Annotated in this window: 55 protein-coding genes, 1 tRNA gene and 1 pseudogene (1 of these 57 only partly in view); 36 read left to right on the plus strand and 21 right to left on the minus strand. The window is 54.9% G+C overall.

Annotation, left to right across the window (positions count from 1 at the left end; translation table 11 throughout):
- Positions 1-266: the 5' end (the start) of a class II glutamine amidotransferase gene (locus AUQ42_RS08630; protein WP_068518744.1), read on the minus strand. 511 nt of this gene lie to the left of the window's left edge; only the first 266 of its 777 coding nucleotides appear in the window; its start codon is at positions 264-266; its stop codon lies off the left edge, out of view.
- A gap of 196 nt (positions 267-462) precedes the next feature.
- Here AUQ42_RS08630 and AUQ42_RS08635 point away from each other — a divergent pair.
- From AUQ42_RS08635 to AUQ42_RS08690, 12 genes are all read left to right on the plus strand, one after another.
- A tRNA-Thr gene (locus AUQ42_RS08635) sits at positions 463-538 on the plus strand.
- A gap of 285 nt (positions 539-823) precedes the next feature.
- Positions 824-2,434 (plus strand): hypothetical protein, encoded by a 1,611-nt coding sequence (locus tag AUQ42_RS08640; protein ID WP_156480858.1) that lies wholly within the window; start codon positions 824-826, stop codon positions 2,432-2,434.
- A complete protein-coding gene (locus tag AUQ42_RS08645; RefSeq protein WP_068518665.1) occupies positions 2,434-2,919 on the plus strand; it encodes a hypothetical protein in 486 nt (161 codons plus the stop codon). The genes AUQ42_RS08640 and AUQ42_RS08645 overlap by 1 nt, the downstream gene beginning before the upstream one ends.
- A 289-nt stretch (positions 2,920-3,208) precedes the next feature.
- Entirely contained in the window at positions 3,209-4,552 is a 1,344-nt protein-coding gene (locus AUQ42_RS08650; RefSeq protein ID WP_197460809.1) for an RNA polymerase sigma factor, read from the plus strand.
- A 230-nt stretch (positions 4,553-4,782) separates the two neighbouring features.
- Complete coding sequence (locus AUQ42_RS08655) at positions 4,783-5,106, plus strand: RebB family R body protein (protein ID WP_068518667.1); 324 nt, start codon at positions 4,783-4,785, stop codon at positions 5,104-5,106.
- A 236-nt stretch (positions 5,107-5,342) separates the two neighbouring features.
- Complete coding sequence (locus AUQ42_RS08660) at positions 5,343-5,678, plus strand: RebB family R body protein (RefSeq protein WP_068518668.1); 336 nt, start codon at positions 5,343-5,345, stop codon at positions 5,676-5,678.
- A gap of 125 nt (positions 5,679-5,803) precedes the next feature.
- The gene (locus AUQ42_RS08665; RefSeq protein WP_068518669.1) at positions 5,804-6,103 is read left to right on the plus strand and encodes a RebB family R body protein; all 300 of its coding nucleotides are present in this window, start codon (positions 5,804-5,806) and stop codon (positions 6,101-6,103) included.
- 11 nt (positions 6,104-6,114) lie between these two features.
- Positions 6,115-6,408 carry a RebB family R body protein gene (locus tag AUQ42_RS08670; RefSeq protein WP_068518670.1) on the plus strand — a complete coding sequence of 98 codons (294 nt, stop codon included), beginning with the start codon at positions 6,115-6,117 and terminating at the stop codon, positions 6,406-6,408.
- 193 nt (positions 6,409-6,601) lie between these two features.
- On the plus strand, positions 6,602-6,826 hold the full coding sequence (locus AUQ42_RS08675; RefSeq protein WP_068518671.1) for a RebB family R body protein: 225 nt from the start codon (positions 6,602-6,604) through the stop codon (positions 6,824-6,826).
- A 111-nt stretch (positions 6,827-6,937) separates the two neighbouring features.
- Positions 6,938-7,261, plus strand: coding sequence for a RebB family R body protein (locus AUQ42_RS08680; RefSeq protein WP_068518672.1), 324 nt, complete (start codon positions 6,938-6,940; stop codon positions 7,259-7,261).
- 59 nt (positions 7,262-7,320) lie between these two features.
- Positions 7,321-7,584 (plus strand): RebB family R body protein, encoded by a 264-nt coding sequence (locus AUQ42_RS08685; protein ID WP_068518673.1) that lies wholly within the window; start codon positions 7,321-7,323, stop codon positions 7,582-7,584.
- Between the two features lie 75 nt (positions 7,585-7,659).
- Positions 7,660-8,238: a hypothetical protein gene (locus AUQ42_RS08690; RefSeq protein ID WP_068518745.1), complete on the plus strand. Its 579-nt coding sequence runs from the start codon at positions 7,660-7,662 to the stop codon at positions 8,236-8,238.
- Between the two features lie 83 nt (positions 8,239-8,321).
- On the opposite strand, the gene AUQ42_RS08695 is transcribed toward AUQ42_RS08690, so the two are convergent.
- From AUQ42_RS08695 to AUQ42_RS08710, 3 genes are all read right to left on the minus strand, one after another.
- Complete coding sequence (locus AUQ42_RS08695; protein WP_068518674.1) at positions 8,322-9,626, minus strand: adenylate/guanylate cyclase domain-containing protein; 1,305 nt, start codon at positions 9,624-9,626, stop codon at positions 8,322-8,324.
- A gap of 381 nt (positions 9,627-10,007) precedes the next feature.
- Entirely contained in the window at positions 10,008-11,630 is a 1,623-nt protein-coding gene (locus AUQ42_RS08705; RefSeq protein ID WP_068518676.1) for an ATP-binding protein, read from the minus strand.
- Positions 11,627-12,352 carry a response regulator gene (locus AUQ42_RS08710; RefSeq protein WP_068518677.1) on the minus strand — a complete coding sequence of 242 codons (726 nt, stop codon included), beginning with the start codon at positions 12,350-12,352 and terminating at the stop codon, positions 11,627-11,629. Before AUQ42_RS08710 ends, AUQ42_RS08705 begins: the two co-directional genes overlap by 4 nt.
- 206 nt (positions 12,353-12,558) lie before the next feature.
- Between AUQ42_RS08710 and AUQ42_RS08715 the strand changes: the two genes are divergently transcribed.
- Positions 12,559-13,215 (plus strand): hypothetical protein, encoded by a 657-nt coding sequence (locus AUQ42_RS08715; RefSeq protein ID WP_068518678.1) that lies wholly within the window; start codon positions 12,559-12,561, stop codon positions 13,213-13,215.
- 197 nt (positions 13,216-13,412) lie between these two features.
- On the plus strand, positions 13,413-13,907 hold the full coding sequence (locus AUQ42_RS08720) for a GNAT family acetyltransferase (protein WP_068518679.1): 495 nt from the start codon (positions 13,413-13,415) through the stop codon (positions 13,905-13,907).
- Positions 13,908-13,936: 29 nt separating this feature from the next.
- Here the strand turns inward: AUQ42_RS08720 and AUQ42_RS08725 are convergent, their stop codons facing one another.
- Positions 13,937-15,730, minus strand: coding sequence for a Na/Pi cotransporter family protein (locus tag AUQ42_RS08725; RefSeq protein WP_082817787.1), 1,794 nt, complete (start codon positions 15,728-15,730; stop codon positions 13,937-13,939).
- A gap of 135 nt (positions 15,731-15,865) precedes the next feature.
- Here AUQ42_RS08725 and AUQ42_RS08730 point away from each other — a divergent pair, with 135 nt between their 5' ends.
- The gene (locus AUQ42_RS08730) at positions 15,866-16,135 is read left to right on the plus strand and encodes a TfoX/Sxy family DNA transformation protein (RefSeq protein ID WP_068518680.1); all 270 of its coding nucleotides are present in this window, start codon (positions 15,866-15,868) and stop codon (positions 16,133-16,135) included.
- Positions 16,136-16,155: 20 nt separating this feature from the next.
- Here the strand turns inward: AUQ42_RS08730 and glpD are convergent, their stop codons facing one another.
- The gene (gene glpD / locus AUQ42_RS08735; protein ID WP_068518681.1) at positions 16,156-17,700 is read right to left on the minus strand and encodes a glycerol-3-phosphate dehydrogenase; all 1,545 of its coding nucleotides are present in this window, start codon (positions 17,698-17,700) and stop codon (positions 16,156-16,158) included.
- A gap of 253 nt (positions 17,701-17,953) precedes the next feature.
- Positions 17,954-19,894: an asparagine synthase (glutamine-hydrolyzing) gene (gene asnB / locus AUQ42_RS08740; protein WP_068518682.1), complete on the minus strand. Its 1,941-nt coding sequence runs from the start codon at positions 19,892-19,894 to the stop codon at positions 17,954-17,956.
- Between the two features lie 300 nt (positions 19,895-20,194).
- On the opposite strand from asnB, the gene AUQ42_RS08745 reads away from it, so the two are divergent.
- Positions 20,195-21,898 (plus strand): methyl-accepting chemotaxis protein, encoded by a 1,704-nt coding sequence (locus AUQ42_RS08745; protein ID WP_068518683.1) that lies wholly within the window; start codon positions 20,195-20,197, stop codon positions 21,896-21,898.
- 51 nt (positions 21,899-21,949) lie between these two features.
- Here AUQ42_RS08745 and AUQ42_RS08750 read toward each other — a convergent pair whose 3' ends face one another.
- Entirely contained in the window at positions 21,950-23,851 is a 1,902-nt protein-coding gene (locus AUQ42_RS08750) for a sigma-54-dependent Fis family transcriptional regulator (protein WP_068518684.1), read from the minus strand.
- A gap of 364 nt (positions 23,852-24,215) precedes the next feature.
- Here AUQ42_RS08750 and adh point away from each other — a divergent pair, with 364 nt between their 5' ends.
- Both adh and AUQ42_RS08760 read left to right on the plus strand, forming a co-directional pair.
- On the plus strand, positions 24,216-25,736 hold the full coding sequence (gene adh, locus AUQ42_RS08755) for an aldehyde dehydrogenase (protein WP_068518685.1): 1,521 nt from the start codon (positions 24,216-24,218) through the stop codon (positions 25,734-25,736).
- Positions 25,737-25,810: 74 nt separating this feature from the next.
- Positions 25,811-26,218 (plus strand): DUF779 domain-containing protein, encoded by a 408-nt coding sequence (locus tag AUQ42_RS08760; protein ID WP_068518686.1) that lies wholly within the window; start codon positions 25,811-25,813, stop codon positions 26,216-26,218.
- Between the two features lie 182 nt (positions 26,219-26,400).
- Here the strand turns inward: AUQ42_RS08760 and AUQ42_RS08765 are convergent, their stop codons facing one another.
- Entirely contained in the window at positions 26,401-27,411 is a 1,011-nt protein-coding gene (locus AUQ42_RS08765) for a YeiH family protein (RefSeq protein WP_068518687.1), read from the minus strand.
- A gap of 214 nt (positions 27,412-27,625) precedes the next feature.
- Between AUQ42_RS08765 and AUQ42_RS08770 the strand changes: the two genes are divergently transcribed.
- Complete coding sequence (locus tag AUQ42_RS08770; protein WP_369813519.1) at positions 27,626-28,537, plus strand: LysR substrate-binding domain-containing protein; 912 nt, start codon at positions 27,626-27,628, stop codon at positions 28,535-28,537.
- A 31-nt stretch (positions 28,538-28,568) separates the two neighbouring features.
- Here AUQ42_RS08770 and AUQ42_RS08775 read toward each other — a convergent pair whose 3' ends face one another.
- On the minus strand, positions 28,569-29,504 hold the full coding sequence (locus AUQ42_RS08775) for a hypothetical protein (RefSeq protein WP_068518688.1): 936 nt from the start codon (positions 29,502-29,504) through the stop codon (positions 28,569-28,571).
- Between the two features lie 650 nt (positions 29,505-30,154).
- Between AUQ42_RS08775 and AUQ42_RS08780 the strand changes: the two genes are divergently transcribed.
- Genes AUQ42_RS08780 through AUQ42_RS15915 form a run of 3 tightly spaced genes read left to right on the plus strand, consistent with a single transcriptional unit; the run spans position 30,155 to position 32,657 of the window.
- Positions 30,155-31,540 carry a cytochrome ubiquinol oxidase subunit I gene (locus tag AUQ42_RS08780; protein WP_068518689.1) on the plus strand — a complete coding sequence of 462 codons (1,386 nt, stop codon included), beginning with the start codon at positions 30,155-30,157 and terminating at the stop codon, positions 31,538-31,540.
- On the plus strand, positions 31,537-32,535 hold the full coding sequence (gene cydB, locus AUQ42_RS08785) for a cytochrome d ubiquinol oxidase subunit II (protein ID WP_068518690.1): 999 nt from the start codon (positions 31,537-31,539) through the stop codon (positions 32,533-32,535). Before AUQ42_RS08780 ends, cydB begins: the two co-directional genes overlap by 4 nt.
- Entirely contained in the window at positions 32,535-32,657 is a 123-nt protein-coding gene (locus tag AUQ42_RS15915) for a DUF2474 domain-containing protein (RefSeq protein ID WP_197460810.1), read from the plus strand. Before cydB ends, AUQ42_RS15915 begins: the two co-directional genes overlap by 1 nt.
- 98 nt (positions 32,658-32,755) lie before the next feature.
- Here AUQ42_RS15915 and AUQ42_RS08790 read toward each other — a convergent pair whose 3' ends face one another.
- From AUQ42_RS08790 to AUQ42_RS08805, 4 genes are all read right to left on the minus strand, one after another.
- The gene (locus AUQ42_RS08790) at positions 32,756-33,973 is read right to left on the minus strand and encodes a PLP-dependent aminotransferase family protein (RefSeq protein WP_068518691.1); all 1,218 of its coding nucleotides are present in this window, start codon (positions 33,971-33,973) and stop codon (positions 32,756-32,758) included.
- A 158-nt stretch (positions 33,974-34,131) separates the two neighbouring features.
- Entirely contained in the window at positions 34,132-34,923 is a 792-nt protein-coding gene (locus AUQ42_RS08795) for a hypothetical protein (RefSeq protein ID WP_068518692.1), read from the minus strand.
- Positions 34,924-35,073: 150 nt separating this feature from the next.
- Positions 35,074-35,940 carry a hypothetical protein gene (locus AUQ42_RS08800; protein ID WP_156480859.1) on the minus strand — a complete coding sequence of 289 codons (867 nt, stop codon included), beginning with the start codon at positions 35,938-35,940 and terminating at the stop codon, positions 35,074-35,076.
- On the minus strand, positions 35,873-36,682 hold the full coding sequence (locus tag AUQ42_RS08805; RefSeq protein WP_068518694.1) for a hypothetical protein: 810 nt from the start codon (positions 36,680-36,682) through the stop codon (positions 35,873-35,875). The genes AUQ42_RS08800 and AUQ42_RS08805 overlap by 68 nt, the downstream gene beginning before the upstream one ends.
- Before the next feature lie 364 nt (positions 36,683-37,046).
- On the opposite strand from AUQ42_RS08805, the gene cysD reads away from it, so the two are divergent.
- From cysD to AUQ42_RS08835, 6 genes are all read left to right on the plus strand, one after another.
- Positions 37,047-37,952: a sulfate adenylyltransferase subunit CysD gene (cysD, locus tag AUQ42_RS08810; protein WP_068518695.1), complete on the plus strand. Its 906-nt coding sequence runs from the start codon at positions 37,047-37,049 to the stop codon at positions 37,950-37,952.
- A complete protein-coding gene (gene cysN, locus AUQ42_RS08815; RefSeq protein WP_068518696.1) occupies positions 37,952-39,871 on the plus strand; it encodes a sulfate adenylyltransferase subunit CysN in 1,920 nt (639 codons plus the stop codon). The genes cysD and cysN overlap by 1 nt, the downstream gene beginning before the upstream one ends.
- A 187-nt stretch (positions 39,872-40,058) precedes the next feature.
- Positions 40,059-40,745 (plus strand): hypothetical protein, encoded by a 687-nt coding sequence (locus AUQ42_RS08820; protein WP_068518697.1) that lies wholly within the window; start codon positions 40,059-40,061, stop codon positions 40,743-40,745.
- Positions 40,746-40,849: 104 nt separating this feature from the next.
- Complete coding sequence (locus AUQ42_RS08825; RefSeq protein WP_068518698.1) at positions 40,850-41,560, plus strand: GNAT family N-acetyltransferase; 711 nt, start codon at positions 40,850-40,852, stop codon at positions 41,558-41,560.
- A 129-nt stretch (positions 41,561-41,689) separates the two neighbouring features.
- Positions 41,690-42,325, plus strand: coding sequence for a CDP-alcohol phosphatidyltransferase family protein (locus tag AUQ42_RS08830; RefSeq protein ID WP_068518699.1), 636 nt, complete (start codon positions 41,690-41,692; stop codon positions 42,323-42,325).
- Between the two features lie 194 nt (positions 42,326-42,519).
- Complete coding sequence (locus AUQ42_RS08835) at positions 42,520-43,623, plus strand: ABC transporter substrate-binding protein (RefSeq protein ID WP_068518700.1); 1,104 nt, start codon at positions 42,520-42,522, stop codon at positions 43,621-43,623.
- An 84-nt stretch (positions 43,624-43,707) separates the two neighbouring features.
- On the opposite strand, the gene AUQ42_RS08840 is transcribed toward AUQ42_RS08835, so the two are convergent.
- From AUQ42_RS08840 to AUQ42_RS08865, 6 genes are all read right to left on the minus strand, one after another.
- Positions 43,708-44,055, minus strand: a complete 348-nt coding sequence (locus AUQ42_RS08840) for a hypothetical protein (protein WP_068518701.1) — start codon at positions 44,053-44,055, stop codon at positions 43,708-43,710.
- Between the two features lie 179 nt (positions 44,056-44,234).
- Positions 44,235-44,510, minus strand: coding sequence for a GIY-YIG nuclease family protein (locus AUQ42_RS08845; protein ID WP_068518702.1), 276 nt, complete (start codon positions 44,508-44,510; stop codon positions 44,235-44,237).
- A 158-nt stretch (positions 44,511-44,668) separates the two neighbouring features.
- Positions 44,669-45,448: an SDR family oxidoreductase gene (locus AUQ42_RS08850; protein ID WP_068518703.1), complete on the minus strand. Its 780-nt coding sequence runs from the start codon at positions 45,446-45,448 to the stop codon at positions 44,669-44,671.
- Positions 45,449-45,577: 129 nt separating this feature from the next.
- Entirely contained in the window at positions 45,578-46,234 is a 657-nt protein-coding gene (locus AUQ42_RS08855; RefSeq protein WP_068518704.1) for a 2-dehydro-3-deoxy-6-phosphogalactonate aldolase, read from the minus strand.
- A 4-nt stretch (positions 46,235-46,238) separates the two neighbouring features.
- Complete coding sequence (locus AUQ42_RS08860) at positions 46,239-47,234, minus strand: 2-dehydro-3-deoxygalactonokinase (protein ID WP_068518705.1); 996 nt, start codon at positions 47,232-47,234, stop codon at positions 46,239-46,241.
- A 160-nt stretch (positions 47,235-47,394) separates the two neighbouring features.
- Positions 47,395-48,384: a cation diffusion facilitator family transporter gene (locus AUQ42_RS08865; protein WP_068518706.1), complete on the minus strand. Its 990-nt coding sequence runs from the start codon at positions 48,382-48,384 to the stop codon at positions 47,395-47,397.
- Positions 48,385-48,895: 511 nt separating this feature from the next.
- On the opposite strand from AUQ42_RS08865, the gene katG reads away from it, so the two are divergent.
- On the plus strand, positions 48,896-51,079 hold the full coding sequence (gene katG, locus AUQ42_RS08870; RefSeq protein WP_068518707.1) for a catalase/peroxidase HPI: 2,184 nt from the start codon (positions 48,896-48,898) through the stop codon (positions 51,077-51,079).
- A 142-nt stretch (positions 51,080-51,221) separates the two neighbouring features.
- Here katG and AUQ42_RS08875 read toward each other — a convergent pair whose 3' ends face one another.
- Positions 51,222-52,964: a DUF262 domain-containing protein gene (locus tag AUQ42_RS08875; RefSeq protein ID WP_068518708.1), complete on the minus strand. Its 1,743-nt coding sequence runs from the start codon at positions 52,962-52,964 to the stop codon at positions 51,222-51,224.
- Positions 52,965-53,707: 743 nt separating this feature from the next.
- Between AUQ42_RS08875 and AUQ42_RS08885 the strand changes: the two genes are divergently transcribed.
- The 7 genes and pseudogenes from AUQ42_RS08885 to AUQ42_RS08915 all read left to right on the plus strand — a co-directional run.
- Positions 53,708-54,073 carry a hypothetical protein gene (locus AUQ42_RS08885; protein WP_068518710.1) on the plus strand — a complete coding sequence of 122 codons (366 nt, stop codon included), beginning with the start codon at positions 53,708-53,710 and terminating at the stop codon, positions 54,071-54,073.
- The gene (locus AUQ42_RS08890; RefSeq protein ID WP_068518711.1) at positions 54,070-54,306 is read left to right on the plus strand and encodes a helix-turn-helix transcriptional regulator; all 237 of its coding nucleotides are present in this window, start codon (positions 54,070-54,072) and stop codon (positions 54,304-54,306) included. Before AUQ42_RS08885 ends, AUQ42_RS08890 begins: the two co-directional genes overlap by 4 nt.
- On the plus strand, positions 54,293-55,036 hold the full coding sequence (locus AUQ42_RS08895) for a conjugal transfer protein TraL (protein WP_068518712.1): 744 nt from the start codon (positions 54,293-54,295) through the stop codon (positions 55,034-55,036). Before AUQ42_RS08890 ends, AUQ42_RS08895 begins: the two co-directional genes overlap by 14 nt.
- Positions 55,036-55,476: a hypothetical protein gene (locus AUQ42_RS08900; protein WP_068518713.1), complete on the plus strand. Its 441-nt coding sequence runs from the start codon at positions 55,036-55,038 to the stop codon at positions 55,474-55,476. Before AUQ42_RS08895 ends, AUQ42_RS08900 begins: the two co-directional genes overlap by 1 nt.
- An 18-nt stretch (positions 55,477-55,494) precedes the next feature.
- On the plus strand, positions 55,495-55,809 hold the full coding sequence (locus AUQ42_RS08905; protein ID WP_068518714.1) for a TrbC/VirB2 family protein: 315 nt from the start codon (positions 55,495-55,497) through the stop codon (positions 55,807-55,809).
- A complete protein-coding gene (locus AUQ42_RS08910) occupies positions 55,806-56,105 on the plus strand; it encodes a hypothetical protein (RefSeq protein WP_068518715.1) in 300 nt (99 codons plus the stop codon). Before AUQ42_RS08905 ends, AUQ42_RS08910 begins: the two co-directional genes overlap by 4 nt.
- Positions 56,102-56,930: pseudogene (locus AUQ42_RS08915) on the plus strand (type IV secretion system protein VirB4); the annotation flags it as partial. The gene AUQ42_RS08910 and the pseudogene AUQ42_RS08915, both read left to right, overlap by 4 nt.

Below are 56,930 nucleotides of genomic sequence, written 5' to 3' on the forward strand. Positions count from 1 at the left end.
GAGGCCCGGACATGGGCGAAAAACAGCCCCGATTTGATGTGATGGGCAAGCGACCGCAGGTTCGGGTCATTCCAGGCCGGAAGAATTTCGCGATAAAGCCCCGGGGTCGGGCGTTCGTCATACCAGCCAATGCCAAACCCGTCGCCATTGGTCGGCGTTTTGGCCTGTTCAGCATGAAGGCTTTGTTCGACAAGGGAATGGCGCGGCTCGAACACCAGCTTTTCAAGATAAACCGGATCACCAACATAGCTGAGCCAACGACACATAACCTGCCCCCAAAGCATGAATTCCAACAGCACGCATCTAAGCCGCATAATTACAGTACGGTCAATGTGATATTATCTATTGCCGGTTTGATTTTAAGGCATGGCTGCGCCCGAAAGGCTTGTTGGGAAAAAGAACAATAAAGCACTTGCCAAGGCCGGTGATTGTCCGTATTTTCCGCGCCACAAAATGAATCGTGCTGGTGTAGCTCAGCTGGTAGAGCGGCGCATTCGTAATGCGTAGGTCGTAGGTTCAAATCCTATCACCAGCACCATTTTGTAAAACCCAAGACCCGCCAAGGTACAGCTTGCTGCACTTTCGGCGGGTTTTGTGTTTTCCGGGCCTGAAAAAGCTTGCGACATTCGTGAATTTTCGCGGTCTTTTAAAGACGGGATTTGCGCCTCAAAGCCCCGTATCGCCCCATTGTACAGAGGCAATATTTTCACATTCCCGCCCTTTGAACGTCTGAATGCACGGAACCGTTTAAATCCTTGTGGTCAATTCGGCCGCCATTTCGGCCGCAAAATCCACCACAAGGGCAACACTGGGGAATGCATGCATGACAGACAGTGACGCGCCCAAACCAGATCCGGCCAAATCCGCATCAAGCCCATCTGATGGCAGCAGCAATCTGCACGAAGCAGGCCCCGCCGCGGCAGAAAGAGGCTTAAAGGAGCCCACCGAGGCATCGTTTGCGCCCCAGCCCGGCCCATTGAACGAGCCGCAGGCCGCACTCGATATCATGACCGCCCTTTGTCAGGAATTCGGCCTGATCGACAGCCCCCCGGTCAACAGTCCCGGCGAATCATCGCGACCAGCCAACCCGAAAAGTGGCCAAATCAGCGAGCCCGGTGAAACCGCCTTTGAAATCATCCAGCGTTTTCTGTTCGACGGGCCGGGCACGCCCCGTTCAGGCGCGCCAAAACCGAATTTCAACAGCGCCATACCCGATCCGACACACATCATCGCCCATGCCGCACAAAGCCCCCGGACGACCGGCAGAACAGGAAACAGCGAGGCCTCCGCAATGAGCAGCTCCTTCTTTGACAACACAACTTCTTCTGAAAGCACCTCGCAAGCGCAGTGGGGGGTCACCATCATCAATAAGGATGGGAGCAAAACCGATCTTCAGGGGGCCGTAATCGCCGATGACATGTTCAGAACTGCCATGCCCAGTCTGCACGGGAACGCCAGCAGCAATGCCGACACCCCGGACTGGACTATCACAATGGCACAGGGATACCCGATGTCATCGGGCCGCACGACCGCCCAGACAGCGATCGGTGCACGGTTGATTGCCGATGAAAGCCCCGAAAGCCTGAAAAGCTGGAAATTGCATGTCGGCCCGTCTGCCGATGCGCAATCCGAACTGTCGGTATCGGTGCCGACATCAGTACCTTCACAATTGCGCGCGCTTTTGTTTGACAGCTCCGCACAGGATGACACCCTGCCACAAACATCGGAAGTCCCGGTCTATAGCGGCGGCCCCTATGCCCTGCATCTCGAACAGGCCGTCGGTTCAATTCCCGCTGATGCCGCCCCCAACCTTGCGCTGATCCGACTGATCTTTGCCGACCGTGCGCCGATCCCGGTGCAGTTTGAATATACCGGAACCTTGCCAAGCCCGATTGTCGGGGGAAACATCCTGGCGGGGCCGAACTATACCATTCCGTTCTGGGTCCAGATCACCCCGCCCAGCGAAGGCGACAAGGGCGCAAGCCTTGTCACCCTTGTGCGTTATGACCAGGAAACAAGTTTCAATGTCACCGCACAGCTTCTGACCGATACGCGCAGCTGCACGCCGACCGCCATCCTGACATGCGCGGCACAAAGCGACAATGCCGCCTGCAAGGCTGCAAGCATGGTGTCTAACAGCAATGGACGCCTTGAAACCAGCCTGACCGGTGTTGCCACAAGCCCGACCGAGGATGATCTGGCGACGTATGGCTTTGTTCTGCCGTCCAGCACCGATGACACCGCACCGGCAAAACCGGCCTCCGCCAAAACCGGCGGGACCAAAGCCGGTGGCGCGAACCCCGATGGATCGGCCGATCAGGATGCCCCGGCATCCGGTGAGGATACCGGATCGGACGGTTCGGCATCGACCAAGGGGTCGTCGCGGACCACCAAAGGCAGCACCCCGAACAATTCCACCAAGGGAGGCACCTGATGTCTGGTCAGGCGCATAAGGATGTTACCACCGCCAGCGATCGCAAGGATGCTGTGCGCAAGGCATTCAATCAGGAATATCTGGCCACCCAGAAAGCCATGACCCAGGCCGCCGAGCGCGCCCGCGAGCAGGTTCTTGATCAGCGATACACGATTTCCAATCACGCCGAACAGGTCAAATCGGGCGTGACCGCCCCGCTGCCCCCGCGTCCGGGCAGCGGGCACCCAACAGGTTATCCAGCACAAGGTGCTCCGCAAATGACATCATCGGCAAACCACCATGGCGATCAGCAGATCATGTTCGATATCGCCACGGAAATTCGCAACATCATCACACGCGAAATCGATCTCAGGATGCAACTGCTTTCCGACAAGGTCGAAACGGCACTTGCCAATGCTTTTCCCGCACAGGATTCAAACGAGCCGGCGCCACCGGCCGGGGACAAGGAAAGCCCCAGGAATTCACAGCCTGCAAAAACAGGTTGATCCGGCACAGGTCGGGAACCGCCATGGGCATCTGCCCATCGCATCCTGACCGAACCGGCACGCGTACGGATCAAAGCAAAGATCCCGAAAAACAACAGCACAGTCAGAAAAACTACGTGCACGACTACTCTCTTGGCCCGAATGAAGCAGGCTGTGAAGATACGCGCCGTGATACAACTTAAAATTGTGCAATAACTTTTATTCACAATCACTTAGAAATCACGTCATAATAAACGTCGCACAACTTAATCAGCCTATGGTTGCAATCTATCAACTGGAGGGGTCCATAGTGCAGAACGAAAAAAACAACCAACAGGAAGAGGCTGGCCTGACAGAGGCCGAGCTGCATTTCGTTCAAAGCCTTGATCAAACTCTTAGCCAGGCGATGGAAGATGGCGATAACGTCACTTCCATCTGGTCGCGATTGAAACCCGACCAACGTGCCCGCATTGCCGAAGATTATCTTAGCAGGCTTGCGGTTACCGACGCGTTGCTTGGCACAAACAGCGAAGCCGGAACCCGAAATCCGGCCCCACCCGACCGCAACCTTTCAGACAGTTCAGGCACCCCTTCCCTGGCACTGGATGCGGCGTCAATCATTCAGCACGCAGCCCACATTTCTTCTGATCTTGCGGCCCCGTCCGAACGGTCGGGGGAAAACCGGTCCGACCTTTCAAACGGCCAAACCCCGCCCCCACAATCGCACGATGCCCAGTCCGATGCGCCCCAACCAGCAGCATCCGCCCCGGCCACCAATCGATACAGCCCGCCACCGGGCTATCCGGCGGATTTCAATCCGCTTGCCGGTTTCCCGGGGCTCGAACCATCCCGCAACGGCCCACGCCCGGAAGATATTATCGCAGGCGCCCTGCCGGGTTTTGGCAACACTTCCGGCCTGTCACCGATGGATGTCTTGCACGGCATTTTGCCGACATCCCCCGAAAGCACTGATCTGCGCCAGCCGGTTCCGGGCATGCGCGATATGCCGCAAGCCCCGGACACCCCGACCTATCCCCCTGCCCAAGACAGCCCGTCAGAAGATGCCGGCAACACCGCCTGGCCAAACCCGACCCGTGCGCATGAAACCGCACTTGATCCCCAAACGGGCCCCGCGGCACCAAATTTCTGGCCGCTGTGGATCGATCAGCAAGACAGTCTTTTGAAGCAATGTCTGAAACTGATGTCCGGCAATATGGATGACGCCCAAGACGCCCTGTCCGAGGCAATGGTCAAGGCATCGACAAAATTCGAAGATTCCATGGACGAAATCCGCAACCATCGCGCATGGCTGTCGCGTATTGTCCATAACGCCTGCATCGATCTGCATCGTCAGAACCGGCGCAAGGCGGAATATCGCGAAGAAACCCACGGCAGTGCCGATACCCCGGCATCCCCGATGACCGCCCCGGTCATTCCAAGCCCCGAAGAATCATTCCTTGCTGGCGAACAGCTTGACCAGCTTGAAACAGCATTGATGGCAATGCAGGAAAAACTGCGCAAACCGCTTTTGATGCGGTGCGTCCAGGATCGCAGTTACGACGAAATTGCCGAGGCATTGGGACTAAGCAATTGCGCCGTGCGCAAACGTGTCCAGTTGGCGCGCGAACATCTCAGAGGGGCAGGCATCCAGTAATCGGCCTGCCTGTCCAGGCCCGGACTGCGCCAACAAGGCACAGCCGGGCATCCCCTGGTATCCCCGGGCATCCCCGGGCATCATCGAATGCAAAAAACAACAGATAAAATGAAAAGACGCGTCACAACCCAATATGGCCAACGTCTTTAGACTGAATACGGGACGGCGAAACCCCGTCAGATCACAACAGCAAGCAGCACACAGCACAAGCACACGAAGGAGACTTTACAATGGCGATTCCGACCCCGGTCAATGGTCAGATCACTGATGCAGTCACCCAGGCTAACGTGAAAGTTCTGGGCGACGCCCCGGCAATGGCAATGGGCTCGATCTTCCAGTCCCTCGCACATTCCACCGGCATTCTTTATGAAAACGCCGTCAGCGCACAGCAGCAGATCGGCATCACCTCGCAGGCCGCCACCAACCAGGGCGTCATCCAGATCTATTCGGTCGATACGATGGCAGATTCGGTTGCGACCTCCAAGATTGCCAAAAGCGATGTTCCCGACAACATGCTTTCGCTTCTGACCGCGCTTCAGGCCGTCAAAAGCTGATATCTAATCCCTGTATCCCCAAGCAGGTCTTCATTAAATCGGGCGGTTGCAACCATCAGCGACCGCCCGATTTACGTTGGGGATCCAGACCGGCCCGGACGATCAAGTTTTTCTGCGCTTTGCGTCACAACACCCCGCGGCCCCCGTCAAAAGTCTGACCGCAAGACATGCGGAAAGGGCCGGTTGCGAGGGTCAATTTCCTTCCGGCACTTCTTTAGGCAACCAGGAGATACACAATGGCTGATAACACTCCGGTCAATGGCATGATTACCGACTCAGTCACCCAGGCCAACGTAAAGGTTCTGGGCGATGCGCCGGCAATGGCCATGGGCTCGCTTTACCAGTCGCTGGCGCATTCTCATGGCATTCTCTACGAGAACGCCGTCAGTACCCAGCAACAGGTCGGCATCTCTTCCCAGGCAGCCACCAATCAGGGCGTCATTCAGGTTTATTCTGTCGACACCATGGCTGGTGCGGTTGCAACTTCGAAACTGGCCGCAAGCGACGTGCCCGACAACATGCTGTCGCTTTTGACGGCACTCAAAGCAACGACCGGAACATCCGTGTCGTAATTCCATATTGGTTTCGCCGCCGACCCCGCCCGGCATGCGCAAGCTTGCCGGGCTTTTTCTGTCACAAAGGCGGCGTTCGCACGTCATACCGGTAAGTACAAATTACGCCAGCCAAGGAGACGGACATGCCAGCGACACCATCTGCGCAAGACGGCGACAGTTCACAGCAGACCCAAACGGCTGCTGCGGATGAACAGCATCTCTGCGCTGTTTCTGATCAGATCACGGACTGTGTCGCGCTGACCAATGTTGCAACATTGGGGGCCGGGCCGGGTTATGCCGCCCTGCAATCGATGCTTGGTCAGACCCAGTCACAGAACATTTTGATGGCGAACATGGTTTCCGCCCAAAAGCAAAACGCAATGATCGGCATGACCACCATGACCCAGAGCGTGATGCAGATGATGAATCGTCGTAACCAGTAAGGATCACCGTGATGAGCACTCCCAACGAAGTCGACGAACAGATTACCGACAGCGTCACCCAGACCAATACCTCGGTCATTGCCAATGGTCCGGCAATGGGGGCAATGCAATCCTATCTGTCGCAGGCCCAGGCACAGGGCATCCTGTTTGCCAATATGGTCAATGAACAGCAACAGCTTGCCGTTGCCAGCCTTGCAACCACGATGGAGTGCGCCAAGGCCACCCTGTCCGTACAGGACAGCAAACCAAATTTTTTTACACAGGCGCTTCAGGGCAAGGGCCCGAACCCCAACAACAAAAGCTGAGTGGGGAAAGCCCGCTGCCGCCGCCTGAGCAACAGGGCGTCGCGTCCAAGAAAAGCGCGTTCTGGGATGACGAAACCGACTGGGGCGATCTTGACCGGATGTTTCTTGGCAACGGCACCCAGGACGGGGAAGACGGTTCGGACGATACAAACGAACAGTCCCAGGAGTCCGGTGAATAAAAAGAGGACGTACCATGAGTGATATCGTCAATCCGCAAATCACCGATGCCATCACCCAGACCAACGTCAAGGTTCTGGGCGAAAGCCCGGCACAGGCGGTTTCCATTGCCCTGCAGTCGCATTCGCATGCAACCGGTCTTGCGATGGAAAACGCCACCCTGACCCAGGGAAACATGCAACAGGTCGTCAATACCGCCACATCGAAACTGGTGGCGCTGATTACCGCCCAGGCCGGCTAACCGACATTTCGCAAGCCCCCCTTTTAAAAAGGCTTTCGAACCCGGTCACAAAACTTCGCATTACGCGTCTAAAGATGTGCGGTCACCCGGACCGCCTTTTCGGAGGATATCATGGCTATTCCAACCCCGGTGAACGGTCAGATTACCGATGCAGTTACCCAAAGCTCGGTCAGTGTTCTTGGATCTGCACCCGCCAATGCGATGGGCTCGATCTATCAAAGTGCCGCACATTCGACTTCGATCCTGTTCCAGAATGCGGTGCAGGCCCAGCAACAGGCATCGATCTGTTCGCAGGCCGCCACCAATCAGGGCGTGATGCAGCTTTATTCGGTCAATACCATGGCCGGCGCCCAGGCCACCGCCAAACTTGGCCGGTCTGACAACGCCGACGCCTTGTTGACTCTTCTGGTTATTTTGGCAGCAACCCGCCGCTAGGCACCTGACCAGCCCGGTCTTTCTGCGGCCAGGCAACGGTCCAAACATGAGGGCGTGAAATGGCAGACAACACCCCTGTAAATGCACAAATCACGGACGCCGTGACACAGACCAACGTCAAGGTCCTTGGCGAGGCGCCCGCACAGGCCATGGGCCTTGTGTATCAGACGATGGCTCATTCCATCAGTCTGTCGATGCAAAACGCCATGCAAACCCAGGGCGGGCTGCAACAGATTGGTAATGCCGTCACATCAAGCGCGTGTCGCATGATCCTTGACAGTACCGGCGGCGGCATGGGCGGCAAAGGTGGCGGCGGCACCTGATCGGTGCCTGCAGGATCTGATGCCCACGGTTAGTGACAACAACGGCGCATTCATTCGCCCCGCAAGAGGTTCATGATGGCAGACGACGACAACACCAATCCCGACGCATCCAAAACCACAGATGCCGACAAAAACGCCGATACCGGTCAGGACAGCCAAAAGGACGGAAATCCGCCCGCCGGCGAAAATGGCGGCGCAAAAGCCGCCGGTGATAAATCCGCAGGCGACAAATCCGCAGACGGCGGATCGGGCGATGATGGTGACAGTTCTGACAAGGGCGGTTCAGGGGGCACAAACAACACCCCACCGCTCAGCACCGCACTCAATCCCCAGATCGTTCAGGCAGTGGGCACCACAAACCATGCGGTTCTGAACGGGGCATTTCCCGGTGCAAACGGTGTTGCCTATCAGAAAGTCGCCCAGGCCGCGGCCTATGCAGTTCAGGATTCCACCGATTATCTGCGCAATATCATGTCGATGGCATCCGCCACGACCGGTGTCGCCATGCAACAGATGCTGGTCAAAAAGGAAGTGTCGCCCTATGCCGATATCATCAAGGCTGCGACACAGGCGGTAACTGATGCCCAAAAGACATTTTCCAATGTCGGTGAATCAGCAAGCAGCGTTGTAAAGGATTTCGACAGTCTTGCCTGACAACGTTCCATCCGGGGAAAAAGACAAAGGCCAGTTCATCACACGGATGTACCGGCCTTTTTCATGTTCGCATTCAGGCGGGCTTAGCCCGCGCGCATCAATTCGATCCGGTGGCAGGCTTCGGCAAAATCCGGGGCGAACAGCTTGACGCTGACACCAGTTCCTTGCAGTTCATAAGCCCCCATTTCCTGTGTCGGACAGGAAATAAACCGCGCGACGGTCTGACTGACCAGAACACGTTTGCCAAGCTGCTTGGTCAGCTGTTCGATCCGGGCGGCTTCGTTGGCGGCCTGCCCGACCACGGTGAAATCAACGCGTTCGGACACACCGACGTTGCCGTAAATCACATCACCGACATGCATGCCCAGCCCGTAATCAAAGGGCGGCTTGCCTTCTTCTTCGCGCTTGGCATTCAGGGTATCGATATTGATCTGGGCTTCGGCGGCGGCATAAAGGGCCGCAAGACAGGCTGTTTCAAGATTGTTTTCATCATCGCCGATCGGGAAAATCGCCAAGGTCGCATCCCCGATATAGCGCAACACCTGCCCGCCATGTTTAAGCACCGCCCCCGCGGTTGCGGAAAAGAAATCATTCATTTCCCCCAGAAAGGCATCATCGCCAACATGGGTGGCAATCGAGGTCGAATTGCGCATGTCAGAGAACCAGATCACCGCCCGGGTCTTGGTGCTGTCACCCAGTTTGATCTGACCGTTACGCACCCGCGCACCGGCATCAGACCCCAGATAGGTTTCAAGAATGGTGCTGGTTTCTTCGTGGTTGATCCGCATTTTGCACGACACGGCAAAGCGGCGCTGGATACCCGACAGAATTGCCAGATCCTCGTCCGAGAAACCGCTGGGTCGACGCGTAAGATAGGTCATGAAGATACGGTTGCTATCAAGCGTGCTGTCGCGGTCTGTAACAAACGGGGTCATCAGCGCGTAATAATCCGTGCCACGATTGCGGCGGAAACTTTCAAGAACCGGGAAATCGATCACCGAACTTGGCCCGATCAGATGGCGACGCATGAAGCTGACATCGTTATCAAGCATCCATTTCATCGGACTTTCGGCCCAATCCTGATCCTGATCGCCAACCCCCATATGGGTTGAGCGTTCGACCTGACCGCTTTCCTTGTTCCAGATATAGGAAACCCCTTCGTAAAGGGGATGAAGCGTTTTGAAAGCAACCATGACACGGTCAATCGGAATGCCCGATGCGACAAGGCGACTGACCATCCCAGCAAGAAGTTCGCTGATGTCGGTATCATCAAGCGCGCATTCCATCAGCCAGTCATTGACCGAACGCACAAAACCGCGCGCGGCCTGGGCCGAATTGGTCCCTGGCAGCGACGTCACGACCGCTGTATCCTGCTGGTTATTGTTCATTGTTCGCTCCGTCCGTTTACACGCTTATTTTTGCATCGCCAGGGTTGCACTTCATCCAAAGGCCAGATTGATCGCCAAACTGTTTGATCCGACCTGCTTGAAACCTGTCGGCCGTCGAAGCCGTGTTTTGCCCGGATGCACCGGTTTTATCGCGGGCACGCACAGCATCCTATCATCTTTTGACGGCTCTGACGTCATCTTTGCCATTGGATCAAGTGCAAACCCTACATAGAACAGCAATGCCAATTCGCAATTATTGATTTGGAAACAATCTATTTCCCGGCACACAAATGACTATTGGTCATTAAAAACGCAAGGGCAAATTGTCAAAAATTCTTAACCCTCTGAAACCGCTTGTATTACCGGCTGCCCGATCGTGATTTACACCCCGGTTTCGGTTCGCGCCGGTGGCAGATAGATACGGGCCAGAAGCCCGCCTTTTGGCGCATCTTCAAGATATATCTCCCCGCCATGGGCCCGGATCGCTGTTCGCGCGATTGCCAGACCAAGCCCGATACCGCCAGTGTCACGATTGCGTGATTCTTCAAGCCGGAAGAACGGTTCAAACACCTGTTCGCGTTTTTCGACCGGAATGCCCGGTCCGTCATCGGCAATTTCAATCCATAAGCCACCATCATCGGCATCACATACGGTCACTTCGACATGCTTGCCAAATCGCAGGGCATTGGACACCAGATTGCCAAAGGCCCGTTTGACCGATAGCGGTCGACAGGGATAAACCCGTGGCGCCCCATCGCCGACAAACGAAATCGCCCGCCCGGTTTCGGCCAGATCTTCGACCGCGGATTCCACAAGTGCGGTCATGTCGATCTTGCGGGTATCCTCGTTTGCCGTTTCCTCACGGGCAAAGGCCATCGCGGCTTCGACCATTTGCTCCATCTCATCAAGCGTTTCGATGATCCGCGCCCGGTTTTCAGGATCATCGACGAATTCGGCCCGCAATCGAAGCGACGTGATCGGTGTACGCAAATCATGCGAAATCGCCGCAAGCATGCGTGTGCGATCCTCGACAAATCGTTTGAGACGCGCTGTCATACGGTTGAAGGCCTTAGCCGCCCGCCGGATTTCAATCGGCCCGGTTTCAGGCACCGGTTCGGGATAATCGCCGCGCCCCACCCGATCGGCTGCACGCGCCAAAAGCGCCCAGGACCGGGAAATCCGCCGGGTGATAAAGAATGTGATCACGGCAATGACAAGGGCAGACAAGGCAACCCGCAACACATTGTCAAAAACAAACCAGGGCGGGGGCATTACCCCGCCAATCATCGCTTCAAGCCAGACTTGCGGCCGGGCGTTATCCGCACGGGTTTGCGGGGGTTCGGTTGTGGTCGGGGCATCATCAATCATGCCGTCTTCCGACGTTGATCCGACCGCGGTGAAAATCGGCACGGCGATCTGCATCACCGGTGCGACATGGCAGTCAAACCGTTCCATATAGCGCAATTCCCAAGGGGCCGCGCGGTCGTCATGGAAATGATAATCGCCATTTTTGCCCGATGGGCGTGCCGGGTTCTGATCGCGTTTCTGATCAAGAAAGGCTTCCTTGGCGTTGCGCAATGTTTTGCGTTCACGCCAGCATTCGTCTTCGGTCAGGATTTCCACCCGGGCGGGCACAGGTGCCTGCGTTCCCGAACCGGTGGCAAGGAATTCATTCAACCGGCTGGTCAGGCTGTCGGGAATATGCCCGTCCGAGGCCACAACCCCGGTTTCCTCAACCAGCCGCAAACGGGTTTGCGGTGACTGGGCAACCCGCAGCACATCGCGCCAGTTTTCATGCGGTGTGGTGGTCAGAATGCGTGAAATCGCCGCCACACGCGACAGCGCATTGCCCCGGCGTTCGGATGCCAGCGCATCACGACGTTCATCGGCCAGCATCACGCCCAGCACGATATGGGTCAGAATGATCGCGCCCAGCAACAGACAGACAAGCTGTGCCGTCAGGCTTTGCGGCCAAAGACGTTTAAGCAGGCGGCGCTTGGTCATTTTTCGACCACCTCGCAGGTGAACATATAACCGCCGCCCCAGACCGTTTTGATCAGGGTCGGATTTTTTGCATCTGCCTCGATTTTCTTGCGCAGGCGACTGACCTGATTATCGATGCTGCGATCAAACGGTACGGCTTCGCGCCCGCGCGTCAGATCCAGCAACTGATCCCGGTTAAGCACCATGTTGGGGTGTTCGACAAAGGCGCACAGCAACCCGTATTCCCCGGCACTCAGCGGCAGCACCACGTCATTGGCATCGCGCAATTCGTGACGTGTCCGATCCAGAACCCAGCGGTCAAACCGTACTTCACCGCCCGGAAGCGGCCCCTTGCGCCCGACAGGAAGACTTTGTGCCCGGCGCATCACCGCCTTGATCCGGGCTAACAATTCACGCGGGTTGAACGGCTTTGCCAGATAATCATCCGCCCCCATTTCAAGGCCGATGATCCGGTCGGTTTCTTCGCCAAGTGCCGTCAGCATCACCACCGGCACATCATAATTTTCACGCAGCCAGCGGCACAGGCTAAGCCCGTCTTCGCCCGGCATCATCAGATCAAGAACAATCAGATCAGGCGAAACATCATCAGCCATCATCTTGCGCAACTCGCGCCCGTCCGATGCCAGCGACACCCGGTATTCGTGCTGACGCAAATAACGCCCCAGCAAATCGCGAATATCGCGGTGGTCATCGACAACAAGAATGTGGGGCTGGTCGCTCATATGCGGTCCTGTCATTGCAACGGTGTTCTCAGCTTACCTTAGCGCGTTGGCATTTGGGGCAAAAACGCCAATTTGTATCAAATTGTCGCATTTCCCGGTTTTGGCAAATCTTGCGACCAATTTGATGTTTACCGGGGATCATTTCGCGACAATCATCGGTGATAACGGACCTCAGCAAACGATCCCCCAACGACACGAGGTTTACGATGAAACGTAACAACAAACTCAAACTTGCAGCTGTCCTGATCGCATCTGGTGTGATCGCAACCCCGATTGCCGCCCAGGCCGGTCAGGGTGGCCATGGTGGCCCGGGTGAATGGTCCATGTTTGGCGGTGATCACCATGGTGGCAAATTTGATGGCGACCGCGGCGATCATCGCAAAGGCGGAAAATTCGACCGCGAAAATCGCGAACGCGCAGTTCCCCTGACCCCGGCCGAGGCGCGCATTCTGATTGATGCCATGCTGCTTAAAACCGGCACGATTGATCTTAAGACCGGTGATGCCCTGATGGCAGAAGAACCGGGCAAGATCGACGTCCTTGTGGTCAATGCACAAGGCGGCGTGGTCGAAGTGGTCAAGTTTGATGCCAAAACCGGGCGCATGGACCGTGATGAACGTCATGATTTGCGCAAACTGTTGCCGCGCCCGGACAAGGCCGAACGTTACAACCGCAAATTCACCGCCGATCAGATGAACCTTCTGGCCAGTGCGATGGTGATCCGGTTTGGCAATGGTGAACTGAAACTGGGCGGTCTGGCTGAAACGCCGCGCGGCACCTATACCGCGACCGTAACCAATCAGGCCGGCGACATCGTTCGTGAAATTGAACTCAGCAGCGTGACCGGCCGCCCGATCAGCTAAGCCGTACGCAGATAACGACCCCACCCCGGTCCGGGGCCTTCATTCCCAACCGATGCTCCGGACTTCCCCAGCGCCCCCAAGGTTTCCCCCTTGGGGGCGTTTCCTTTTTACATTGATCTGTAACGGTTTTGCATTTGACCGCCATTGATAACGCCCCCATTGTTGCCAATTAGAAACTGCGCCCCGAAAGAACCACCATGACAACCACGACCCAAACAACCCAAACACCCGCCCCCGCAGCCAACCCCAAAGCCGCCCCGAGAACCGCAACACTGGAAGACACTCCCGCCCTTACGCAGCTTTGGCAGGATACCGGGCTTTATCGCCCCTATAACCCGCCGGCATGGGATGTGCGATTTGCGATCGAGGCAACGGACGCGACACTTTTCGTCTGGGAAGATAACAGCAATAACATCATCGGTTCGGTGATGGCCGGTCATGATGGTCATCGTGGCTGGGTATATTATCTGGCGGTTGCCCCGTCCGTTCAGAAATCGGGACTTGGCCGTAAATTGATGGATATCGGCGAAGGCTGGTTGCGCGATCAGGGCGTCTGGCGCATGCAATTGATGGTGCGTTCGGAAAACAGCAGGACACAGGATTTCTATCGCCACCTTGGCTATCGCGCGCTTGATGTCACGGTCATGCAAAAGGACATCGACACCCCGCCGATCGAACGCCCGGAACTGTAACCGGGCGGTTTGACCCGACCAAACCGTGATCAGAATGTTTCAGGCAATGTGACCGTTGGCGGTGATTGCCCATCATCGCCAGCAGCCTTGTGCCCGTCGAGCCCCGAAATCGTGACATGGGCGATGCGGCATGCCCGCTGAAACAGCCGGTTGATCCGTTCAACCAGTGCAACATTGATGCGATAACACCGGATATCGACATCGCGCGGTCCGATCGCATCGCTGATCCGGTGCAATGTCACTTCCATCTTTGCGCCAAATTCCTGATCACGGGCCAAAACCGCCCTTGCGGTTTCCATATCATCCCCCGAATAGGCAGTCAGCGCCTGTTTCAGACAGTTTTCGGCAATTTCAAACAGTTCCGTGATCTGGGCCCGGCGTTCTTCGGACGGGATCTGGCGCAAATCCATCAGTTCGGACACCAGTTCGACCATTTCCTCGGCGACAAGATCGCCAACCGCTTCAAGATGGTTGCTGACTTCAAGCTCGTTCTGAAGCCGGTCAAGTTCACCGGGCAAAAGTTCGGATCGGCGCATTTTGCTGGCAAACAGGGCAATCGCGTCCTGCAGGCTGTCCACCCCGTCGTCAAGTTCGGCAATTCTTTGCAATTTCTTGCTGGTCGGCTTGCGCATGTTTTCGCGCCCGCGGCGCACCACATCGGTCACGATATCGCCCATATGGATGACCTCGTTGCGCAACAGTGCAATCGCGGCCGCCGGTGTATTGGTGACTTCTGCCATCAGATATTTCGGGCTGGGATCAAGGGGCGGATCAATCACCGTTTCCGGTGGCACGATCTTTTCGATCAGACGGGCGATCCACGGCACAAAGGCGATCATAAGGATCACATTGGCGATATTGAAAATGCTGTGCGCATTGGCGATTTCGCGCGCGATATCGGTTTGCCCGCCATTGGTCGCAAATGAAATATCGGTCACAAATTCGGACAATCGCCCAATAAACGGCAGCCACAAGAAAACACCGCCAACATTGAACAGAACATGGCCGATGGCGGTGCGCAGGGCATCTCGCCCCTTGCCGATTGTCACCAGAAGTGCCGTGACACAGGTGCCGATATTCGCCCCGAAAATAAGGGCAATACCGCCATCAAGTGTCACAAGCCCCTGCCCGGCAAGAACGATGATGATACCCGTGGTTGCCGCACTGGATTGAACAAGGGCGGTAAAGAATGCCGCAACAATGATTGCCAGAACCGGGTTTTGCATCTCGGCCATCAGATCGATGAAGGGCCCATAGGTGCGAAGCGGTTCCATCGCATCGCTCATCATGCCCATGCCGAAAAACAGCATCCCGGTGCCAAGGATCGCCTTGCCCGCCATCGCAACGCGTTTGCGGGTTGCCATCATGGTCAGTCCAAACCCGATGGCCATCACCAGCGGCGCAATCGCATCAACCCGAAAGGCAATGATCTGCGCGGTCAGGGTACTGCCGACATTGGCCCCCATGATCACGGCAATCGACTGGGCAAAGGGCATCAGGCCCGCGGACACAAAGCCCACCACCAGAACCGTGGTCACACTTGACGACTGAACAAGACCGGTAACCAGTGCACCCGAAAGAACCGCCATAAAGCGGTTGCGCGTCATTTTCGACAGGATAAATCGCAACCGCGCCCCGGCAAGGGTCTTGAGCGCGCTTGCCAGATGGTCCATCCCGTACAGAAAAAGTGCCAGCCCGCCAACCAGCCCGACCATCATTGCCCCGGTTTCCAGCGGCACAAAATCGGCTGCGGCCTTTGCGACCGGAATGGTCAAAAGAAGCAGGATCGCACTTGCGATAACGGGTTTGAACAATGCTGTCATCAGGGGACCGGTCAGGGTAATCGGTTGAAAACAAACCGACCATACAGCAGATTATTCACACTGTCAGGTGCCAGCACGACCAGTGAAGACATGCCCAACGCCATGTGCACGCACCACCCCGAACAAAGGAAAACCATGCGCAATATCGGTCCGACATCGTCACGTGAACTGCGCGAAATCGGGATTGAAAACCGCGATCAGCTTATCGCGACCGGCATCGTCGAAGTCACGCGCCGCCTGCTGTTTCGCTTTGGCGGTGAAAGGAAAATCAGCCTGAACTACCTTTATGCGCTTGAAGGTGCGATCCATGACCGGGACTGGCGCGATATCACGCCTGCCCGCAAACAGGAACTGCGCGCGTTGCTCGACACATTGCGTGAAGAACTGTCAAACGCGCAGTCCTGATATCCGCCTTCGAACCCGTCCTATTCGGCGGCGACCGATTTGGGATCGGCGTCGATCTGTGCCAGGCGATTTTCAAGCGCGGCAATCTGTTCGGAAGACAGACGCAAACCAAGTTTCGACCGCCGCCAGATCAGGTCATCAATCTTGCGCACCCATTCATGATCAATCAGATAGCACAATTCGGCTTCATACAGGTCATGACCGTAACAGACACCAAGATCATCGATCTTTGTCGCGGTACCGATGATCATGTCGATGCGTGTGCCATATGCGCGCAACAGGCGCTTTAACAGGCGGTGATCGATCCAGTCATATCGTTTGGCATAATGGGCAAATGCATCATCAAAGGAAGCATTGGGGAAATCCCCGCCCGGAAGCGGTTCTTTGGCCGTCCAGGGCGCATCGCGGGTGCCAAGCTGGCGGGTAATGATCTGAAGCGCATGTTCGGCAAGCTTGCGATAGGTGGTGATTTTACCGCCAAAAACATGCAAGGCCGGGGCCGCACCACTATCGGCTTCAAGTTTCAGGGTATAGTCACGCGACACCTTGGACGCATTTTCACTTTCGCCATTGCCGGCATAAAGCGGCCGCACCCCGGAATAGGTCCAGACAACATCGTCGGATGCCACCTGCTTTTTAAAATAGCCGCTGGCCAGTTTGCACAGATAATCGACTTCGCCCTGATCAATTTTGACCTTGGCCGGATCGCCGGTGAAATCAACATCGGTGGTGCCAATCAGGGTAAAGTCATCCTGATAGGGAATGGCAAAGACAATGCGCCCGTCGCCATTCTGGAAAATATAGCAATAATCATGATCAAACAGCTTGGGCACCACAATGTGACTGCCCTTGACCAAGCGGATATTGGCGCTGGTTTTTGATTGCACCACACCATTGTCCGGATTGATCAGATCGGCACACCACGGGCCCGCCGCATTGACCAGCATCCGCCCGGAAACTACGCGCTCCTGACCGTTTTGCTGATCACGCAGGGAAACCTGCCAGTGCCCGTCGGTCTGTTTTGCGCCGACACATTCGGTCCGCGTCAGGATTTCAGCCCCGCAATTTTTGGCATCAATGGCATTGAGAACCACCAGACGCGCATCATCAACCCAGCAATCGGAATAGACAAAACCCTTGGTCATCCCGTCCCGCAGCGGTGCACCGGAAACGTGATTGGCAAATGAAATGCCTTCGGACGCCGGAAGCTTTTTACGGCCGCCAAGATGGTCATACAGGAACAAGCCAAGGCGGATCATCCAGGCCGGACGCAAATCATCGCGATGGGGCAGAACAAAGCGCAACGGCCAGATGATATGCGGCGCATTGCCAAGCAACACTTCACGTTCGGTCAACGCCTCGCGCACCAGACGGAACTCGTAATGTTCGAGATAGCGCAAACCGCCATGGATCAGCTTGGTACTGGCCGATGATGTTGCACTGGCAAGATCATCCTTTTCACACAGCAAAACCTTAAGCCCGCGCCCCGCCGCATCACGCGCAATACCGGCACCGTTGATGCCGCCACCAATAATGATCAGATCGTAATGTGCAGTCTCAGCCATGCGGGGCCTCTTTCAGCAAAAAGGAATCTCTTTCCCGCTAAAATATTTCATTTTCGAAAATTTTCAAGTTTCGAATTGTGACATTTATTCGACGCAGCCATGTCCAAGAAACATGCCACCGCCACATTGGGCCGGACAGCCAGTGCAAAATGATCAAAAGTTCATTTTTGAAACAAATTGAAAAACCCCGCCTGAAATTCAGGCGGGGCGTTCATCAAAGATTGGATATGGGATGCGGAAATCGATCGTTCGATCAGGCCAGCCAGCGTTTCTGCCAGTCAGACAGCATGGAAATCGTCCAAAGCTGATGGCCCCAGTTGCGCTTGCCGCTCATATGTTCCTGCTGCAATTTTTCGATCTGGCGACGATCAAGGCCGAAATCGTTATAAAGCGCGTCATTGGCCAAAAGATCGCCCATCCATTCGCGCAACGGCCCGCGAAGCCACTGTGCCAGCGGCACACCAAAACCGGTTTTCGGCCGGTCGATCATTTCGCGCGGCACATATTTATACAGAATCTGGCGCAAGGCATGCTTGCCCACCGATCCGTTCATTTTAAGCCGTGCCGGCAACCGCCAGCCAAATTCGATCACGCGATGATCGATAAACGGTACGCGGACCTCAAGCGAATTGGCCATTGATGCCCGGTCCACCTTGGTCAGGACATCATCGACCATATACATCATCGTATCCATGACCTGCATGGACGAGACATAATCAAGATTGCGGTTGCGACAGAATTTTTCGCCCGGCACGCGGAATTTCTTGCGGGTGGAACGGCTGCCCAGAAGTTTGTCGGTATCAAACAATGATAACAGCGCATGATAGCGATCAATATCATCACGGATCGCCAGAAGCGGTGCCGCCTTGTGGATTTTATCGCCAATCGCGCTGGTCGAAAGCTTGCCGGGCACCAGCCCGACCAGATTGTCCCACTGTTCGGGCGACAGCATGGTCAGCCCGCGCGACACCAGCGACGCCCCGAACGGAATACTGCCCGCCGCCGCACTAAGCTGCTTGGCCCAAAGATAGCGCGTATAACCGCCAAATGTTTCATCGCCGCCATCACCTGACAGGGCAACCGTGACTTCCTTGCGCGTCAGGGCCGAAATCAGATAGGTCGGGATCGCCGAACTGTCAAAGAACGGCTCGTCATAGGTTTCCGAAAGTTTCGGCACCAGATCCAGCGCATCCTTGGGCGTGACATAAAGTTCCGTGTGATCGGTCTTGAGATGGCGCGCCACTTCCCCGGCAAAGGCCGCCTCGTTAAATGCTTCGTCCTCGAACCCGACCGAAAATGTTTTGACCGGCCGATCCGAGACCGACTGCATCAGGGCAACGATGGTCGAAGAGTCAATCCCGCCAGACAAAAACGCGCCAAGCGGCACATCGGCCACCATGCGACGCTGAACCGCATCGCGCAGCAAATCTTCAAGTGCATCGATCGCACTTTGATCATCGCCGCTCCAGGCATGCTTTTGTCCGTTCAGAACGGCGTCTTCGACCGACCAATAGGCAAATTCGGTTGCCTGATCATGCGATGACACTTCCAGAATGTGACCGGGTTTGAGCATCTTGGCATGCGAATAGATCGAAAGCCCCGATGGCACATAGCCAAACCGCAAATAGGCTTCCAACCCCGAACGATTGACTTCGCGTGAAATCGCATTGCCCGCCAGAAGCGCCTTTACCTCGGACGCAAAACCGATATTGCCTTCATAGCGCGACCAGTAAAGTGGCTTGATGCCAAGCCGGTCGCGCACAAGGGTCAGCTTTTTGGTCTGCTTGTCCCAAAGTGCGATGGCAAACATGCCAATCAGGCGCTTGACCGTATCGCGCACCCCCCAATGGGCAATGCATTCAAGGATGACTTCGGTATCGGAATGGCCGCGCCAGGCGACCTGGATATTGGCAGCAGCAAGTTTTTCACGCAATTCGGGCGCGTTATAAATTTCGCCGTTATAGACCATGACATAACGGCCATTGGCCGAATGCATCGGCTGTTTGCCGGCATCGGAAAGATCAATGATTGCAAGACGGCGCTGCCCCAGAGCCAGCCCGTTTTCCTGATCAACCCAGACATCGCCGCCATCGGGACCACGATGATGCAACGCAGTGTTCATGCGCGATACAGCATCGCCCAATCCGCTTGCGTCACTCTGTCCAGACAGCCATAAACCGGCAATTCCACACATAAAACAATCCTGTAAAACCCTGCCGATACTTAAAACAATAACGGCCCATTCTACAATCAAAACATTTGGATATTGACCGGAAATGATCGGTCAAAACCGTTTTTGCCATTGCCCCCTATTCCACAGGGTGAAAACGGCAAAACAGACTGTGCAATGACGACGCAGAGTTATGATATCGTCACCGGACCTACAACCAATAATATACTGCCGTCCAAACGCACGCGGTCACGTCGACATAGAATTGAAGCCTGAAAAACAAGATGACCCGGCAGAGATAGCAGATCATGGAGTAACGTCCGGATGAACGCTTCGAAGAAACAGGTGTCGCTTTCACTTGGCCAACGACAGATCATCAGCTATGTCGCGATCCTTGCACTTATGAGTATCCTGACAACGATTTCCGTCGTTCTTGTAAATCAGATCAACACATCCTTCACCCAGATCACCGACATCAACGGGGTCAAGCAACGCTACGCCATCAATCTGGGCGGCAGTGTGCAGGACCGCGCCATTGCCGTGCGCGACATGGCACTGGTCGCAAGCCAGGATGAGGTTGACGCCACAGTCGCCATCATCAATGAACAGGCCGCCATTTACGCCGAGGCCGCCCAGGGCATGGCCGAAATCCTTTCTGCCGAACAAACATCATCGGACGAGGAACAGCAGCTTTTTGCTGAAATTCAGGCGATTGAAGAACGCGCAGCCCCGATCATCGAAAAGGTCGTCGGCCTTCGCAAGGCAGGTGAATTTTCATCGACAATCAACCTGATCAACGCAGAAGCCGCACCGGCCTTTGCCGACTGGCGCGCCAGCATCGATGCACTGATCGAACATGAAGAAGCCAAAAGCCAGTTGATTTCCGTATCGGCCAGAACCGTCGCCAGCAACTTTTCGATTGTCATGATCGGCATGCTGGTGGCCTCGCTTGCGATCAGTATCGTCTTGATCATCTGGAACATCCGGGCCATTGCCCCGCTTCGCGGACTGACCACCGGCATGCTTGAAATTGCCGAGGGCAAGCTTGACACCGCCATTCCGGAAATCACCCGACGCGATGAAGTCGGCGATATCGTCACAGCCGTCAAGGTATTCCAGAAAAACGCGATCGAACGTCGCGAAATGCGCGCCAAGGAGGCCGAACTTCAACGCGCGCAGGCACAACGTTCCGAACTTATGGAAAAGCTGACCAAGAACTTTGAAAACACGACCGGCGATCTGTTGGCCGATGTTGGAATGGCCCTTGAAAAGCTGCGCAATTCTGCTTCCACACTTGGCCGCACCGCGGAAACAAGCAAGGCACGCGCAAGTGATGCCGCATCTGTCGTATCGGAAGTCGCCCATAATGCAGAATCTGTTGCGTCTGCTGCCGAGGAACTTACCGCATCGGTATATGAGGTAAGCCAGCGCATCGCCCAGTCGCGTGAAACCATGTCGCGGGCACAAAACGAAGCCAACAGCACCAATGAAAAAATGTCTGTCCTGGAAACATCGGCTGACAAGATTGGCGAAGTCGTCAAACTGATCACTGATATTGCCGGACAGACCAACCTGCTTGCACTGAACGCCACCATCGAAGCCGCACGTGCCGGTGATGCCGGCAAGGGCTTTGCCGTTGTCGCCAACGAGGTCAAGAACCTTGCGTCACAGACCGCACGCGCCACCGATGAAATCTCCGAACAGATCGCCACAGTCCAATCGGAAACCCGTGATGCGGTTGCCGCCATCCGCGAAATTGTCGAAACCATCGGCGTGATCAATGACGACACGGCGGGCATTGCCGATTCAATCAATCAGCAAAGCAACACAACGACTGAAATTTCGTCAAAAATTTCAAACGTTGCGCAAAATACCCGCGATGTTGCCAGCAACATTCAACAGGCAATGGATGCCGCCGACGAAACCGATGCGGCTTCCGGTGATGTCAGAGCCGCCACCGCAAGCATGGAAGAACGTGCGCAAAAGCTCGATCATTCGGTAAAGCAGTTCTTGCGTGATATTGCCTGACATCATTGGGGACACTGAAAATAAACGGTCAGGATATCAGGGCATCGCGCTCTAGCCTGACCGTTCTATTCCCAGTCGCGCCATGCGGCGATAAAGCGTGTTGCGCCCGATGCCAAGTGCCTTGGCCGTGTTGCTGATATGCCAGTGATGACTTTCCAGAAGCTGGCGCAAGGCCCCCTGTTCGGCATGCTCGATACTGTCGCGGGCCGACAATACGGGTTTTACGACCTCAACCCGGAAATCATCGGGCAAATGATCACGTTCAATAACGCCATGGTCGGCAAAGACGCTGGCATATTGCAATACATTGATCAGTTCACGCACATTGCCCGGCCATTGATGACGGGTCAGAAGATCAATCACCGCGTCAGAGCACTGCACATAGTCGTTCGACAACCCGGCCAGCAACCGCCCGATCAAATCAACAAGATCACTGCGTTCGCGTAACGGCGGCACGGCCAGGCGCGCCCCCTTGATCCGATAGAGCAAATCTTCGCGGAATTTCCCGTCCGCCACCGCTTGGTTCAAGTCGACATTGCTGGCACAGATCAGACGGAAATCGACTGCTACCGACTTGGTACTGCCAAGCGGTTCGACCGTGCGGCTTTCGAGAACCCGCAATAACCGCCCCTGTGCAGAAAGCGGCATATCCCCGATTTCATCAAGGAACAAAGTCCCGCCATTGGCTTCGCGGATGCGCCCGCCAAACCCGTCGCGCGCCGCCCCGGTAAAGGCCCCGCCCGCATGACCAAACAGTTCGTTTTCAATCAATCCTTCGGGCAGTGCGGCACAATTGATGGCGACAAAATTTCTGGATTTGCCAAGGGTTGCCTCATGGATATGGCGGGCCAGATATTCCTTGCCGCTACCGGTTTCGCCCGACATCAGGATATTGATATCGCGCGCATGAAGGCGCACACCGATATCGTAAATCCGGCGCAGGGCAGGATCGCGATCGGCAATCTGTGCGGCCGGTTTTGCGGCCTTTGGCGCCCTTGTCGTGATCGGGGTCGATCGCCCGACATAGCGACGGCGCATCCGTTCGGGCATGGTGACAGACCCGAACAAAACCCCGCCCCCGGAAATATTCAACGCGGTCGCCGGGGCCGCCCCCTGATCCTGATTGGCAAATTTCGACAACAGGTCATCCACATCCATTTCAAACATCTGCGCAATGTCTGTGGAATTGTTTGCTGCCGCCAGAATACGGCGTGCGGTTGATGTCGCACCGCTGATCGTGCCATCGGGTGCGATCGATATCATCGCGTCACGGGTTGATCCGACATGGCGTGCTTCTGGATGAAGATGCAGGATCACGTCACCTGCCCGTTCATCAAAAAACAGGATACGTTCAAGCGCATCGGCATAATCGGCCACCATGCCGCGCACGCGCAGGCAATCGGTGCGTTTGATATCATCACGTACTGCCGACACATCCAGAACCGAACAGACCTTGCCATCCGGGTCAAAAACCGGGGCGGCGGTGCAGGTCAGCACCGAATGCTGGGACAGGAAATGCTCGTCCTTGTGGATGGTGATCGGGCGTCCTTCGACGATACAGGTGCCGATACCGTTCGTGCCTTCGCGTTCCTCGCTCCAGACAGCGCCGGGCAAAAGCCCGTTGGTGCGAAAGGACGGCAACAGGGAATGGGCGGCAACACTGTCAAGGATCACGCCGCTATTATCGGTCAAAAATACCGCATAGCCCGACGCATCGATCTTGCGATACAGCGTGCGCACCAGATCATGGGCATGATGATAAAGCCGCCCGTTGCGATCACGCAGTTGCCGGGTCTGGCTTTCGGATATGACTTCGGGACGGCGCAAGGTGTCATGAGCCAGCCCGAACCGTTGTTCACACCGTTGCCAGCTTTCAAGCACCGCACGATTTTGCGCACCACCGCTTAATTGCAGTGCCGCTTCTATCCGTCCGCCGGGAATGTTTCCTGACATAGACGCTATCTCCCTTGTGTCGGTGTTTTGTCCGGAATTTTCCGGTCGCGCAGCTTTTGCTGCATCCGATCACAGGGGCAATCCTACCATATGGCGGGGCCCCTACGCCAAACAGTTTCGCTGGAAAAACACCCTGCAATCAGCAGCGTTCCATTTTTGGAACACTTTGCGCCACCTGTTCGCGACTGTTCCGCGATCCCGCAGCCGTGCATCCCGCCCCCGGATACAGACAACCGACTGAAATAAAGCACTTTCCACAAAGTCCTGGCGGTTCGGATCAAAGTGGCACGACCTTTGCGGATAAGGCGGCGTCACAATCAAAAAGCGGGCGAAAAAATCGCCTGTCGATCTCGGAGGAACCAAAATGATCTACAAGAATCCAAATGACGCCGGCAGTCCGGTCAGCTTCAAGGGCCGTTATGAAAACTTCATTGGCGGCGAATGGGTCGCCCCGGCCAAGGGTCAGTATTTTGAAAATGTGTCGCCGGTGAATGGCAAACCGTTCTGCGAGGTCGCCCGTTCCAGCGCCGACGATATCGAAAAGGCGCTTGATGCCGCCCATGCCGCTTTCCCGGTCTGGGGCAAAACATCGGTGACCGAACGCGCCAACATGCTCAACAAAATCGCCGACCGCATGGAAGCCAATCTGGAAATGCTGGCAGTTGCCGAAACCTGGGACAATGGCAAGGCCGTGCGTGAAACGCTGGCGGCTGACATCCCGCTTGCGATTGACCATTTCCGCTATTTCGCCGGTGCCATCCGCGCACAGGAAGGATCGCTGGGCGAGATTGACGACAATACGGTCGCCTATCACTTCCACGAACCCCTTGGTGTGGTTGGTCAGATCATTCCATGGAACTTCCCGATCCTGATGGCGGTCTGGAAACTGGCCCCGGCATTGGCGGCTGGCAACTGCGTTGTCCTGAAACCGGCTGAACAGACCCCGGCATCAATCTGCGTTCTTTTGGAACTGATTTCCGATCTGATCCCGGCGGGCGTGGTCAACGTCGTTCAGGGTTTTGGCGTTGAAGCCGGCAAGCCGCTTGCGCAAAGCAACCGCGTTGCCAAGGTCGCCTTTACCGGTGAAACCACCACGGGCCGCCTGATCATGCAATATGCATCGGAAAACATCATTCCGGTGACCCTGGAACTGGGTGGCAAATCGCCAAACATCTTCTTTGAAGACGTCATGGCCGCCGATGATGATTTCCGTCAGAAAGCCGCCGAAGGCATGGCGATGTTTGCCCTGAACCAGGGTGAAGTTTGCACCTGTCCGTCGCGCGCCATCATTCAGGAAAGCATCTATGACAAGTTCATGGATAACGTTCTGTCGCGCGTTGCCAGTATCAAACAGGGCAACCCGCTTGATACCGATACCATGATCGGTGCGCAGGCCTCGACCGAGCAGATGGAAAAGATCATGTCCTATCTCGACATCGGCAAGCAGGAAGGCGCACAGGTTCTGTGTGGTGGCGACAAGGCCGATCTTGGCGGCGATCTTGCCGGTGGTTTCTATATCCAGCCGACCATCTTCAAGGGTCACAACCGCATGCGGATTTTCCAGGAGGAAATCTTTGGCCCGGTTGTATCCGCCACCACGTTCAAGGACGAAGCCGAAGCCCTTCACATCGCCAATGACACACTTTACGGCCTTGGGGCTGGTGTCTGGACACGTGATGCCAACCGTTCCTACCGCTTTGGCCGGGAAATCAAGGCCGGTCGTGTCTGGACCAACTGCTATCACCTGTATCCAGCCCATGCGGCCTTTGGCGGGTATAAGCAGTCGGGCATCGGACGTGAAAACCACAAGATGATGCTGAACCATTATCAGCAGACCAAGAACCTGCTGGTTTCGTATGATCCGAAACCGATGGGCTTCTTCTGATCGCGCAATGATCGCGGCCGGGCGCATGGCCTCCCCTGTGCGTCCGGTCATTTTTCGCGACCAAGGAGGTCACCATGACCGGATCAGAAACCATCCCCGACCGGGTCACCGCAACCGATGCGGCGATTGAACTGATCAGGAAGCTTAAATCCATACATGGCCCGGTGATGTTTCATCAGTCGGGCGGTTGTTGTGACGGCAGTGCGCCGATGTGCTTCCCGGACGGCGAATTCAAAACCGGCGATCAGGATGTGCTTTTGGGCAAGATCGAAGACAGCCCGTTCTATATCGGACGCGCCCAGTTCGAATATTGGCAACATACCCAGCTGATCATTGATGTGGTGGACGGGCGTGGCGGGATGTTTTCGCTTGAAGGACCCGAAGGCAAACGCTTCCTGACCCGATCCAGAATATTCAGCGACGACGAATGGAAGGCCCTTAAAAAGGCAGAGGAGCAAAACCCGCTGATCTCTGAAACCTGATTTCTGTGTGTTACCCGTGGCGTTTCGCATCCGGTGTCATCCCCCATGATGCCCACTCCCCGAAACGCCGGAAGATGCTGACGGTTTTCCTACCCTTTCCGTGGCTTCTTCTTCCTTGCCCGCTGCCTTTACCCATTCGGGCAGCGGGTATTTTTTTTGCCCGGACGGTGGGTGGGTAATTTCTATGCTGTGCCAAGCAGCACGATCACAAAACCGCTTAGCATGCAAAGCACTGCAAGCGACATCAGGGCCGCCATCACGACCCGCCCGCCGACATGCATGACATTGCGGATATCAACACTTAATCCCAATGCCGCCATGGCAAGAATGGTCAGGAACGAAGACACGGTTTTCATGCCACCAAGGGCAAATTCCGGCAACAGCCCGAATGAACGGGCCGTCATCATGACGATAAAGCCGATAATGAACCATGGCACGACCTGCGCAATCGGAAGACGGGTTTCCCGCGCCCGCCCGCCAATCAGCGCCAAACTGAAAATCACCGGACCCAGCATCAAAACCCGGATCAGCTTGACCAATGTACCGACCTGCACCGCCAATGCGCCGGCCGGTGCGGTTGCGGCCAGAACCTGTGGGACAGCATAAACCGTCAGGCCCGAAAAAACCCCATATTGAGTGGCCGATAATCCAAGTCCGGCATGCAGCATCGGCAGGACGAAAACAAACAGAACGCCAAGTATCGCGGTAAAGGAAATCGATGCCGCCACATCGTCCGACCGTGCGTCAATCACCGGTGCGGTTGCGGCAATCGCCGAATTACCGCAAATCGAATTGCCACATGCCACCAGCATCGCAAGATGCCTGGTCAGTCCAAGCGCACGCCCGATATGATAGCTGACAAACAGGCTGATACAGACAACGGCAATGATTGCCGCCACCAGCCCGCCCCCGGCCGATCCGATGGCCTGCGCACTGATTGACCCGCCCAGCAACACGATGGCAATTTCAAGCACCGTCTTGCCACAAAACCGCACCCCGGCGAAATAACGCGGCGCCAGACCGAACACGGATCGCACCACCACCCCGATCAGAATGGCAAAGACCAGACTTTCCACCCAGCCCCGCCCCAGCAGAACACGTTCGGCATGCTCGATAAGCTTGGCGGCAAGCGCGACCATAAGGGTCACGGCAAGTCCGGGCAGGATCGGTTTGATGCGGGTGTTAAAAAACATGATTTTCCTGTGTTTTGATCACAGTCGGAAAATCTCACGCTCAACCATTTACTTCCATCGAATAAAAATTCATATTTCATTCGATTTAATCGAATGATTAAGGCAAAGTCCCCGGACACGCGTCCTCCCCATTCCAATCAGCCCAGTATGCGGCGCCGAACTCTGCCTCGCGTTTAAAATCCCCCGGCATGGGCGGGAAAGATGCCAGACCACAGTGGAAGATACCAACGCCATGATGACGCTTGAACAATTGCAGATCTTTGTTGCCGTCGCCGAACGCGAACATCTGACCCGCGCGGCCGAGGCGATTGGCCTGACCCCGTCTGCGGTCAGTTCGGCAATCAAGAACCTGGAAGGTTTTTATGGCGTGGCGCTGTTTAACCGGGTTGGTCGGCGGATTGAACTGACCCAGACCGGACGCCTGTTTTTGGATGAAGCCAAATCAACACTGGCCCGCGCGCGTGCCGCCGAACTGACGCTGGCCGAACTGGGCGGCATGCAACGTGGTGATTTAAACGTTTATGCCAGCCAAACCATTGCCAGTTACTGGCTGCCCCCGTTCCTGATGAAGTTTCATGACCAGTATCCCGGCATTGAAATTCATCTGACAATCGGCAACACCAAAACCGTATCGGATGCCGTGCGTGGCGGGGCCGCCGATATCGGCTTTATCGAAGGCGACATTGATGAACCCGCCCTTGCCAAACGCGAAGTCGCCGAAGATGCGCTGGTGATTGTGGTTGGCCCCAAGCATCCCTGGGCCGATGGCAGGCCGCTGACCGCACAGGCCCTGATCACCCAGACCAACTGGATCCTGCGCGAAGCCGGATCGGGCACCAGATCGGAATTTGAAAGCGCGTTGCGTGATCTTGATGTTGATCCGGCGCGCCTTAAAACCGCCCTCGTCCTGCCCAGCAACGAGGCCGTGATTACCGCGGTTGAAACCGGTACGGCTGCCACCGCTGTTTCACAATTCGCGGTCAGTTCCCTGATCGCGCAGGGCCGACTGGCCCGCGCAAGTTTCCCGATCCCGCCACGCAAATTCATGGTCCTGCGTCACAAGGAACGCAAACAGACGCAAAGTTCACTGGCGCTGGAAAAGCTGTGCCTCGCGGTTACCTCATAGCCAGGAAGATCGGACATCAGAGTTTGCCCGATTACTGGACATCACCCATGACCGATACCTTTTCCGTATCGAGCCTACCCGGTGAACCATTCAATCGCGCGTCCCCAATCAACAGACCGCGTGAAATGATGCTTCCTTCAACACAACACCAGAAGGCTGTTACGAACGCTGCCAAGCCCCGCAAACCTACAAAGAAAGTGATCCTCTCCTCCGGGGTTCCTGCAAATTCCCCGTCTCCAAATTGCAAGATCATTCCCTTGATAATTGGTGTGGCGACAGAGAAAGCTACCAACTGAATGATCAACAATGCGGGCAAAACCAACAAACTTTTCCCGACAATGTACCAAAAAGTCTTCTTGCCTCTTGCGAACGCGCGTCGCGCCGAACTTTTTCCGCCCTGTATTACCGAAACGGGCCAAGTCACAAACAGAACACCAAGAACGAGCGTCGCAAATATCGACACGACTGCTATTGCAACGATGTAAACGGGTAGCTCTTGACTTCCTTGGATAAGGCCTTGCGAGACATTCACCCACAGCAGATGCTGCCAGAATACAATCTCTGCTGTTAAGGCAAGCACCATAATCAGCATGCGATTCAGAAACGAGAAGAACATCCCCCGGCTCTGTCTTGAAAAAGCAAACCAGCAAGGAGCGCCATTGAGATTAAATGAATGCACGGAGTACATCAAAGCAGCAAAAGGAACTGTGAAGGCAATAGCCACAGGGAAAACAACCAGCCCCATGGGCTGTTCAACCCTCAGCGTGAAGCCATCTTTGCTGACTGAGACAACTTGAGCAGGCCCGAAACTCGAAAGCACGAATTCAAGCCCGACCATAGCAATGATGGCGAGCAAGATGATTGGAAGGTTGTAGAAAAACCCATTCCATGCATCATGAAGTATCCAATTCTCAAACTTTGGATCGTTGAAATTCTTTGGCTGTTTTTGAGGCTCAATGTCAGTCACAAGTTAGCCTTATTTCCTGAAAGCTATAACCAGATACGCTAAACATTTTCGGCGATTGGCCTACACGTTCCGTTGGATCACATAGCCCATGATAATCCAACCTACCCAAACAGCCCCTTCTTAGAAAAAGTGCCGCCAATTTCCGAGGATAGTCAGAAGTTTCAGATGCTGAGCCAGTTGCAAAAGTGAAATACTAAAACCGACTATCAAGAGTTGGAAAACCAATCTCCTTAGATCGGCAAAACTCTATGTCCACAAGCTATCTTCAAACTTCCTGGTTGCTTCCTCTTTCAAAGTCCGTCCCCAACCATTTATCTTTCGGCTTTCAAAATCGATTGGTATCAAGTTTTAGAATTTCCAACCGCTCTAACCTATGACGAAAATCACACCTCTCCCTTTGATACTCAATCCCTCCTTCGAATAGGGGTTAAGTCGCCAATCGGTTCTTCAACCGTCATTTTGGAAATTTTCCAAATGTAAATTGCGAATGCGCAATGCAGCATTTCTCGCGAACTTCTATCGATTTCCTTATACAGACCGGCTCCTGATTGGTGGTTTAAGCCCATCAGGTCAATCAATGAACGGTTTCGCATTGCAGTGAAATACGGGGTCGGACAGGAAGGCTTTGCCTGATAGAAGGACCAACGCCAATGCTTGATGCAGAAATATTGGCACGTATACAGTTTGCTTTTACCGTTTCATTCCACATCATTTTCCCGTCATTCACCATCGGGCTTGCGAGCTTTTTGTTCGTGCTTGAAGCGATGTGGTTGCGCACCCGTGATGACACCTATCTGGCACTTTACAAATTCTGGCTGAAAATCTTTGCGCTGGCCTTTGGCATGGGGGTCGTGTCCGGGATTGTGATGTCCTATCAGTTTGGTACGAACTGGGGACCGTTTTCGGAATTTACCGGCGGCGTGATCGGCCCGTTGATGGCGTATGAAGTTCTAAGCGCCTTCTTCCTTGAGGCCGGCTTCCTTGGCATCATGCTGTTTGGCTTAAACCGGGTCGGGCCAAAGCTTCATTTCCTTGCCACCACCATGGTTGCGGTTGGAACCCTGTTTTCGGCCTTCTGGATTTTGTCAGCCAATAGCTGGATGCAAACACCTGATGGCTATGTGATTGAAAATGGTCGTGCGGTTGTCACAAGCTGGATCGATGCGATTTTCAATCCAAGTTTCCCCTATCGTCTGGTTCATATGGTGCTGGCCGCCTATCTGACCACCGCCTTTGTCGTGGGTGCCGTCGGGGCGCTGCATTTGTTGCGCGATCGGGAAAACCGGGCGGCCCGCATCATGTTTTCCATGGCCATGTGGATGGCGGCCATTGTCGCCCCGATCCAGATCGTCGCAGGTGACATGCACGGACTTAACACCCTTGAACATCAACCGGCCAAGGTTGCCGCGATGGAAGGCCATTTTGAAACCCGCGAAGGCGCACCGCTGATCCTGTTTGGCCTGCCCGACATGAAGGCCGAGGAAACCCGTTATGCGGTTGAAATCCCCAAGCTGGGCTCGATGATCCTGACCCATGACTGGGATGGCAAGATCACGGGGCTTAAGGATTTCGCCCCGGAAGACCGCCCCAATGCCCCGATCGTGTTCTGGACATTCCGCATCATGGTCGGCATCGGGGTCTTGATGGCCTTGCTTGGCATCGCAAGCCTGATCGCCCGGTTCCGGCACAAGCTTTATGACTGCAAGTATTTGCATCGCTTTGCACTGGTCATGGGGCCAAGCGGCTTTGTCGCCATTCTGGCAGGCTGGTTCACCACCGAAGTCGGGCGACAGCCATGGGTGGTGTATGGATTGATGCGCACATCCGAGGCCGGATCACCTGTCACCGCCACGGCAATTGCCGGATCGCTGATCGCCTTTGTTGCCGTCTATTCCATCGTGTTCGGGGTGGGGACGGCCTATATCCTGCGCGCCATGAACCACGATCCGCGTCACGCGCATGTGCCGACTGGTGAATTCCTTCGTGCCGGGGGCCGTCAATTGGCCGCACATAACAATCCGCAGGCAGGAGAATGATCATGGATTATCAACTGATCTGGGTTCTTTTGATCGCGGTTGCGGTTTTCGCCTATGTCACGCTCGATGGTTTTGATCTTGGAATCGGCATTCTGTTTCCCCTGATCAAGGACCCGGTCAAACGCGGCCGCATGATGAATACGGTCGCCCCGATCTGGGATGGCAATGAGACCTGGCTGGTGCTGGGGGGCGGCGGGCTTTATGCCGCCTTCCCCAAGGCCTATTCATTACTGATGACCGCCTTTTACATTCCGGTGTTTGTCATGCTGCTTGCCCTTGTGTTCCGGGGGGTGGCGTTTGAATTCCGGTTCAAAAGCAAGAACCATCAGAAACATTGGGATATCGCCTTTTCGACCGGATCAATCATCGCAAGCGCCATGCAGGGTGCGATGCTCGGCAGCTTTATCGAAGGCATTGCCGTTGAAAATGGTCGTTTTGTCGGCGGGGCGTTTGACTGGCTCAGTCCGTTTTCGATCTTTTGCGCCACGGCAGTTGTTGTCGGCTATGCCCTGCTTGGTACCGGCTGGCTGATCATGAAGATGGAAGGCGATTTTCAGGGCAATCTGCGCCGTCTTGCCAAACCGGCCGTGATCTGGATGGCGGCAAATCTTGCTGTGGTGTCGCTGATGACCACTTACGTCAATCCGGCCTATGCCGAACGATGGTTTGCAATGCCCAATCTGGCCTTTCTGGCCCCGATCCCATTGATCACGGCCGGTCTTTTATTCTGGTTGTGGCGGGCGGTTTCGCATCGGGAAAAGACGGTTTTTGGCATTACGCTTGGCATCTTTTTCCTGTGCTATCTGGGTTTTGGCATCACGCTTTATCCCAATATCGTCCCGCCAATGATCACCTTCCGCGATGCGGCGGCACCGCAAAACAGCCTTGCCTTCATGCTGGTCGGGGCCGTGATCCTGTTGCCGGTGATCTTTGCCTATACCGCTTATGCCTATTGGGTATTCCGCGGCAAGGTCAGTGACGAGGGGTATCATTGATGCCGCACATCACTTCGCAAAGAACCAGACGTCTGCTTTGGTTTATCGGGCTTTATATCGGCGGGATTGTCGGGGTCGGGCTTGCGGCCTTGGCGCTTAAGGCCATGCTGGGTCAGGCATAAACATCCCCGAATACATATGAAATTGCCTGTCATAATCCCCCGGACAGGCAGTCGCCCGGCAGCAAAATCCCCCACCCTGCTGCCGGGTTCTTTTTTTTCTACTGGTTGTCCTTGCGTCGGATCAGATCGGCAAGCCGTTCGATCCCGGCGCGAATGCGTTCGGGCTTTTCGGTGGCGAAGCTGAACCGGGCAGTATTGCGCCCCGACTGGTCACAGAAAAAGGCCTGACCGGGGACAAAGGCGACCCGAGCATCTTCCATTGCCTCGACCAGTAGGGCGCGGGCGTCAATATTGTCGGGCAATGTTAACCATACAAACATGCCGCCCCTGGGCCGGGAATAGCTGACATCATCTGGCATGAATTCATCCATCGCGCCCAGCATCGCATCGCGCTTGGCGCGGTATGCATCACGCAGGGTTTCAATATGGGCCGGGAACAGCTTGCTTGCGGCACGCAGCGCTATTTCCTGATTGATGGTTGAAACATGCAGATCGCCCGCCTGCTTCATCAGAACCAGTTGGCGGATCACCGGGCGCGGTGCGGTTACCCAACCGATGCGCAAGGCCGGGGCCAGCGTTTTGGAAAACGTGCCCAGCTGAATGACGCAACCGGCATCCGGATTACTGCCCGCTTCATCAAGTGCCAGAAGCGATGGCAGAGTTTCGCCTTCATAGGACAGCTTGCAATAGGCGGCATCTTCGATAATCACCGCGCCATATTTGCGCGCGGTTTCAAGAACCGCCATCCGGCGATCCAGGCTATAGGACCGACCGGTCGGGTTCTGGAAATCGGGCGCCAGATAGGCAATGCGTGCACCATTGGCAAAGGCCGCATCAAGTTCGGCAATGATCGGGCCGTCTTCGTCCATATTGATGCCGACATAGCTTGGCCGACGCATCGAAAAGGCCTGCATGGCGCCAAGGTAGCTTGGCTTTTCCAATACGATCTCGCGGCCGGGCTCCAGCAACAGGCGGGCTATCATATCAAGTGCCTGCTGCGCCCCGCAGGTGATCAGGATATTGTCGATATCGCGGGTCGCACCCGACTGGGCCAGATCATCGGCAATCCATTGCCGTAATCCCGGCAGACCTTCGCTGATCGAATATTGGAGGCTGCGACGGCCGGCCGTTTCATCACTGGTCAGGCCATCAAACATGTCATGAAAATCAGACAACGGGAAAAGATCCGGGTCCGGCACCCCACCGGCGAACGAGGTAATTTCCGGGCGTTCGGCAACCTTCAGCAAATCACGAATTTCCGACGCCCGCAAAGCACGGGCATCGGGCACAATCATCTCGTTCCATTGGATCGTCATGGCATCCTCATTAGGTCAGTCTTCTTGACATTATTTGGCAAGCAACACTGACCTAAATCAAGTTTATTTTTATATAGGCGACAATTTTGAAATAAAATTACCTAAAGCACCAATCCGCAGCCGTTAGTTTGTTCGCAGACAAACATCAGATTTTGGTGCTATTTCAACGAGATGACAAAGGCACGGACAAAAATCACTGAAAGAAGCATCGAGACAAAGCAGGCAATCACACCAGCAGCAAGCGCCCGAACACCCAGAACTGCCACATCGGCAGGAATCCCGAGCACATGAAAAATCGCCACCATTTGTCCGATCACCGGCACGATCAGGGTCGAGATAACCGGTAAGAAAAGCAAAACCGCAACCAACCGCCAGATCACATACAGGAAGGTCCCCCTGCCCCGCTGCCAGGTTTTACGCATTGACCTGTCCGCACCAGCAAGAACTGCGGGAAACCAGTTTGCGCCAAGGGCAATCACACCAAGAAATCCAACAAGGATAAATGCCCCGATCAAAAGCCGTCCCGAATGCGACGGTTCACGACTGCTGCCGAGCAAGGCACGTATGATGTCAGCCACAAAAAATTGCTGATAGACCAGGACCATCGCAATTGTCAGCACCGCCAGCCCCCACATCCCGACACTGCAACAAAGAACAGCTTTGCGGTTCGCAGCCAAAATAGCACCCCAACCACCCTGCCGGGTCAAACATGACAGTTGGGCTAAAATGCCAACGACAATCAACGCCACCGCATCAACCAATGCACGCACGACAAACCAGCACGTGCCGCCCAATGACAAAACCCCATCCGGACCAAGCAAGGCCGGATGGGGTACAATCGCGTCAAATACAGCAAACAGCGCCAACCATGAAACTGCTGCTGCAACCACCGAACGGTTTAACCAAAGAACATCAAAAACATCCTGAATAATCCAGGATTTGAATTTCACGCATGATGGCTCATTCTTTGGCATCGCGCCCTGGCTGCTGGATGAAACAGATCAATATATGGCGATGAAGAAGATCGTGGTTCAATCCTTATTGCTTCGCTATTGACACGCGGGCCTGAAAACGCAACGGCGGCAGCGGCAGCGAAATCATCAAACTGTCAAACGTTTTTCACCAAGGTGATAGGCACGCGATACGATCACAACAATCATGGCACCGATGACAATATATTGAAGGCTGCTTACCGCCATTGTTATGATCGAGGTTGCGTTAAAGGCCAGCGAGCCATCGCTTGATATCAGCGGTTGCCCACCTGCTGTCTGAACCAGATTTACAATCATAGAGCCCAGAAAAAGCATCAACACAGGGCCCAGCAAAACCCGTCCTGTAACGTACCATACAGTCTTCCGTCCTCTCGCAACCGCACGTCCCACGCCACTTCCATCGCCGATAAGGGCCGCGGGCAACAATGTTGCAAAGAACACCAGAACGATCCAGAGACTCACAAAGGTAAAGATGCTGGAAATGCCTATCGCAGACAGGTTCTCGATCTTGGCCATGTCTTCCGGAGACAACATGAAATGGCCGGTCAGGACAAACAGCCCCAATGATGCGGGCAAAGTATCAAGAAGTTGCAGGACAATATAACGCCCGGAAAAAAGCCGGACACACGACGCATCAAATTCCTTGAATGCCGCAATGCCTGCATACCCATTTAGCAACCAAGCAAACAGCGACAGCGCAAAATATCCCCAGATGACAAGTCCAAGCACATAGATGACATAGACCTGCCCGGAAAAAGGTGCTGCGAACTGCCAGAAAGCCATTGCCAGCATCAGGATGGCCACAATTACAGTGCTGGCCCAGCAGCGCAAAATCGCAACAAAACTGGTCTTCCAGATACCTGGCTGTTTGGGGCTGGTTTGGACAGTCTCTTTATCTTGCGCCATTTCAGATTGCCTCTGCCTGTTTGAGTTCGGTTGCCGGTTGGCTTGCCTCAGCCAAACGCGCCTCGCCAAGCTGATAGGCGCGTGACAGGACCACGGCGACAAGAACAACGCCGGTTGCCCATACCAGATAGGCCAGACCGTTCATTGCCATATCAAACGGCACAAATTGCAGTTCGCCTGCGTGAATGGTGTATGTGCGAACGGCTTCGGAAAACCGCCCGGGCAACAGGAACACGGTTACAAGGAACAATACGATATTGGCGCCCGGCCCGACGATCAGGCGCGACGTCACATAGCCGATCGTTTTGCGACCGCGTGCAAATGCCCGCCGGATTGACGAACCATCGGCCATGATCGCTGCGGGCAGCCAGGTCCCCACCAAACCAAGTGCGACCAGCATCGCCACCCCGTAAAAGGCAAGCACCGCAACCATCACCAGGAAAAACCGAACGTCTTCCCGGGCCGCCTTGATTTCGGGGATCGCCAAAATTGGAACCATCACGAAAAGTGCCGGGATAAGCGTCACCATGGCCACGGCAAAGCCGCGCATGAAGAACTTGAAGAAAGCGCTTTTTTCAAGCGCCCCCACCGCGGAAAACCCGCTGACATTGCGCAAAACCGTCATGTGACAGGCAATGGCAAGATACGCGCCGACAAAATAGGTCGGCAAATCCGGTGATTCCATATCAGGCCGCAAGGCATAAATCACGATATCCATGATCCACAATGCCGCAACCGCCGCAGTAAAAATCACGATGTTTTTGCGAATGACGTCTGTGGCCTCGCCCCAGATCGTAATGTCGAATTTCATGCCTGTCCCCCAAGCGCGTTTAACGTGAATTCCCTTCTGGCAATGCTACTTTTCCCGCATGGCATTTCCTGTGACTTCTGTCACACCTATCCGCCTGTGACAGGCCCCCTCCTTATGAACAGTGTCTGCTGAGATTGCTTTGGCGTGCCGGACTTTTAGCTATTGGCAATTGCGGCAGCGGCCGATAAATTAAACACACGGGGAATGTGAAATATAATTGGACCACAAAAATTTGTGTAAAAATAGAAATCACACTTGCGTTGCGGAGCATTCCATATTACCCATCAAAGCCAAGTGAAATACAATTATAAACACAAAAAATTGTGTTAATTGCCACAGTTTTGATTGATCGGCAGGAAAGAGAATGCAGCCCAATCTGACCCATCTCCGCCAGCTTGAGGCAGAGAGTATCCATATCATCCGCGAGGTTGCGGCATCGTTTGAACGGCCGGTGATGCTTTATTCCATCGGCAAGGATTCATCGGTTCTGCTGCATCTGGCGCGCAAGGCGTTCTATCCCGCACCGCCGCCCTTCCCGCTGATGCATGTTGATACCACCTGGAAATTCCGCGAAATGATCGAGTTTCGCGACCGGATGGCGGCTGAATATGGTTTTGATCTGATTGTTCATATCAATCAGGACGGTGTCGAACGCGGCATTGGTCCGTTCACCCATGGGTCAAGCCTGCATACCGATGTCATGAAAACGGAATCGCTCAAACAGGCGCTGAACAAATACAAGTTCGATGCGGCCTTTGGCGGGGCGCGCCGTGACGAGGAAAAGGCACGCGCCAAGGAACGTGTATTTTCCTTCCGTACCGAAACCCATCGCTGGGACCCGAAAAACCAACGCCCGGAATTGTGGGATATCTATAACGCCCGGATCAACAAAGGCGAAAGCATCCGTGCTTTCCCGATCTCGAACTGGACCGAGCTTGATATCTGGCAATACATCTATCTCGAACAGATCCCGATCGTGCCGCTGTATTATTCGGCAAAACGTCCGGTCGTCGAACGCGATGGCATGCTGATCATGGTTGATGACGACCGTATGCCGCTTAAACCCGGCGAAAAGCCGGAAATGAAGTCGGTACGCTTCAGGACGCTTGGCTGCTATCCGCTGACCGGTGCCGTTGAGTCCGAGGCAGCGACCCTGCCCGAAATTATCCAGGAAATGCTTCTGACCCGTTCAAGCGAACGTCAGGGCCGCATGATTGACCATGACCAGGCCGGGTCGATGGAGAAGAAGAAGCAGGAAGGTTACTTCTGATGGCGCATAAATCTGACCTTATTGCTGATGACATCCTCGGCTACCTCAAAGCCCAGGAAGAAAAAAGCCTTCTGCGTTTCATCACCTGCGGCAGTGTCGATGACGGAAAATCGACCCTGATCGGCCGTCTGCTTTGGGATTCCAAACTGATTTTCGAAGACCAGCTGGCGGCGCTGGAATCTGATAGCCGCAAGGTTGGCACCCAGGGCGGCGAGATCGATTTCGCCCTGCTGCTTGACGGTCTTCAGGCCGAACGCGAACAGGGCATCACCATTGATGTCGCCTATCGCTTCTTCTCGACCGACAAGCGCAAATTCATTGTCGCCGATACGCCGGGCCACGAACAATATACGCGGAACATGGCAACCGGTGCCTCGACCGCCGATGTGGCCGTGATCCTGATTGATGCGCGAAAAGGCATCCTGACCCAGACCCGTCGTCACAGCTTCATCACGTCCCTTCTCGGCATCAAGCACGTGGTTCTGGCCGTCAACAAGATGGACCTGATCGATTATGATCAGTCCAAATTTGACGAAATCGTCGCTGCTTATAACGCGTTCGCAGCCCAGCTGAATTACAGCTCGATCACCGCGATCCCGCTATCTGCCCTTCGCGGCGACAACATGATTGAAGCCAGCGCCAATACGCCGTGGTATTCCGGTCCGACGCTTCTGGCACATCTTGAAGACATTCAGGTCGAACAGGACGCGATCAACAAACCGTTCCGTCTTCCGGTGCAGTGGGTCAACCGCCCGAACCTTGATTTCCGCGGCTTTTCCGGCACTGTTTCATCGGGTCGGGTCAAACCAGGTGATGAAATTGTTGTCACCGCATCGGGCCAGACCAGCAAGGTCAAGGAAATCGTCACCTTTGACGGCAACCTTGACGAAGCCATCGCCGGTCAGGCCATCACCCTGACTCTTGAAGACGAGATCGATATTTCGCGCGGTGATGTTCTGGCGGCATCCGATGCCAAACCGGAATTCGCTGATCAGTTCGAAGCCCGCATCATCTGGATGCATGAAGATCATCTTCTGCCCGGTCGCCCCTATCTGATCAAGATGGGTGCACAGGTAACAAGCGCACAGATCAGCGACCTTAAATACAAGGTCAATGTCAATACGCTCGAACATGTGGCGGGCAAGACGCTTGAACTGAACGAAGTCGGGATTGCCAATATCTCGGCGGACAAGGCACTGGCCTTTGATCCCTATGACGAAAACCGTCATTCGGGCCGTTTCATCATCATTGACCGCTTCACCAACGCGACTGTTGGTGCGGGCATGGTCAACCATTCCCTTCGCCGTGCGACCAACATCAAATGGCAGGAAATGGACATCAACAAACAGGCACGTGCCTATCAGAAAGGCCAGAAATCGGTCGTTCTGTGGTTCACCGGCCTGTCGGGTGCGGGCAAATCAACCGTCGCCAACCTGGTGGAGAAAAAGCTCCATGCACTTGGCAAGCACACCTACACTCTTGATGGTGATAATGTCCGTCATGGCCTGAACAAGGATCTCGGCTTTACCGATGCGGACCGTGTGGAAAACATCCGCCGCGTTGGTGAAACCGCCAAGCTGTTCGTTGATGCCGGTGTGATCACGCTGGTGTCCTTTATCTCGCCATTCAAAAGCGAACGCCAGCTTGCCCGCAGCCTTGTTGAAAAAGACGAATTTATCGAAGTCTTTATCGACACCCCGCTGGAAGTCTGTGAACAGCGCGATGTCAAAGGCCTTTATAAAAAGGCGCGCGCCGGCGAGATCGCCAATTTCACCGGGATTTCAAGCCCCTATGAGCGGCCCGAAAATGCCGAGATCGTGGTCAACACCGCCGATCAAAGCGCAGAAGAAGCCGCCGAACAGATTGTCGCCAAACTCGAAGAATTTGGCGTTCTCGGGGCCTGGTATCCCGACATCTGATGACCTGCCCGATTTGATCAACGCAAAACCCGACAGTTCCGACTGTCGGGTTTTGTTTTATTCCGGGCTCCGAAATCTGGCATCGCCCCAATCATCACAAGGCCAACCCCGTTTCAGGCCCACCTGCGACCTTGTAAAATATCGGCCCGAAGGTAACATCAAAACAGGACCCGGAACGGAGGTACCAATGCGGTTTTGCCCGCGTCTGGATGTCGATACATGGCTTTTGTCACTTGTGGCCATTGCGCTGTACCTGTTTGTGCCAGATCCCCTTCTGGCAGAGGAAACAGGATTTCGCATTGGCGCGCATGTATCGCTTAACAACCAGTGGGCCCGATATACCACACCGGCCAACCGCAATCTTGCCGCCGCCCTTCAGGCCAGAACGTCATCGGGTTCGATCGAAACCCTTCCAAATGATCGGCTTTTCCATCTGTATCGTTCCGGCGAACTTGATTGTATTCTGACCGGTGGCTGGCCCCATGATGACCCGCAACTCGTTTCAAAACATGCACTAAGCTTCGAAGTCCGGCTGTTCACCCGCAAAGATGTTGACCTTGCCAGCAAGGATCAGGTTCTGGTTGGCCGCCTGAAACAATTTCCCCCGCCGCCATTGCCCCTGCCCGATACGATGATTGACTGGGTGGCCCTGCAAAACCTTAAACAGGGCTTTGATCTGTTGCGGGCCGGGCGCATTGATGCGCTGCTTGCCGATCCGTCCCATGTGCAAAATGCCCCTGGTGCCCCACATGACGGCATTGTTGCCGCCGACCTTCCGCCTGTTAGACGCTTTGACGTGCCGCTGCTCTGTCATGACAATGAACGCAATCGTCATTTCCTTGATATCCTTGATCAAACATCCCTGACCCAGTGACACGGGCCCGCCGATTGGCCCCACCGGTTTGACAAAACTGGCCCTTGTCGACGGGACCGATTTCAGCAAATCTGGCTTTCCACTGTTCGTTGTCAGGAAGAAACATGACCTCGCCCCACAAAGATGTTTTTGGAAAACCGGTTGGCCATCCCGTTGAAAACTGGACCGGATGCGCCATGCCGCCACGCAGCGACATGGTCGGCCAGCATGTGATCGTCAGCCCGCTTGACCTTGTCCGCGATGCCAGGCACCTGTTTGATGCCAACACCATGGCACAGGACGGGTCACGCTTTACCTATCTTTCGACCAATGCGTTCAACGATTTTGCCAGCTACAAGGCGTGGCTGGAAACCATGGCGGGTCAAAGTGACCCGATGCTTCATGCCATCATCGACAAAACCCGCAATTCGGCGGTTGGCGTTGCAGCCTTTATGCGCATTGATGCCGCCAATGGGTCGGTTGAAATCGGCAATATCAATTATTCCCCGGCATTGTCGCAAACCATTGGCGGGACCGAGGCGATGTATCTGATGATGCGGCGCGCCTTTGACGAACTTGGCTATCGCCGCTACGAATGGAAATGCGACGATCAGAACGCCCCGTCCCGCGCCGCCGCCGCCCGGTATGGCTTCACCTATGAAGGCACGTTCCGCAACCATATGGTCTATAAGGGCCGCAATCGAAATACCGCGTGGTTTTCCATCACCGCCGAAGAATGGCCTGCTATTCGCAGCGGGTTCGAAGCATGGCTGTCACCCGACAATTTTGACGCCAATGGCAAACAGCGCCAGCGACTGGAAGACCTGAGCCCGTGACTTGCCGCGCGGCGGGCATATCCGGGGGACCGGGCATCAATATCTGACGGCTTACGAACTGGTGATTTTGATTTGTTCAACCTTGCCCCTATAGTCGGGCCAGGCTTGACCAACCGAAACGAGTTCCCGATGTTTGATGCCCGCCTGCGCCCGCTGATCGACATACCGCTTAATGCGGCTGCCCGTACCCTGTCGGGCACGGGGATCACCCCGAATGCCATCACCGGCATCGGCTTTTTGTTCGGGGTCCTTGGTGCGGTGTTTCTTGCCTTCCAGCTTGATTATGCGGCCCTTGTGATGATCTTGTTGTCACGGATCATGGACGGGCTTGACGGTGCCGTTGCCCGTCATACTGTCCCCAGATCACGCCACCCCGGTGCCAAAACACAGGAAAGCGACCTTGGCGGCTATTACGACATTGTCGCCGATTTCCTGTTTTATTCCGGCATCATTCTGGGATTTGCCATCGGGCGTCCGGAACATGCGCTTATGGCGGCCTTTCTGATTTTCTGTTTTGTCGGCACCGGGTCGAGTTTTCTGGCCTATGCGATCATCGCAGCCAAGCAGAACCGCAACCATGACAAACAGGGCAAAAAAAGCTTCTATTTCCTGACCGGCATTACCGAAGGCAGCGAAACCATCCTTGTTTTGTGCCTGATTTGCGTCTTTCCCGGCTGGTTCCCCCAGATTGCTGCAATCTTCGGGGCCTTGTGCCTGATAACGACATTTGGCCGTGTCTTGCAAGCGCGTCGCGATTTCGGCTAACGGCCGGAAAAGACGTTGTAACTTCTTGAAGTCCCCGACCGTCACAACCATATCGGCAGTAGCACACAAGGTCGTCATACTACCGGTCGCCCCCAACGATGACCTGCAAAGAAACCAGTGTCAGCATCCGTTGACCTGATGGTCCAGCACCGTCAGATCAACACCGCCTGACCTTAAAAACCGACAGGAACATTATGCGGCCAGTCTCGAATGTTTTTGCTTTGATTTTCGCGTGCTTTCTCGTTGTTGCCTGTGACCAGTCAGGCCCGATCAAGATCGGTTTCATTGCCGGATTGTCCGGACCGGGTTCGGATACCGGAACCGATGCACTCAATGCGCTGAAGCTTGCCGCCCAGCAAGTCAATAACGATGGCGGCATCAATGGCAGGATGGTTGAAATCCTGCCGCGGGATGATGAAAAATCACCCGAAGTCGCCCAACAGCATGTCCGCGAACTTTCCCAACTTGGTGTCGATGCCATTGTCGGTCCCATCATCAGTTCGATCGGCATGGCGATCCTGCCGGTTATCAACGAACTGGGCATCGTGACCGTATCACCAACGGTATCCGCCGCCGAATTTGCCGGTTTTCGCGACTATCTTTTCCGTATGAACACCACCACACGTGAAAATGCGCGCGCCTATGCAAAACGCAGCATCGAGCTTGACCGAAAACGCGTATCCATCGCCCTTGATGGTCAAAACGAAGCATTCGCCGACAGCTGGTATCGTGAATTTCTTCTGGAATTCGAAGAACTTGACGGCCGGGTGATTTCCAAAAACTGGATCAACACCAGTCAGGCCAGCAATGCCGAGATCGCCAGACAACTGGTTGATGATGCCCCCGATGCGATCGTGCTGGTCGCCAACAGTTCCGACAGTGCCAATCTTGCGCTTGAAATCCGCAAACTGTCCAAGGACATCCCGATTTCTGCTGCGGAATGGGCCGGAACCGATTTGCTGATTGAAATCGGCGGAACCGCGGTCGAGGGCATGGAACTTGTCCAGGCCTATGACCGCTATGACACCAATCCGCGTTTCCAGCAATTTGTTGCCGATTACGAAGCCATGTTTGATCGCCATCCGGGGTTCAGTGCGGTTCTGGCCTATGATGCGGCAACGGTTCTGTTTACCGCGCTCAAGACCAAACACCCCGATCAGAAACTGGCCAATGCCATGACCGATCTGCCCCCGCAGATGGGTCTGCATCAGGAACTGAAATTCGATCAGTATGGGGATGGAAATCGCGACGTCTATTTCGTGACAATTCAGAACGGCAAATTCATCCGCGTGAAATAGACCCGTATCGCCGCACTAAAAAACAAAAGCCCTGCTTGTGCAGGGCTTTTTCTTGTCGGCATCGGGGGATGAATTCCCGAAATCCTAGTGATCGCTTTCTTCAAGGAAATGGTCGCCAAGACCGGTATCGTATTCCATACCTTCCTTGGTCAGAACGATGCTGCCCGGATAGCCTTCCTTGACCAGTCCCTTGCGGGTCAGCGCAACCCAGACTGCCGGGTTTTCAAAGCCGCTGGCGTCACGGGCCGCAACGGTGAATTTGCCGACATGCACATGGTCACCATGGGCATGGGGCACACGCAGAAGGGTTGCCTCACCGCTGGCTTCGTCGATCTTGCCCGAATTCGGGTCTTTGGCGATGACCTGTGCCAGGACAAGGGTGCGAAGCTGCAACTTGTTGAGTTTCAGCGGGTTTTTGCGAACGAATGCCATATCTGGTGTTACCCCGGTTTCAATGGATTGATTGCAAGGACATATCTGTTACTTGGCGCAATGATGCAAGCCCTGTTTTGGCCGGGCGCCGTGCAGCAATTGCATTGCTTGGCATCCGTTTCCTTGCCAGGCAGCAAATTTCAGCCGCACAACAGCCGGGCCAAGCCCGACAGACCGCGCTATCCACCCGCGAGCATCTTGCGCAATTTGCGGTCCCGCTTAAGGTGCCATTCCCGGCTCATGGCCTGACCGAAGGTACGGAACCGTTCAACATAAACCAGCTCCCACTGCCGCCCGCGCGTGGTCTTGGCCCCTTTGCCGCTATTATGCGTCACCAACCGCGCCTCAACATCGGTTGACCAGCCGACATAAGTCCTGGGCAGCTTGACCCGGACATTTGCCGCCGGATCAAACCCCAATTCACGCAGCACATAGACAAAGGTGAATGACGCCATTTCCGAAGCTGTTTCAATACGATGTTACATCAGGTGTGGTGAGGTTCGCGGCCTCGCATGACGAAAATGGCCGCTTTCGAGAACCGGCGCGCAGCGTACTAAAGTACATGAGCACCGGAAGCACAGAAAGCGACCATTTGCAGTCCATATGGGGCGAATTAAAGGGTGGAGTTAAACGCGCCACCGTCCAGCAGAATATTCTGCCCGACCATGAATTTCGCATGTTCGCTGCACATGAAGGCACAGGTCGCACCGAAATCAAGCGGATCACCAAAACGGCCGGTCGGAAGACCCGCCTGGGTTTTGGTGCGTGCTTCATCAAGGCTGATGCCTTCGGCCTTTGACTTGTTGGTCATCAGGGCGTTGATGCGATCGGTGTCATGCTGCCCCGGAAGCAGGTTGTTCATGATCACGCCATCCTTGGCCACCTGACGCGACGTTCCGGCAACAAAACCGGTCAGACCGGCACGCGCCCCGTTCGAAAGACCAAGATGGGGGATCGGCGATTTGACCGAACCCGACGTGATATTGACGATACGGCCCCATTTGCGCGAAATCATGCCCGGCAGAACCGCGGTCGCAAGCAGGATCGGCGTCAGCATGTTTGACTGAACCGCGGCTTCCCATTCGGCCTGTCCCCAATCGGACCAGATGCCCGGGGGCGGACCACCGGCATTATTGACCAGAATGTCGGGCGCACCTTGGGCGGCAAGGACCTTGTTGCGGCCTTCCTCGGTGGTGATGTCACAGGCAACCGTCGTGACATTCACGCCATATGTATCACGGATATATTCCGCCGTTTCATTCAGCGGCCCTTCGGAACGTGCATTAAGCGTCAGATCAACACCGGCTTCTGCCAGTTTGATGGCGCAACCACGGCCAAGCCCCTTGGACGAGGCACATACGATAGCCTTGCGGCCTTTGATTCCCAGATCCAATGGATCCTCCCATTTTGGAGTTCGTCTAATGGCAGGAATTTAGACCGGGCATGGCCGTCTGGTCAAACACCGTTCCACGATCTGGAACGATTAATCCAGATCACCGGCATCTGCAAAATCACCGGTTGATCACGCCCCGAACACCGCGTCATGTGCCGCGACATAGGCAACCGCCGCCTTTGAAACATCGGCCACCGACATGCCGGGTTTGTAAATCCCAGACCCCAGACCAAACCCGTCACACCCAGCCTTGGCATAGGTTGCAAAATCATCCGGCCCGACGCCCCCGACCGCATAAACCGGCATCTGTGCCGGAAGAACTGCGCGCATGGCCTTGATGCCGTCTGCACCAATGATGCTGGCCGGAAAGATTTTAAGCCCGTCTGCCCCGGCCTTGATGGCGGCAAAGCATTCACTTGGCGTCAGCACACCGGGCCAGGACCCCATGCCAAGTTCCTTGGTTTTGGCGATCACCTCGATATCGCAATTGGGCGAAACGATAAATTCACCCGAAGCCTTTTTGACATTGGCCACATCATCAGGCGTCAAAACGGTCCCTGCCCCGATCATCGCCGCATCCCCGACCGTTTCCTTCATCGCGCTGATGCTTTTAAGGGGGGCAGGCGAATTAAGCGGCACTTCAATCATGCTGATGCCGGCATCGACCAGCGCGCGCGCCATATCGGCCGCCTCATGGGGGTGAACCCCGCGCAGGATCGCAATCAGCCGGCGGTGTTTTTTGCCGCTGCGCGCATCGGTAATCTGTTCTGCAACATATGGTGCCATGGTCTTAAATCCTTTGTGATGCGTGCGATAAGGTCTGATGGGCCTGGCTTAATCCGGCAAGGGTGATGGCACCGCCATCCATCGCCAGCGCAGTTTGGCCATGCACGGCCAGTGCTGCCTGATAAAGGGATGCAAGCTTGCCTGCACCGACCAGTGCAATGGTTTCACCATCCTGCAACCGATCCAGAATATCGGCAATTTCCAGACCGATCACACTGCCTGACAAAACCGCCGCCCCGGACGGGACGTCCGCGCTGTTCAAGGCAACAAGGCCCGCGGCACGCACGGTAAAAAGCTGATGCAAAAAGCTGCCGGGCTGCGTTTTTGCCGCCCGCACCGCCCCGGCAAAGGCCGCATCATCCCAATCATCGCCAACCGAATGGCGCAGGATTGATTGGCGGGACAAAAGCGCAAAGACCTCGCCACTCATATAGGTCCGAAAGGCGGTGATTTTTCCGTCCGCAACCCGCGCCCATTTCGAATGGGTTCCGGGCAGGCATATCCAACCGGCAAAATTCGGGTTTTGGTTCATAAAGCCGACAAGCTGGGTTTCCTCGCCGCGCATGACATCGGCATCGCCCGATATTTCGCCAACGCCTTTGGGACGCTGACACAATCCGGGCAGGATCGAAACCGCCACCCGCGGGTCGGCCACCGTCGGGCTGACCGCCCCGGATGCCAGATCGCGCGGTGCAACCGGCACCTCGCAATACGGGGCTTCAAGCCATCCCTGCCGCGCCCCGGCCATACCGCAAATCACCACCGGCACATTGCGTATCGCCGGATCAAGCCAGCGGTCAATCAGCCCGATCAGAACCCCTTCGAAGCTCAGCTTATCGTCCCCGGCAATCGCATTCATGCCAAGCGGACTTTCCGCCATCGCCAGGATGTTAGCGCTATCATCCATGGCCCAGACGCGCAAATTCGATGTGCCCCAGTCAACCGCGATCCAGCTTGGTGCCTGGGCCGGGATGCCCGAATGATGTGATGAAGCCGTCAACGCCCTGCCCTTCTATGCTTGTCGGCACAGGTCCCGAACCGGGACCGATGCCGCCTGTTTGCATTCCTCATACTATTGGGCGGATGAATGGTCAATCCATCGCGCAGGAAATCGCCGCGCACGCTCTCAAATGCATAACGCCGCGGCGACCACCCCGGTATCAGACCTGCGGGGCCGGTACATCGGGATCAAGCAGGCTTTGATGCGATTTCCAGTTTTGGGCCTCGATAAACACCTTGGATACTTCGGGGATGGCAGCACGGATATCGATCTCAAGGCGCGACACGGCGGCTTCGACCTGTGGCGATCCGATCTTGTCATCAAAATCGACACTGACACAGACAATCACGCTTTGCGGTCCGTGATGCAGCGTGATGATTTCATTCACCCCCAAAATGCCCGGAATGCCCGCAACCATCCGCGCGATCTTTTCGCGGCTTTGCGCATTGGCACTTTCCCCGATCAGAAGCCCCTTGCACTCAACCGCCAGGAAAAACGCCGTGACTGCCAGAATAAGACCGATCATCACCGATGCCAGCCCGTCAAGCACCGGCATATCAAGTAAATAGGCCGCCGCAATCCCGACAAATGCCACCAGCAAACCAAGCAAGGCCGCTGAATCCTCAAACAGGATGACAAACACTGTCGGGTCCTTGCTGCTATGCACGGCCTTGATGATCGTCTTGTCGGGGTTCTGGACCCGAAACGCCCGATAGGCTGTGCGGAACGCTGCCCCTTCCAGCACCATGGCGATGATCAGGATCGTGAACACAACGTGATATGTCCGGATATCAAATCCGCCAAACGATGCCACCACATGGATATCAAGCGCATGGGGATGAAGGATCTTGTCCACCCCCTCCCAGATCGAAACACCGGCCCCCAATCCGAAAATCATAACCGCAACCAGAAACGACCAGAAATAGGTCTCCTTGCCATAGCCCATCGGATGACGTTCATCAGGCTCCTGGGTCGAAAGCTTCAACCCCAAAAGCAAAAGCCCCTGATTGCCCGTATCCACCAGCGAATGGATGCCTTCCGACATCATCGCCGCAGAACCGGTAATCGCCGCCCCGGCAAACTTCGCCACAGCAATCAACAGATTGGCCGCCGCGGCCATGTAAATGGCCCCTTTTGAGGAATGAGACATATACGCGCTATCCATTCTGAACGATCGGTGATGTGTGCATGAACCGGGCATCTGAAAAAAGCCCGTCAGGCAAATGACTTAGCCCAGTCTAACCGCTTTTGGCCGAATGTCACGGTCTGTCACGGTCTGTCACGGCCTGTCCCGCCGGTTGGCCCCGCCGCCCAAAGAAATCGAAAAAAGCTATCAAAGATACATAAAATAACTATTTCACCTATTACGCATCAAATTGTTAGGCTCTTCAAAGCGATGGGGAAACCCATGGCTTCGGAATTTGTGACCACGTTCGTTGCGATCTCTGAGTTGAACATTATCTGCAACATGAAAGCTTCACGTAGAAATACTGGCGCACTCAAACTGGTTTTGTTTAAATCACATCTCAGGGAACCCAACCATAAGGCGACATGAAACAGCAGATCGGGACTTGCTGTTTTGCCCCGGTCGTCTTTGGCGCAAAACGAAACGGGTCAAGGAGCTGTTTTAAAAACATCTCAGCCACTACGGAGAGAGAAAAATGGACGGAAAACATACCGCAGGGAAATGTCCGGTAATGCACGGCAGCATGACCGAGACCGGCACCACCAACACCGACTGGTGGCCCAAAACCCTTAATCTTGACATCCTGCATCAGCACGACACCAAATCCACGCCCTATGGCAAGGACTTCAACTATGCAGAAGAGTTCAAGAAACTTGATCTCAACGCTGTCAAAACCGACCTGAAAAACCTCATGACCGACAGCCAGGACTGGTGGCCGGCGGACTGGGGTCATTATGGTGGTCTGATGATCCGTCTGGCCTGGCACTCTGCCGGTTCCTACCGTCTGGCCGATGGCCGTGGTGGCGGCGGCACGGGCAATATCCGTTTTGCCCCGCTGAACTCCTGGCCTGATAACGCCAACCTTGACAAGGCACGCCGTCTTCTGTGGCCGATCAAAAAGAAATATGGCAACAAGATTTCCTGGGCTGACCTGATCATTCTGGCCGGCACCATGGCTTATGAATCGATGGGCCTCAAAGTCTTTGGCTTTGCCGGTGGTCGTGAAGATATCTGGCATCCGGAAAAAGACGTTTACTGGGGTGCGGAAAAGGAATGGCTGGCACCGTCTGATTCCCGTTATGACGATGTCACCAAACCCGAAACCATGGAAAACCCGCTTGCCGCCGTGCAGATGGGCCTGATCTATGTGAACCCGGAAGGTGTCAACGGGCAGCCTGACCCGATCAAGACCGCCGCCCAGGTGCGCGAAACCTTTGCCCGTATGGCAATGAATGACGAAGAAACCGCTGCTCTGACGGTCGGGGGTCATACCGTCGGTAAAACCCACGGCAATGGCGATGCCGCCCTTCTGGGCGAAGCTCCCGAAGGCGCTGACATCACCGAACAGGGTCTGGGCTGGAACAACCACACCACGCGCGGCATCGGCCGTGACAGCGTGACCTCGGGCATCGAAGGTGCCTGGACCACCCATCCGACCAAATGGGATAACGGTTATTGCAAGCTTCTTCTGGGCTATGAGTGGGAACTCAAGAAAAGCCCGGCCGGTGCCCATCAGTGGGAACCGATCAATATCAAGGAAGAAGACATGCCCGTTGACGTCGAAGATCCGTCAATCCGTTGCATGCCGATCATGACCGATGCCGATATGGCCATGAAAATGGACCCGACCTATCGTGCAATCATCGAGAAATTCGACAATGATTTCGAATATTTCTCCGATTGCTTTGCCCGCGCATGGTTCAAGCTGACCCACCGTGATCTCGGCCCGAAAGCCTGCTATCTCGGCCCGGACGTTCCGGCCGAAGACCTGATCTGGCAGGACCCGATCCCGTCGGTTGACTACACCTTGTCAGACGCCGAAATCGCCGACCTCAAGGCCAAATTGCTGGCGTCCGGCCTGACCTCGGCCGAGCTGATCAACACCGCCTGGGATTCTGCCCGTACCTTCCGTGGTTCGGACAAGCGTGGTGGTGCCAATGGTGCCCGCATCCGTCTGGCCCCGCAGAAGGATTGGGAAGGCAACGAACCGGCCCGCCTTGCCAAGGTTCTTAGCACCCTCGAAGGCATTCAGGCCGGCCTTGCCAAGAAAGTCTCGATTGCCGATCTCATCGTTCTGGGTGGTACGGCTGCGGTTGAAAAGGCCGTCAAGGATGCCGGCTTCAACATCACCGTTCCGTTCGCACCGGGTCGTGGTGACGCCACCGACGAGATGACCGATGCCGAAAGCTTCGAGCCGCTCGAACCGCTGGCCGACGGTTTCCGCAACTGGGCGAAAAAGGACTATGTCGTTCAGCCCGAGGAAATGCTGCTCGACCGCGCACAGCTTCTTGGCCTGACCGCCCATGAAATGACGGTTCTGCTCGGTGGCATGCGTGTTCTTGGCACCAACTATGGTGGCACCAAACACGGCGTGTTTACCGACCGCGAAGGTGTTCTGACCAACGACTTCTTCGTCAATCTGACGGATATGTCCTATAGCTGGAAACCGGCGGGCAAGAACCTTTACAACATCGTTGATCGCAAATCGGGCGAAACCAAATTCACCGCAACCCGCGTTGATCTGGTCTTCGGTTCAAACTCGATCCTGCGCGCCTATGCCGAACTTTATGCCCAGGACGACAACCAGGAGAAGTTTGTTAAAGACTTCGTGGCTGCCTGGACCAAGGTGATGAATGCGGATCGGTTTGATCTAGCGTGAGGCGCTGAGAGGCTAGTTTGATTTTGATTGGAGCTTTTGGGCTTTGATGTGAGAACACCCCCGTCCTTTTGGGCGGGGGTGTTTTTGCAATACAACCGAAGTCTAAACATTAGAATTTACAGAGTCCTATTTACACAGGTATTTACTCTAACGAGTGGGGCCACCTCGTTTCGGCCCAAGATGCCATCAACTCTGCCCGCTCTTTGATCGTGTCGACCGTCCAGTCTGCCCAAGTCTCTGAGAGCCTTCTCGGTGATAAAAACATTGATTCCTGCTGATATCTCCCAGACTTGTAAGAATATTCTCTAGCCTTAACTGACGAATTTAGCTCGGATGATAATGGCAACAAGTTTGCCAAAGTATCCTTTAATTGACGATGCGCCTCGTGTGAAAACTTTTGAGCCCATTCCCCACCATCTTCGTAAGACTGAGGCAGGATATGTTCAATTGTCGGCTCTTTCTCGGGGTGATCTCCACGAAAGCTTACATCATACTCACGCAGTAAAAATCTCACTATTCCGGCCTTTGCAAGAGGCCTTTTTTTGATGGCTTCACGCAACTCTCCATTACTAGGCCATTGAATTGTCGGTTTTTGAGCAACAATCTCAGCAAATTCATGAGACGTGCGTTGCTTCATTTGCCCCCACAAGCCTTTAAACAATGCGTGTAGCCCTGTTGGTTCATAACCGAGAATGGAACGCCTAACCAAGAACGATTGCAAAGACTCAAGCAAATCAATGCAACATTCCTCATTAATCTCATCCGACTTCCACGCATTAAGCAAAGACATAACATACGGATAAACAGAAGATGGCCGCCGCAACCTCACAAGTTGCTCCAATTGTTTGGAGATGCGTTTTGACTCTGGATAGTTATCTATTCCTTCTACAGCCAAAAATGGTTTTTGAAATGGTCTCATGTGTTCAACCATTTCTTCGGCAGATAACTTACTCCAAGAATTCCTCAATTGGCTAAAAAGCTCTGATTTTTTGATATTACTATTTTGAATTAGACAGTAAGGAAAAAAGAATGCCTCGGCTTTCCCATTGAATTCACGTTCAAACGGCTTCCAAACGTGATCGAAAATGTGCTGTGCAGTAGACGGATCTTCTGCGATACTCGAAAACACTTCATTGCGAACCAAGTCCACGATCCCCACTTTGACGCCGCGAAAATTCAGCCTTTCAAAAATTTTTGTGGCTGCAGATGCATCGTTTAATTTCAGATGCACGAAAGTTAAGTGGCGCGAAATTACATTCAAAATATTTCTATAATAATGAAGTTTCTCGTCATCTACTCCTTTTGCATGCCCCTTCAAATATTTCAGAATCCGATGGTACTGCTTTACTAAATCCCCTTCTGCATTGCCACTCGGTGGTGCGGGTAAAGGCGGGTTATCCTTTATCTCATTTTGCAAAACTTCCGGCGAATTAAGCCTGTCCCATAGCAAGCGATATTGATTACGATCATCAAACGCAGGAATAATGCGTGTATTGATATCAAGGCCTCGTCGTCTTGGCAGAAGCAAGAATTCAGCAACCACTTCTGCCGCGTCCTCTTTGCTGATAGCAGCCATGCACTCGACTATCGCCATCAAGAAAATGTTCAACGTCAATAGTCTTTGCTGACCATCGACCACAGAAAGAGAACGAAGACGTCCCACGATTTGGTTTGGACGAGGCCGTTCAAATGCAACAATAGCCCCTAGAAATTGAGACTCTTCGACCTCTGACAGTACTAGTTCGATGTCTGCAATTAGTTCGTCGAACTGCTTTTGCTTCCAAACATAGGACCTTTGAAAAATTGGGATGTGAATTTGGTCGGCATCCCGAAATAATTCCTCAATGGTTTGCTCATCTTGGCTATCCGTAATCCAATCTGACATTCTGCCCCTCTTGGTCTGACATAGAACCCGACGTTCCCGCCCAAGTTGAATCTATCAACTTTCTGTGTGTTTTAAAATCTATATGATTACCTATCAGATCACGTATCGGCCAGAGGGTGAAACACCCGCGCAGTCCTAGGCACGGCCTATATCTATGCAAAAAACCAGAAAACAGGCAGCGGCTAAGATTTGAGGAAGGGCCGATAGCGCAGTCTGCGCGCGGCTGTCGCCGTGCTCGACCTTCAGCTTAAAATCGCTCCACTGGAGCGATTTCTTAACAGCCTTTCTCAGGACTTACGCGCACCCACCGGGTGCACGGTTCCTTCGAAACCATCAAGTTATGAGCACAGGCTTGTAACGCAGGAAGATCGAAGGTTCTAATTCTGACCCAAGACTAAAACGACAAAAGCCCGCCACAGGGGCGAGCTTTTTTAATGTTGGTTGCGGGGGCAGGATTAGCGCTCACTGCGTTCGCTCAGCTTCGGCCTATGGCCTTCGCAAAGAACCTTGTGCAAACAGGCTTTGGCCTGTTTGCGATGTTCCAATCCGCATGCACCCGACAATCGAACATTAAAAAAGCCCGCCACAAGGGCGAGCTTTTTTTAATGTTGGTTGCGGGGGCATACCTGTTTGCCCAATTCTTTTCCCCGAGAAACATCAGATTTTGGTGCACTCGGTAGAGAATTGAGACCATACATTTCCGATCCTTGTCAAGTCGTTAACGGCATGATGGGGGTCCTACAATGCCAGCCGAATGGGGTCAGGCGAAGATCGAAATCCTTGCTTTGCGAGATGAAATTCTCGGCAAGCTTGAGCAAGGCATTCTGGTCAGAACAATCTACGAAGAACTGAGCGCATCGGGACGTATCACAATGTCTCGCAGGTCATTCTATGACCGCGTTAAACGACTGCGTACTGAAGCCTCGAAGTCCACACGCAATACCTCTGCGCAATCCACTGGGCGCACCAGCAAACCAATCCAGAACTACCTCACTGAGAAGTCGAAGCCAGCCACAAGCAATTTGCTCCCAAGCCTCAAGGCCGAAGAGCAAGAAGAGCTTGATCGCTTGTGGGAAGGGTCCTCGGACAACACGGAGGAAACTCCGTGAACTCCTGGAAATCAGATTACCTCACTCTTCACACCCGCCTGCGGCAAGCCCGCGAGAGCAAACACCTCACCCAAGCTGGTGCAGGTGAATGTATCGGCGTGTGCGAACGCACCTATCGAGACTTTGAGGCTGGCAGGACGGATCTGTCAGCAGCCCACATGTTCCGCCTCGCCACTGTGCTGGGCATCAAAATTATTATTTCAGATGGAGTTATCGCCGATGGCGTTGATTAATCTTACCCTTCAGGGCAAGGGCGGGGTCGGCAAGTCGTTTGTCGCAAGCCTTCTCGCGCAGCATTACCTCAAACGCGACACCCCGCTTCATTGCTATGATACCGATCCGGTCAACCAGACCTTTGCCGGATACAAGGCATTCCCCGTCGAAACCATTCGCCTGGGCGAACGTCCTGACGAGATCAACCCGCGCTATTTCGATGCCCTGATCGAACAGATCATGATCGGCCCGGAAGACGGGGTTGTGGTGATCGATAACGGGGCCAGCACCTTCCTGCCGCTGCTTGGCTATATGGTTGAAGCACAGGCCCTGCAAATGCTGGCCGATGCCGGTCATGAAGTCCGGCTTCATACGATCCTGACAGGTGGCCAGGCGCTTAATGATACCATGCAAGGGCTGCATCAGGTCTTGCAGAGCGTTCCCGATATTCCGGTCGTCGTCTGGCTCAATGAATATTTCGGGCGGATCGAACGCAAGAACGCATCTGGCGAAGTCGAGAGCTTCGAGCATTCCGGACTTTACAAGAAAAACAAGAACCGCATTCACGCGCTGGTCCGTTTACCCGAGGTTCGCAAAGAAACCTTTGGCCATGACATTGAACAGATGATGCGTGCCCGCCTGACCTTCGATGAAGCAGGCAGCCACGCAGACTTCCCCTTGATGTCGCGCCAGCGCCTGATGATGACCTGGCGTAGCATTGGGGCCTCCATGGAACAGGCGGTGCTGTAATGGCCAGCGTTCTTGATGAGGCTCCTCCGCCGCCCCTGACCATGGACAGCATCGAAGAGCTGCGCACCCATTTGTGGAAAGTTCATCAGGTCACCGTCGAGGACGGTGACCCGGTGCTCATGATCTACACCATCCACAAGGTCGTGCTCGACGAGCATCGCCGCCTGATCGATCAGCATAACCGCACCCTGTCCGGGATCATCCAGGCACAGGCAGAAACCTTCACCAACGAAGTCACTGCCGCCATCGAGGACTTCAAGAATGAAGCCCTGACTGATGCCGTGCGGGAACGTCTGTCTGCCATGCAGGAAGCCGCCCGCCTTGCTGATATGGCGCAGGACCGCTTTCGCAAGATGGTCAAGCTGATCTCCATCCTCACCGCTCTCAATCTGGTCGCCGTCGTCTTCACGCTGGGCGTCCTCACCGTTTTGACGATTTGACGACAAGGAAAACAGAACATGGATAAACGCAACCTTCTCAAAATCGCTGTCATCGCTGGCCTTGCCACATTGGCCATGACCGAACCCGCTTTTGCGCAAGACACTACAGGTGGCAACTGGTGGGATCCGGTTGTCTCCTTCCTCGAACTTCTGGCCGAAGGCTTTGGCAAGATCTTCGCCATCGCGCTTGGTCTTGGTTTGGTCGTCTATGGTGGTTGGGGAGCCTTCACAGGCAGGCTCGATCCACAACGCGGCATCATGATGGTGATTGGTGGCATCCTGGTCACTGCAGGACCGGCCATTGCTTCGGGTCTTCTGGGGGTTCTCAAATGAAAGCCGCCAGTGCTGTTCTCATTCAGGTCCAGCGCCAGATGACGCTGATCGGTCTACCGATCTCGCTTTTGCTTGTTGCCGGTCTCGTTGGCGTTCTGGGTTTTGTCCTGCCCGTCGTGTTCGATTTTCCTGCCCTGGTTATTCCAGGCGGGATCGTGGGCTTTGTCGGCGCATGGATCTATCTCGTCAAACATCAGCGGATCAATCCGAACTATGACCGCGATCTGCTGGTGACCCCAATGTTTTGGGGCAGCCGTAAGGGTGAGCGCCTCCTGACCACGGGAGGTCGCAAATGATTTGGGCCGATGTAATCACCACTGGTCTTGTGACCGGTATGGCGGGCGGCCTGGTCGTTCCGGCGGGTCGTCGCCTTTTGCTTGGGGATATTGAGCAAGACTGGCTGCAGGAAGAGCTGGAGCTCGACGGGATTGATCCGGTCGATGGTGTCACCGTGCGTGGCAAAGACGGGTCGCTGTCGCGTATCTGGCACCTGCAAGGGACCAGCTATGACGCCCGTATCGAGAGCGAGCAACAAACCTTGTTGCTTGGTCGCCAATCTCTTTTGCAAGAGCTTGGCAAACGGTCCGTCACTGTTCGGTTGTTCTCAGTCAAACGCCAGCGCGAGATTGCCGCTCATGCAAAGTGGCCCAATAGCGTGCTTGATGAGATCGGCACCGCAGAAGCAAGACAATATAAATCAAGCTACTTCATCGACTGGTATCTGATGGCAACGGCTCAGACCATGCAGCCCCTGCTGGATGCCGAAGAGAAAATCCCGGCCATTCTGTCGGAATACCGCCCGGAGTTGCTTGCCCGTTCTAACGACGATCAACCCTGTCTGCTGACCGGGTTTCTCAACGGATTGGTCAGCGGCGATTATCGCCGTGACCTTCCGGCAACCAGTCACAACTTGTCTGCAAACCTTCCCGCATCTGACCTTCATTGCGACAAGGTGACCGGCAACATCACCACACATGTTCCGGCCCGACAATTCCAAAAGGTCATTACCGTCACACTCTGGCCGGAAACAGTCTCCGGCCATCTGATCGGCGAGATCCTCGCCCTGCAGGGCGATATCGAGATTTGCCAGATCTGTGATCCATGGGGCAGTGACCAGGCAA

Origin of the sequence: Thalassospira sp. MCCC 1A02491 (assembly GCF_001613785.1) — a bacterium.
Lineage (GTDB): Bacteria > Pseudomonadota > Alphaproteobacteria > Rhodospirillales > Thalassospiraceae > Thalassospira > Thalassospira povalilytica.

Coding starts and splice junctions, on each gene's coding strand:
- AUQ42_RS08640 (WP_156480858.1), top strand. CDS start 824: ATGACAGACAGTGACGCGCCCAAACCAGATCCGGCCAAATCCGCATCA.
- AUQ42_RS08645 (WP_068518665.1), top strand. CDS start 2,434: ATGTCTGGTCAGGCGCATAAGGATGTTACCACCGCCAGCGATCGCAAG.
- AUQ42_RS08655 (WP_068518667.1), top strand. CDS start 4,783: ATGGCGATTCCGACCCCGGTCAATGGTCAGATCACTGATGCAGTCACC.
- AUQ42_RS08660 (WP_068518668.1), top strand. CDS start 5,343: ATGGCTGATAACACTCCGGTCAATGGCATGATTACCGACTCAGTCACC.
- AUQ42_RS08665 (WP_068518669.1), top strand. CDS start 5,804: ATGCCAGCGACACCATCTGCGCAAGACGGCGACAGTTCACAGCAGACC.
- AUQ42_RS08670 (WP_068518670.1), top strand. CDS start 6,115: ATGAGCACTCCCAACGAAGTCGACGAACAGATTACCGACAGCGTCACC.
- AUQ42_RS08675 (WP_068518671.1), top strand. CDS start 6,602: ATGAGTGATATCGTCAATCCGCAAATCACCGATGCCATCACCCAGACC.
- AUQ42_RS08680 (WP_068518672.1), top strand. CDS start 6,938: ATGGCTATTCCAACCCCGGTGAACGGTCAGATTACCGATGCAGTTACC.
- AUQ42_RS08685 (WP_068518673.1), top strand. CDS start 7,321: ATGGCAGACAACACCCCTGTAAATGCACAAATCACGGACGCCGTGACA.
- AUQ42_RS08690 (WP_068518745.1), top strand. CDS start 7,660: ATGGCAGACGACGACAACACCAATCCCGACGCATCCAAAACCACAGAT.
- AUQ42_RS08695 (WP_068518674.1), bottom strand. CDS start 9,626: ATGAACAATAACCAGCAGGATACAGCGGTCGTGACGTCGCTGCCAGGG.
- AUQ42_RS08705 (WP_068518676.1), bottom strand. CDS start 11,630: ATGACCAAGCGCCGCCTGCTTAAACGTCTTTGGCCGCAAAGCCTGACG.
- AUQ42_RS08710 (WP_068518677.1), bottom strand. CDS start 12,352: ATGAGCGACCAGCCCCACATTCTTGTTGTCGATGACCACCGCGATATT.
- AUQ42_RS08715 (WP_068518678.1), top strand. CDS start 12,559: ATGAAACGTAACAACAAACTCAAACTTGCAGCTGTCCTGATCGCATCT.
- AUQ42_RS08720 (WP_068518679.1), top strand. CDS start 13,413: ATGACAACCACGACCCAAACAACCCAAACACCCGCCCCCGCAGCCAAC.
- AUQ42_RS08725 (WP_082817787.1), bottom strand. CDS start 15,730: ATGACAGCATTGTTCAAACCCGTTATCGCAAGTGCGATCCTGCTTCTT.
- AUQ42_RS08730 (WP_068518680.1), top strand. CDS start 15,866: ATGCGCAATATCGGTCCGACATCGTCACGTGAACTGCGCGAAATCGGG.
- glpD (WP_068518681.1), bottom strand. CDS start 17,700: ATGGCTGAGACTGCACATTACGATCTGATCATTATTGGTGGCGGCATC.
- asnB (WP_068518682.1), bottom strand. CDS start 19,894: ATGTGTGGAATTGCCGGTTTATGGCTGTCTGGACAGAGTGACGCAAGC.
- AUQ42_RS08745 (WP_068518683.1), top strand. CDS start 20,195: ATGAACGCTTCGAAGAAACAGGTGTCGCTTTCACTTGGCCAACGACAG.
- AUQ42_RS08750 (WP_068518684.1), bottom strand. CDS start 23,851: ATGTCAGGAAACATTCCCGGCGGACGGATAGAAGCGGCACTGCAATTA.
- adh (WP_068518685.1), top strand. CDS start 24,216: ATGATCTACAAGAATCCAAATGACGCCGGCAGTCCGGTCAGCTTCAAG.
- AUQ42_RS08760 (WP_068518686.1), top strand. CDS start 25,811: ATGACCGGATCAGAAACCATCCCCGACCGGGTCACCGCAACCGATGCG.
- AUQ42_RS08765 (WP_068518687.1), bottom strand. CDS start 27,411: ATGTTTTTTAACACCCGCATCAAACCGATCCTGCCCGGACTTGCCGTG.
- AUQ42_RS08780 (WP_068518689.1), top strand. CDS start 30,155: ATGCTTGATGCAGAAATATTGGCACGTATACAGTTTGCTTTTACCGTT.
- cydB (WP_068518690.1), top strand. CDS start 31,537: ATGATCATGGATTATCAACTGATCTGGGTTCTTTTGATCGCGGTTGCG.
- AUQ42_RS15915 (WP_197460810.1), top strand. CDS start 32,535: ATGCCGCACATCACTTCGCAAAGAACCAGACGTCTGCTTTGGTTTATC.
- AUQ42_RS08790 (WP_068518691.1), bottom strand. CDS start 33,973: ATGACGATCCAATGGAACGAGATGATTGTGCCCGATGCCCGTGCTTTG.
- AUQ42_RS08805 (WP_068518694.1), bottom strand. CDS start 36,682: ATGAAATTCGACATTACGATCTGGGGCGAGGCCACAGACGTCATTCGC.
- cysD (WP_068518695.1), top strand. CDS start 37,047: ATGCAGCCCAATCTGACCCATCTCCGCCAGCTTGAGGCAGAGAGTATC.
- cysN (WP_068518696.1), top strand. CDS start 37,952: ATGGCGCATAAATCTGACCTTATTGCTGATGACATCCTCGGCTACCTC.
- AUQ42_RS08820 (WP_068518697.1), top strand. CDS start 40,059: ATGCGGTTTTGCCCGCGTCTGGATGTCGATACATGGCTTTTGTCACTT.
- AUQ42_RS08825 (WP_068518698.1), top strand. CDS start 40,850: ATGACCTCGCCCCACAAAGATGTTTTTGGAAAACCGGTTGGCCATCCC.
- AUQ42_RS08830 (WP_068518699.1), top strand. CDS start 41,690: ATGTTTGATGCCCGCCTGCGCCCGCTGATCGACATACCGCTTAATGCG.
- AUQ42_RS08835 (WP_068518700.1), top strand. CDS start 42,520: ATGCGGCCAGTCTCGAATGTTTTTGCTTTGATTTTCGCGTGCTTTCTC.
- AUQ42_RS08840 (WP_068518701.1), bottom strand. CDS start 44,055: ATGGCATTCGTTCGCAAAAACCCGCTGAAACTCAACAAGTTGCAGCTT.
- AUQ42_RS08845 (WP_068518702.1), bottom strand. CDS start 44,510: ATGGCGTCATTCACCTTTGTCTATGTGCTGCGTGAATTGGGGTTTGAT.
- AUQ42_RS08855 (WP_068518704.1), bottom strand. CDS start 46,234: ATGGCACCATATGTTGCAGAACAGATTACCGATGCGCGCAGCGGCAAA.
- AUQ42_RS08865 (WP_068518706.1), bottom strand. CDS start 48,384: ATGTCTCATTCCTCAAAAGGGGCCATTTACATGGCCGCGGCGGCCAAT.
- katG (WP_068518707.1), top strand. CDS start 48,896: ATGGACGGAAAACATACCGCAGGGAAATGTCCGGTAATGCACGGCAGC.
- AUQ42_RS08875 (WP_068518708.1), bottom strand. CDS start 52,964: ATGTCAGATTGGATTACGGATAGCCAAGATGAGCAAACCATTGAGGAA.
- AUQ42_RS08885 (WP_068518710.1), top strand. CDS start 53,708: ATGCCAGCCGAATGGGGTCAGGCGAAGATCGAAATCCTTGCTTTGCGA.
- AUQ42_RS08895 (WP_068518712.1), top strand. CDS start 54,293: ATGGCGTTGATTAATCTTACCCTTCAGGGCAAGGGCGGGGTCGGCAAG.
- AUQ42_RS08900 (WP_068518713.1), top strand. CDS start 55,036: ATGGCCAGCGTTCTTGATGAGGCTCCTCCGCCGCCCCTGACCATGGAC.
- AUQ42_RS08905 (WP_068518714.1), top strand. CDS start 55,495: ATGGATAAACGCAACCTTCTCAAAATCGCTGTCATCGCTGGCCTTGCC.
- AUQ42_RS08910 (WP_068518715.1), top strand. CDS start 55,806: ATGAAAGCCGCCAGTGCTGTTCTCATTCAGGTCCAGCGCCAGATGACG.